Source organism: Bacillus sp. AFS037270, assembly GCF_002585305.1.
The window spans coordinates 57672-115342 of record NZ_NUNF01000016.1 but is presented as its reverse complement, the minus strand read 5'-3'; the positions used below and the strand labels follow the sequence as shown (position 1 = coordinate 115342).

Here is a 57671-nt window from a genome sequence, read left to right as displayed (position 1 = left end):
GTTCGTAACGATGAAGCCTTTCTTTTGGAGACATTTTGCCATGTAATCAGCTTTTTCGATGTTTAGCTGAGCCATTTCACGAATACCCTGCTTCCCAAGTGCACTCATACAAACAGCAGAAGCAAGTGCATTTAATGCCTGATTTGAACAAATATTGGATGATGCTTTATCACGGCGAATATGTTGTTCGCGTGCTTGAAGGGTTAAGACAAAGCCACGCTGTCCTTTCTCATCTTTTGTTTGCCCGACAATCCGTCCAGGGATTTTCCGCATGAATTTCTTACTTACGGCAAAATAACCACAATGCGGACCGCCAAAAGACATCGGAATTCCTAATGGCTGCATATCGCCGATCACAATGTCTGCCCCAAGCTTACCAGGAGCCTGCAGGAGCGCCAGCGCTAGCGGATTTGCACTTACGATGAAAAGTGCTCCGTTTGCTGAGGCAATTTTCTTAATTTCAGCCAAATCTTCAATCGAACCGAAGAAGTTAGGATATTGAACAATAACAGCGGCTGTCCCCTTATCAATTTGTTCTTGCAATTTTTCTAAGTCGGTAACATCAGCAGCAAGATTCACATCTTCTACTGTATACCCTTGACCGCTTGCTACCGTATTTAAGATTGCACGTGATTCAGGATGAACGGCCTTAGATACGAGCACTTTCGAACGTCTGGTTGATGAAACGGCAAGTGATGCCGCTTCCGCAAGTGATGTAAAACCATCGTACATGGAAGAATTGGCAACATCCATTCCTGTCAGCTCACAAACCATCGTTTGGAATTCAAAAATCGCTTGTAATTCGCCTTGGCTGATTTCCGGCTGGTATGGTGTATAGGCCGTATAAAATTCAGAACGTGAAATCATGTGGTTGACCACACTTGGTATGTAGTGATCATAAGTTCCTGCCCCTAGAAAGGTTGGGTATTGATTCGCATTTTTATTTATGGAAGCAAGACGATTCATTTTTTTCAGTAGAAGTACTTCAGGGTCCGCCTTTGGTATATTTAGCTCACCTTGCAATTGAATTTCAGCTGGAATATCTTCAAACAACTCATCGATAGAAGACATATTTAAAAAAGCGAGCATTTCTTCTTGATCTTGTTTCGTATCAGGGAGATATCTGTAAGTAGATGTCATTCTATTCCTCTCCTTCATTGATAAATGCTTGATACTCATCTTCTTTTAAAAGAGATTCCAATTCTTCTGGACTTGACATTTCCACTTCTACTAACCAGCCTTTGCTGAATGGATAGGCGTTAATAGTTTCTGGAGCTTCTTCCAAATCCTCATTAATCCGAACAACTGTACCTGAAACTGGAGCATAAATTTCAGAAACTGCTTTAACCGATTCAATTGTTCCCATGGATTCATCTGCTGTTACATCATCATCCACTTGCGGACTTTCTACAAATACGATATCTCCTAGCTGTTTTTGTGCATAATCAGAAATTCCAATTCGCACTCGATTTCCGTCTAATTGTAAAACCCACTCATGTTCTTTGCTATATAGTAAGGTTGCAGTCGCTTTTGTCATTATTATTACTTCCTTTCAATTTTTAAATTTGAGTTTATGATTTTTTAAGTATTTTACGTACCAGGCTGCCTTGCTGCAGCCTGTATCGTGATATTCTAGAGAACTCTGATACTCTATTAACCTCTTTTATAGAATGGTGTTTTCACAACAACAGCATCAATAAGCTTATTTCGAATTTCTACTTTTAACTTTGTCCCCACTTCAGCATGTTCCGCTGCTATTAAAACAAGACCAATGCTTTTCTTTAAAGTCGGTGATTGGGTTCCCGAGGTCACAACACCAATTTCCTCTCCACCTTCTGAAGTTACCTTATAACCATGACGCGGTATTCCCCGTCCTGTGGCTTCAATCCCCACTAATTTTCGTTTTAATCCTGCTTCCTTTTGGGCTAAAAGGGCGGCTTTCCCGATAAAGTCACTTTCTTTTTTGAGTTTAACGGCGAAGCCGATTCCTGCTTCAAGCGGACTAATATCACTTAACAATTCTTGACCATAGAGTGCTAGACGTGCTTCTAAGCGAAGCGTATCACGTGCTCCAAGTCCACATGGCTTTAGGCCGTCTTCACTTCCTGCGGCTAATAGTTTTTCCCAAAGTGTTTTCGCTTGCTCCGCTGCTAAATAGAGCTCAAAACCATCTTCTCCTGTATAACCCGTACGGGATACGAGTACATCTGTTACACCGTCAAGAACAACATGTTGGGCAAAATAAAATGAGCCTATTTTAGATAGATCGATACCCGTTAACTTTTGCAAGATCCCTTCCGCTTTTGGACCTTGAATGGCAAGCTGGGCGGTTTCATTCGAAATATTTTGGAGTGTCATCTCTCCTTTTACATGTTGCTGCATCCAGTTGAAATCTTTCTCAATGTTGGCGGCATTAATGACGAGTAAATATTTTTCATTATCTAATTTATAGACTAATAGATCATCGACTGTTCCCCCGTCTGGATAGCACATGGCGGTATACTGTGCTTGATTGATGGCAAGCTTTGTCACATCGTTGGTGACTAGGTAGTTGATGTAACTCTCTGCATCTTTCCCCTCAACAAGCACTTCACCCATATGAGAGACATCAAAGAGTCCTGCTTTTGTTCGGACCGCTTCATGTTCATCTAAAATGCTCGAAAACTGGACTGGAAGTGCCCAGCCGCCAAAATCTATAACCTTCGCACCATATTTTCCATAAGTTTCGAAAAGTGGCGTTTGCTTTAATGCTGTTACCGTACTCATCTTGCTCCCCCCTATTATTTCCTGCAAAATAGTCGTTCTTTTACTTGTTTTCCGGTTTCAGTCGTTGCCAGACCGCCAAGTGCGGTTTCGCGGAGTGTCCGAGGCATATCTTTTCCGACCCTGTACATGGCTTCAATTACCTCATCACAAGGAATACGGCTTTCAATCCCGGCAAGGGACATGTCAGCTGCTGAAAATGCGATGGAGGTTCCGATCACATTCCGCTTAATGCAAGGAACTTCAACAAGTCCTGCCACTGGGTCACAAACCAAACCCAAAAGTGACTTCATCGCAATGGCAGTGGCATTTACAGCTTGCTGTGGTGTACCCCCTTTTAACTCAACAATCGTTCCGGCGGCCATAGCCGTTGCCGAACCGACCTCAGCCTGGCACCCTCCGGCTGCTCCCGAAATAAAGGAACGGTTCGCAATGACATACCCGAGCATGCTTGCCGTAAACAACCCCATGACTAAATTTTTAAAAGGCGTACCATCATTTTTATGAAGTGAAAACAATACCCCTGGTAAAATGCCGGCTGCCCCGGCAGTTGGCGTTGCTACAATGACACCCATTCGCGCATTGTTTTCTGAAGTAGCCAACGAAAAGGCCATCGCATTGCTAATATAATTTCCTGACAAGGATTTACCTTGATTCATATAATCATTCATCTTTACGGCATCACCGCCGGAAAGACCGCTTGGGGCGGCTGATGCATCATTGATACCGCTAGTAACAGCTTCTTTCATTTTGATCAACCGCTCTTCCATCATGCTAATAATGGTTTCTTGGTCTTTGCCTGATCTTTTTACTTCCATCATCAACATCATTTCACCAACGGTTTTTTGTTCTCTTTCACAAGCATCGATTAGCTCTCGCATGGATTGAATTTCCATTATTTTGCCCCCACTAGTCTTTTCCTTTTAGGTTGATAATGACGAGCAAGAGCTGTAAAATCTTCGCCTGCACTCAAACGGATATCGACCATTTCTTCGTCAATCATAAAGATTTTGGATAAGCCGCCGCCGAGTGACACGCCGCCAACTTTAACAACATGTTCCTCACATTTTGCTGTTACGATTGTTATATTCGGATGGTCATAATACTTACAGTCTTCTGCAAATTCGAACCTGTACTGCATCCCATCCTTTTTAGCCCATTCCAGTGAATATTTTATTCGTGGATCATCCGTTTCCATCCCAAGTAATCCGCCAAGAAGTGCTTTATCTGTTCCATGACCTTGATAAGTTTCAGCAAAAGAATCATAAAAGACAATATTTGCTTCTTGCGGACAATCTTCCAATAATTCGTATATAAACTTTCCGATCGAAACGACACCCGCTGTATGAGAACTCGACGGTCCCACCATGATCGGACCGATAATGTCAAAACAACTTTGAAATTCCATTCAAATGCCCCTTTCTTATACTGTGATTGCTTGTTCAAATAACGGGAAAGCGTCACAAATGGTTTTCGTTGTTTCCTTTGCTTTCTCAAGCACGACTTGGTCCCCTTTACTTTTCAGAACAGCTGCTATGACTTTTCCGATTCTCACCATTTCGTCATGCTTCATGCCGCGTGTCGTTAAAGCCGCTGTTCCCATCCGGATGCCGCTTGTAACAAACGGCTTTTCTGGGTCATAAGGAATCGTATTTTTATTGACGGTGATGCCAGCTTCTTCTAATAATTTTTCTGCTACTTTTCCAGTTAGGTTCCATGGACGTAAATCTAAAAGAACAATATGGTTATCTGTTCCACCAGAAACAAGGGCTGCCCCTTCATTTTTCAATGTCTCGCCAAGTGTGGCAGCATTTTCAATTACTTGTTTTGCATATTCCTTAAAGCTTGGCTGCAATGCTTCTTTAAAAGCAATCGCCTTGGCTGCAATAATGTGCATGTGCGGGCCGCCCTGGATTCCTGGGAACACTGATTTGTTAATCGCTTTAATGATTTCTTCATCATTTGTTAAAATAATTCCGCTCCGCGGGCCTCTTAATGTTTTATGAGTAGTGCTCGTTACGACATCCGCATATGGAACCGGCGACGGATGTAGTCCGGCTGCAACTAGCCCGGCAATATGCGCCATATCGACCATGAGTTTTGCGCCAACTTGATCAGCAATTTGCCTAAAGCGCGCGAAATCGATCTTTCTTGGGTAAGCACTTGCCCCGGCAATAATCAATTTTGGTTTTTCCTTATTCGCGATTGCTTCTAGTTCATCATAGTCAATCAATTGAGTATCCTCTTTAACCCCATAGGAGACAATATCAAACCATTTTCCTGAAACACTTACAGGGCTTCCGTGAGTTAAGTGCCCACCCTGTGAAAGGTTCATTCCCATCACTTTATCACCAGGCTGAAGCAGTGCGAAGAATACAGCAAAATTGGCTTGTGCACCTGAGTGCGGTTGGACATTTGCATATTTGGCGCCAAAAAGCTGTGTTACGCGGTCAATAGCTGTTTGTTCTGCCACATCGACCACTTCACAGCCGCCATAGTAGCGCTTCCCTGGATAGCCTTCCGCATATTTATTCGTCATCACACTTCCCATTGCTTCTAACACATCAGGGCTCACGAAGTTTTCAGATGCAATCAACTCCAATGTTTGAAGCTGGCGCTGCTGCTCATTCCTAATTGCTTCAAAAATAGTTGAATCATTTTGTTGTAATCCCATTCCTACTCCTCCTTGAAATATCGCTCAAACTACCCTTTAATGTGTCAAAATGGAAGAAGGATCTCCCATTTTCACTATCCAAACACGACTTTTTTGCACGCAAAAAAGGACAGAAGAAGGGTAGCTTAAAAGCTCTTTGTCCCTTCTCTGTCCTTTTACCTGAGAGTTTAGTTCTGTGTAGAACATCCCCTTTGGTGGCATCTCTAATTATGCGCTCTCCAGAGTTGCGTCCAGCTGTGGTTCCATCTACCTGAGAGATTTATTCCAAGGGTTTTTTTGGAACTTGCTCCTTCGGTGGCGTTTTAATAGTGCACTCTCCCACAACTGTCATCCGCTCTATTTTTTTGTTATTTTCAGAATAGTTGTTAAAACAAGCTAAGTCAAGCGGTTTTTTATTTTTTTTGAAAACGGTAACACAAATAGGAAAATAAGACTGTAAATTCTGAGCTGCTGTTTAATTATCTGCTATCGTTTCCTGATTCACTTGATCAACCTCGTTTGTATTCAAACTCCGTATCTTATAAATGGCAATTAGCACAATAAACCAGACTGGAGTTACAAACAAAGCAATACGAGTATCTTCAGCAAGAGCAAGCACGACAAGAACGAAAGCTAGGAAAGCAAGGATCAGGTAATTCGAAAATGGATAAAGCGGCAATTTAAATTGGTTGACCTTTGCCAGATCCGGTCTTGTTTTACGGTATTTTAAATGGCTGATGACAGTAATTCCCCAAATAAAGATGAAACATACTGTAGATATACTTGTAATGAGTGTAAATACGCCTTCCGGCATGACATAGTTCAAAATAACTGCAATAAGAATAACCACAGTTGAAAAGAACAATGCATTTGAAGGTACTTTTCGTGAAGTAAGTTTTGCAAATGAGTCAGGTGCATTTTTATCTTTGGCAAGTGAGTATACCATTCGGCTTGTACTGAAAACGGCACTATTACATGCGGAAGCAGCGGATGTAAGGACGACAAAATTAACAATTCCGGCAGCTGCTGCGATACCAACTGCTACGAAGACTTGGACAAACGGACTTTTCGCCGGGTTTATCGCGTTCCATGGATAAATACTCATAATGACAAACAATGCGCCAAGGTAGAAAATAAATACCCGAATTGGGATATTATTGATTGCCTTTGGAATAACTTTTTCAGGGTCTTTTGTTTCGCCTGCTGTAAGTCCTACTAGTTCAATCCCTGTAAATGCAAACACTACCATCTGGAATGAGAGAATAAACCCATTTATGCCATTCGGGAACATGCCGCCGTGGCTCCATAAATTCGTGAAACTAGATGGACCTGAATTTGTAGAAAAGCCTTTTACAATCATGACAATGCCGATAAAAATTAATCCCAGGATAGCGATGACTTTAATTAATGCAAACCAAAATTCCATTTCACCAAAAAGTTTAACGGTTGTAAGGTTCATAATTAACAAAATCACAAGGGCAATTAATCCTGGCATCCACTGCGGAACATTAGGAAGCCAATATTGGGTGTAGAGACCAACTGCTGTTAAGTCAGCCATAGCAATGGAAATCCAGCAGAACCAGTAGGTCCAGCCGGTGATAAAGGCTGCCATATTACCTAAATAGTCTCTTACAAAGTCAACAAAAGAATGATAGTTTAAATTGGTTAAGAGAAGTTCGCCAAGTGCGCGCATGATTAAAAAGCATATGGCCCCCGTAATCATATAAGCAAATAAAATCGATGGTCCTGCTAAATGAATAGATTTTCCTGCACCAAGAAATAATCCCGTTCCGATTGCTCCACCAATAGCGATTAGTTGTACATGCCTGTTTTTTAGGCCTCTTTCCAATTTTTGTTCCTGCATTCGATTTCCCCCTCTACTTTTCTAGGATGTTTACAATTTTTTGTCGATTTAAATCTATTTTTTTAAAGAATTTAAATCAAACCAATTGCAAATTAATATCCCAATAAAAGTTTTAAGATAATATTACCGGTTAATTCGATACCTAAAAAAGCGCTTACAATTCGAATGAAATTAATAGGATCAGCTTGTTCTTAGCAGGTCCCCATAGTCTCATTCCTCAATAGATTTCATAGCACAATCCTCCTTTTTCCGTGTGTGCTATCTTTCCCAAACAAAAAAAAGGACAGAAGGGAAGATAGATGTTCTCTAATCTTTCCTCTGTCCTTTTACCTGAGAGTTTAACTCCTTTGGTGGCCCATGGCTCTCTCCAGAGACGCGTCCTATTATGGTCCTTTTACCTGAGAGATTGTTCCCCATTCTTTTGGGGACTTGCTCCTTCGGTGCCAAACAATTCGTTTGGTCTCTCCCACAATATTCATCCGCTATCATACATTTCATTTACATACTACTCTACCGAAAGGATGATGTCAATCTAATATTCAGAATTTATTAATTATTCCGAAAAAATATATCACTATAAGGAAATGCGTCATATTCTTCAAATTCAAACTTAACATTGCTTTCATTTTATATCAAAGATAATGCTATCCTTTTCATTTAAGTTAACCAATCTATCGCCTGTTTATCATAAGCAAATGTATAAGGTAGATATGTCAATTCCATTTTTCATATCCGTCATAACAAACTCAATTCTCAGACCGGAAACTATGATTCAGAGTAAAAATATCTCCAACCACTCTTATATAACTTGCAACTTTTTGATCAAGATTTAATTTACCTGAATACTGTCAGCGGGAGAGGAGATAAAGAAGCGGAAGTGTATTTCAATATCTGTTAAGTAGAATCTTTCACATTTTTAAAAGGTAAAGGAGTTTTATTGTAAAACACCCTATCCTCTTATCTTATCAGTTTTTGTAAACTAAAAAACTAACTTGGATATTATGATAAATGGAGCCTTCGTAGTTATATACGAAGGATGAACATTAGCAATGCCGAAATAATTGCCAATAAACTACTTACGCCAAAAGCAGTAAAAGCACCAAATGATTGCCACAAAAAACCTGCCATTACGCTTGCGGGCAATGTAGCTATACCAGTTAATGCATTAAATGTTCCCATTGCCATCCCCCGTTGACCTTCTGGTACCATATCTGCTACATAAGCCTTTTGAATTCCTTCAGTAGTCGCGTAGTACAACCCGTAAATAAAGAATAATATCCAAATCCCAAAGACAGTATGTACCAGACCAAAGCCGAGATAAATGAGTGCAAACATTACATAACCTGTAATCAAAACTGGTCGGCGACCGATACGGTCAGAAAGCATACCAAATGGAGTAGAAAATATACTTGTAATGATGTTGTATGCAAAATAAGTCAGTGGGATATATTCGGCAGCCATGCCAACGTCCTTCGCTCGTAAGATTAGGAATGCATCAGAGAAGTTCCCTATGGTAAATAATGTAGTTATGAGTGTGAACAACACAAAACGTGAACTAAGCCCCTTGAAGCTAATCTTAGGTAACAATTTTACATTGCTTGGTGTTTTTATTGATTTTCTTTTTTCTTTTAAAAAGATGATCAGGAGCAAAGTTGCAATTAACCCAGGGATTGCAGATAACCAAAATACAGCCTGATAACTGCCATTCCATAGAGTAAGAATTAAGTAGGTTACAAAAGGTCCAAGAGCTGCACCTAGTGTATCCATTGACCTTCTGAATCCAAATGCTTTTCCACGTTCTTCTTTTGTAGTGGTATCGGCAAGGATGGCATCTCGCGGCGATGTACGAATCCCTTTACCAAAACGGTCAGCAAACCGAATAAAGAGAACTTGACCCCAGGTTGATGATAATGCGAAAAAAGGTTTAATCAGATTGGATAGTCCATAACCTCCAACCATTAACCATTTTCTTTTGCCAAATCGGTCAGAAATCCACCCTGAGAAAAACTTCAAAATGCTTGACGTGCTCTCAGCAATCCCTTCGATAATACCCACAGTACCGACTTGTACATGTAATATGGAAGTTAAATATAGTGGAAGGATAGGAACAATCATCTGACTCGAAAGGTCCGTCAGAAGACTAACCATACCAAGGACAAAGATCACTGAATTTAATCCGAAAAATTGCTTCTTAGATTGTCTCTCAGATTCCATCATTCACCTCTAATAACTTTATAGAAAATAGATGTTAAAACAGCAATTATCCTATTTTGAAGTAGTGTTAATCCACAATTAATTTATAAGAATCTTTACCTATTCTTCCGGATTAGTCGGACTACTTCACTTTTATATTGGTATTAAAGAACATTACTCTTCAACATTTTCATTGTTAATGGGTAAAAACAATTCAACTTTCGTCCCTAATCCTTCTTTGCTTTTAATTTTAATGTCGCCTTTATGAAGTTTTATAATACTTTTTGCAATATGGAGACCCAATCCATGACCTCCGGTTTCTCGGCTTCTTGCTTTATCCACTCTGTAAAACCGTTCAAAAATATTAACTATTTCTTTCTCTGGGATTCCAATACCATAATCTTTTATAAGGATTTTGGCATGTTGTTGGTTCCTTTTTAAGAAGACTTCAATTTTGTCATTGCTATATTTAATCGCATTATCAAGCAAGATAATAATTACCTGCTTTATCTTTAATTCATCTGCAAAAATAGTGATTGGATTTTCCTCAAAATGCAGTATTATTTCTCTTTTATATACATCTTTAAGTTGTTTTAGAATGCTTTCGGATAAAGATACTAAATCAACTTTATTCCTTTCTAATACATTTTCTTTCTCTAAGTTAGTTAGGTCTAGAAAAGTTTCAGTCATTTTTTGTATTCTTGTTGCCTCTGAATGAATGGCGTGGATGGCTTCTTCGGCCATATCTTTATTTTCTAACCCCTGCCTTCTTAATATATTTGCATAACTTTTAATGATGGTTAGAGGCGTTTTTAATTCATGTGATGCATCAGAAACAAACTGTGATTGCTTCGCCAAATTTTCTTGGAGCCTATCGATCATCCGATTAAATGTACTTGCCATTGTTTGCAGTTCATCCCTGGTTTCATTTTGTATAATTATCTTTTTAGGCACACCGCTCTTTTCAATCTCCTCCATGGTTTTTATCATATTAGAAATGGGTCTCATGATCATACTAGCTAACCATCTACCTCCAAGTAAGGACAATATAGTTGCTAAAATGGTACAAAACCCTAAAATCCCACGAAGGAGTTCTTTTCTCGTTTCTAGACCTGTTAACCGTTCACCAATTTCCAAGCTCCCAAAGTTTCCCGTTTTAATCGGGATTCTAACAACTAATACTTCTTCTTCCCCATTTTCTGCCGAAATCAAACGTGTTTGTGACTGCTTTGACTTCGTGTATTTTCCCTTAATTTTTTTTAAGAGCTTCTGATCATTGGTTACTTCATGAATCACCTTGTTTTTCGGTTGTATGATCCTAATATAGGAATGGTCAGTTAAATAATCTTTTAATTTTAATTCAACATAACTAGAGGATGAATTTGGATGGATGTCTGTTACAATATCTTCTGCCTTTTGAAAAAGGACATTTTCTTCCATATTTACTGTTGTTTTCATAAATAAAAAGTAGACCACAAAATTAATGAGCATTAAGATGCAAAGCATCCAGACCGTTGTTAAAAGATTAATCTTAGTCGTGATCTTCATCCGTTTTCTCCTTTATAGTAAAACCAACCCCTCTAACGGTGGTGATTAGATGGGTAGAAAATCCTTCATCCATTTTTCTCCTTAGGTGTGTTATAAAGACATCAATTACGTTGGTTTCGCCCTCATATTCATATCCCCAAACGTTTAATATGATATTCTCCCGTGTAACTACTTTATTTTTGTTCATTACTAAATAAACCAAGAAGTCGTATTCCTTCGGTGTTAACGAAATCGTTTTTCCATCCCTTATTACTTCTCGTGAATCCAGATTTATGATCAGGTCGGCTACTGTCAATAAGGACTCTTCTTTCTTTGATTCTACTTTATTAGGATAATTGCGAATAATGGCACGTATTCGGGCTAATAATTCTTCAATTTCATAAGGTTTTGTTACATAGTCATTAGCTCCCTGATCCAATCCCGCTACTTTATCAAATGTAGTATTACGAGCTGTTAAAAGAATAACAGGAATCTTTCTGTTTTCCTTTCTTAATCTCCTTAGTACCTCGATTCCACTTAACCCTGGTAACATAACATCTAACAAAATTAAGTCAAATTCGGAATGCAAAGCGGTTTCTAATCCTGCTTTACCGTCATGTTCTACTGTTACTTGATAACCCTCATACTCTAATTCCACTTTTAAGACGCGAGCAATCTGAGTTTCATCCTCTATTACGAGTATATGTGTTTTCACTTCCTGCTCATCCCCCTCTTCTGTAGATCATTTTGCTCCTTATTTCCCCATTTTCCATTCAATACTATTCCAATACAAGTCGTAACATTTCAAACAACAAGAAGTTAAAAAATATCCAGACACTTCCATATACATATCCACCCAAAATGTCACTTGGTAGTAAATCGGTCGATGCAATATTTACAATCGTTAACCCTATTAATAATAGTAACCCAAATAAAGGAACAATTATGGACATATAATGATTTTTCGTATGACGGACAAGTAAGAATATGCATGTTCCATAAATAATTATTATAATAGTAGCATTTATATCAGGAAAATTTGCGGAGTGAAATTTCCCAACAAACCCTATTGATTGGAAATAGGAAAAAATCTGCATAACTGATTCATGAAACAACCTTGCTCCTAAAATTGACACGATGAGTAGAAGATACTCTAACACTCTGTTCCGGCCCTTTCTCCAAATCCGGATGATGGTTATTGCAATGATGGACGCAATCGCCATTGGGGTTTGAAATACGAAAAATCCTTTCATCCAGTACATATAAACGGCTGATTTGACGATATATTCAGCAATTTCATTAAACTGAGTAAACTCATTATATAAATAGTCTTGAGCCATTCCCAGCATCAAGGTCACCATACCGATTAAAACTAAAGTGAGAAAAATAAGAAAGAATTCTGTTTTTCTTATAGTTTTTAGTCGATTCGTTAACCATTTAATTAAATCAATAAATAAGTTTTTAATTGGAACTTTATAAAACCGATAAGCCAAATACCCAACTATTAATACCGCTAATCCAATAATAAAAATTATGATATATTTACTTGCAGCTTGATGAAAAACCTCCCAGCGAGGTCCCAATACTTTTCCAAGAGTAATAAAACAAAATCCCCATAAAAATGAACCTGTATATGCAGGTAGAATAAATTTGCGAAAAGGCATTTTAGAAATCCCAGAAATATAACCTGTGAAATGTCTAATTCCTGGAATGAAATAAGCAAAGACCAACAATTTACTGCCTGATCGTTCAAACCATGCGGCTGTTTTTTTATATCTTTCTGGCCCTAGGTGAATATACTTCCCGTATTTTTCGATTAGTTTATATCCTCCTGCCTTACCAATCCAATACGTTACGGTAATACCAACACCACCTGATACAAAGACTGTGAAGAGTGCCAAAATATAATTCATTTTTCCCTGAAATACAAAATAACCAGCGTAGCTCATTAAAAATTCACCTGAAATAGGCAGAGCCATGAGTTCTAGAAAGATTCCTAAAAATAGAATTAGATAACTGTGCTGTTCAAATAAAGTTATTAAGTATGACATAAAAATGCCCCCATCTGTTTAAAAAAAGAAACTAACGTTTAAGAACTCTTCCATCTATAAATCTACATACAATTTATCATGATAAATGCATTCATTTTCTATGTTAATGAATTCTTAATCATGTTTTAAGCGAACCAAAAGGTTTATGGATAAAATAAAAAAGCTAAACCCTTTCGAAAAGGTTACTAGCTTTTTTATAAGGGAGATAAAATTAAAGCTTTTTTACTCTAATGGGACTTACCATTAAAAGTGCGAGAATTAAGGTAATCCATGCATTGCTATATAAAAAGAATCCCATACCAGCCAATGGCAGTCCGGCAGCTGGAATAGGTAATCCTTTAAAATACCCAATGGTTGGTTTAACACTAAACTTAGCCAATCTTAATGCCCCCATCGTTGGGAAAAGGATAAATGCTAAAGAAGTTAAAATAGAGGGGGCTGCGATTGAATGAAATAAAAGTGCCGGAGCAACTCCAAAACTAACAATGTCAGCCAAGGAATCTAATTCTACTCCAAATTCACTGTTCACTTTTAATTTTCTAGCAACCCTTCCATCAAGAAGATCTAATACAGCTGAAAAGAAAATGAAAACGGAGGCTAATTCCAAAAAGCCACTCATATTAGAAGTAATGGAAAGAACACCGCATAATAAATTTCCGATCGTAAATAAATTGGGTACATTTTTTACTATCTGATTAAACAACATATTCCCCCCCCCCCTTACGCCGAACATCTTGAGGTTCGTCATAAAAACAATATTCATTTGGCATCTTAAGGAATTCTTAAGGATTTATTCATAGAACGAAAAGTTTCCTTTTATATACTTAGTTTACCCAGTTTTGAATAGCAGTATCATTTTTAAACTATTAAAGATTTTCTAAAGCTGCCAAAGGACATTGGGGTCAAAGCGAAAGGAATGGGTGTTACAATGAAAAAATTAGTAGAGGCAACCATGCAAAGAGCCATTCTTATGATTGTGTGTGTTGTTATTATTTTGGCTTGGGGAGGTATATCTGCATACCAGATGCAAAGAGATTATTTGCCTGGAATTAACAATACGACCCTTTCAGTTAGTATGCGAGTGCCAGGGTATCAAGCTGTACAAGTAAAACAACAAGTAACCGATAATCTGGCAAGTGCAGTCAAAACAGTGGATGGATTGTCCAATGTTGAAACGACTTCTTATGACGGTGGATTATTTATGAGTTTGTATTTTCCGATGAATACAGATATGAAGCAAGCCGAGGACCAAGTAAATAAAGCGTTGGCAAATGCTGATCTTCCGACAACCATTACAAGCACTCCGTCCGTAACACGATTAACAACTAGTTCTTTCCCAATTTTGACTTATAGCGTAACAAGTTCAAAATTAGATGAACAAACATTACGTTCAACTGCCACACAGGAAATTGTGAAACAATTAAAATCTGTGCCAGGTGTATCGGATGTATCCGTAGTTGGTGGAGCAAAGGATGGATATGTATTAACTGTCCGAATGAAAGACCTAGTGAAAAATGGCTTAACATTGGATGATGTAAATAAATCATTTGCGTTAGCTGTTCCATCCATGCCTCAAGGAAATATTGTAAACAACCAATTATCAATTCCAGTATCATTCGATGGGTTACCATTAACAGAACAGCAAATGGAAAACGCAACAATTAAGAATAAGGAAGGAAAAGTAATTCCTGTTTCAGCGTTTGGGACCATCACTCATTCATTAAATGACTTAAAAACCGTCTCAAGAACAAACGGAGCACCAAGTGTTACCTTAAATGTTATCAAGACACCATCAGCCAATATCACGGATGTTGCAGAACAAGTAAAGGACCGTGTTTCACATCTTCATTTGGATACAGTAAATTCAAAAGATGTGTCTTTCAAAGTTTTACTTGACCGGGAAAAAGAATTAAACAGCTCTCTTTTCGGATTAGTTCGTGAAGGATTACTTGGCTGCTTATTCTCCATGATTTGCGTGTTCTTCTTTTTCCGAAATGTAAGAAGCACATTATTAATTGCCATTTCACTGCCAATTTCATTGTTAGCAACAACGGCTTTCTTAAAGGCAATGGGTATCACGTTAAATATTTTAACTGTTTCAGGTTTAATTGTAGCCATGGGTCGTATTGTCGATGATTCCATTGTTATCTTAGACAACATGTATCGAAAGCGAGAAGAATCGAAAAATAAACCTCTGCTTTCCATTCTGGCATCAGCTGTAACAGAAATGATTCCTGCGATATTGGGTTCGACGTTAACAACAATTGCGGTTTATATTCCGATTGCCTTTGTTGGCGGAGTAATCAGTGCATCTTACAGCGGATTCGCCTGGTCAGTCGTAATTGCTTTAATCATTTCATTCTTTGTTGCGATGCTTGTCATCCCTGCTCTCGCTTTTATGGGTTGGAAAGGTGGAAACGGGGAAAAACAAACGGTCAAACTCGATTCAAAAATGAAACCAATCTTGCAATCTGCTTTTAAACATAAAAAGGCAATGATTATTGGTTCTATCTTAGTGTTCTTAGCTGCTGGTACCTATTCTGCTTTCCTTCCAGTAAGCTTGTTGCCTAGTGCCAAAATTGGACAAATTGCCATTAAAGCAGAATTGCCAAAAGGGAGTACGTTAATTCAAGTAGACTCTGAAGTACAAAAAATCGAAAAAACGTTAAAATCTAATTCAAAAGTTGATGCGTATTCAGCTAATTTTGGTTCTACCATGACACCACAAAGTGATGATGTTTTTGACCAAGGCGGCGGCTTTATCACCTATCCTAATGTCGCTAACCTTTCTGTTGTGTTGAAAAACGACAAGGATGCTGATTCTGTTATTAAACAATTACAAACTCAACTTCCATCACTATCTAAAAACGTTATTTATACCGTAACAAGCCAGAACATATCCGGTGATGATTCACAAATGCGGATCCTGTTTACCGGTTCGGACCAAGCAACTTTGGATCAAGTAGCTCAAGAAGCAAGAACTAACTTATCAAAAATTGCGAACCTAAGTGTCGATGGAAAAGTAGATTTAACTAATGGTTCACCAAAATACAGGGTTACATTTGACCAAAAAGCAATTGAAGAAAAAGGGGTTAAAGTTACAGACATTTTGACTGTTGTTAATCGTTACATGTCTTTATCTAAGGACGCAACAATCACAGTTGATCATAAAGCCCTTCCTGTCGACCAATATTTAGATCAAATTGCTACTGGAACCAATTCAACGATTACCTTAAATGCCACTGCTGACGATGTTTTAGCATCTTTATCTGCGGAAACGTTTAATGGGAATAATGGTGAAATGGTCCGTTTTGACCAAATAGCCAAAATTACAAAAGATCAGTCTGCTTCAACGATTAGCGAACGAGATGGTCAACCATTCTCTCTTGTCACAGCACAGATTACATCTAATGATATTAGTAAAGTGTCAAGCCAAGCAGACAAAGCTCTAAGCAGCCTGAAACTTCCGAAAGATGTAACCTATTCTTTAGGAGGAATCACTGAACAAGTAAAACAAATGATTTTCGATATGTCTCTTGCTGTTGCATTTTCTATCCTTTTAGTATTACTCATCACTTCTTCTATCTTCAAAGGATGGAGAGCACCATTAGCTGTACTTTTAAGCATTCCGCTTGCTTTGAGTGGTGTAGTCATTGTGCTCATTTTATTCCATGGAGAATGGAATCTAGCAGCATTAATAGGTATTCTAATGCTTACTGGTATTGTTGTAACAAACGGTATTGTCTTAATTGACAAAATTGAAAGAAATCGAAAAGAAGGAATGCCTATTAAAGAGGCTGTTTTAAGTGGTAGTCTTTCAAGGATTAGACCGATTTTAATGACAGCAGCTGCAACAGTCCTTACGTTGATACCACTTGCATTTTCTCATAATGCTGATACAGTTATTTCTCAAACACTCGGTATTGTGGTAATTGGCGGTATGGTTACATCAACAATTAACAGCTTTATTATCATCCCGATTATTTATGAATGGTTGCATAAAAAATCAGAAACAAAAAACATTAGTACAATAAGTGAAAACAGCATTAGCTGATTTAACCCCAGCCACAAGGCACCTTATTTAATAAGGTGCCTTGTCCCTTTTGGAGGCTTCTTCTTATTATATAATAAAAATTCCAGAATTGAACGGATTCTTCTAAATGACATACTAGTATTCTCTTCTGTTGTCTAAATCTACAACATTGAATTTTTGGTACATTCCAGAATAACTAAAAGGACGATTATGTGTGGCATATCGTCCTTGCTGGGTTTAATTATTTAAGGGCTTTACTCACTTTTAACTTCTTTCCTTTTATGGTTGCATTCTCCATAGCTTGTAAAACGAGCGAGCCTTTTCCATTCAGAATATCAACATAGGACATTTGATCCTGGATCGTAATAATCCCAATATCATCTGCAGATACTCCAGGAATTTTCGCAATCGTTCCAACAAAATCAACCGCTCGAATCTTCTTCTTTTTTCCGCCGCTAAAATATAGTTTCATGATATCTTGGTTAATTCTTGCGGTCTTATTATTTCTTACGACTCGTCGGCCGCTGATTTTTTCTTCGAAAGCAGCCTTCTTACTAGCAACTTCATGTGGCTTTGGTGCATCCATTTTTGGTATTTCAAAGCCAATATACCGTTCAATATTTTTAACGAATTTTCCTTCATAAGGTGTCGTAAACGTAATCGCTTTTCCTTCATTACCTGCACGGCCGGTTCGTCCTGTCCGGTGGACATAACTCTCTTTTTCCATTGGAACATCATAGTTGATAACAAGTGTCACATTATCAATATCAATTCCTCGTGCAGCTACGTCGGTGGCAACTAAATAACGGAAATTCCCCATTTTAAAACCATCCATTACAGCAAACCGATCTTGTTGTTCTAATCCGCCATGGAGTCTTTTACAAGAATAATTGGATTCTTCCAATTCTGTATAGACAGTATCGACGTGTTCTTTTGTTCGGCAAAAAATAAGGCAGCTGTCTGGATTTTCAACAACGGTAACGTCTTTCAGGAGTGAAATTTTTTCATCTTCCTTCACTTCGATTAGACGATGTTCAATTGTATCCGTCGTGATCCCGCCAGCCTCAATCTCGACATTAATGGGATTTTCCATATACTTATGGCAGAGATTTTCAACATCTTTAGGTAATGTTGCCGAAAATACCATTGTTACTCTGTTTAAAGGGAGTTGATTTATAATTGCTTCCACTTCATCGATAAAACCCATATTAAGCATTTCATCAGCTTCATCTATAATTAGATACTTTATTTTATCTAAAACCAGGGTTTCTCTTTCAATATGATCCATAACACGTCCTGGGGTACCAACAACTACATGAGTTTTTTGTTTCAATTCTTCTTTTTGTTTCGTAAAAGGTTCTTTTCCGTAAACGGCCATTGCTTTGATCCGTTTAAACCTTCCTATATTCGTAATGTCTTCGCGAACTTGAACAGCCAGCTCTCTGGTTGGTGTAAGGATTAAGGCCTGTGGCAATTTTTCTTCCCATTCAATCATTTCGCAAATAGGAATTCCAAAGGACGCAGTCTTGCCGCTGCCCGTTTGAGATTTTACAACAAGATCTTGATCTGCCAATGCTAATGGAATGACTTTACTCTGAACCTCTGTCGGAGCTTCGTATTTTAATACTTCTAAAGATCTTCTTATTTCATCACTTAAATTAAAACCCTCAAATCTTGTTTCACTCATGTATTAACCTCATTTTTTTGTATTTATCCCGCTTATCTATAGGATTTCTCTCAAAGAAATATCATATGCATAATCTGAATATGGTTCATTATACTTGAAACTTTCGCGTGCAGGAATAGATTTTAACATTCTAAAGGTTTATCCCCTTTTTCAGCCCTCTTTTTTTATCCTAACATGCCCTTCGTATGGTAAGCATACTGAATTTCCGTTTTTGGACAAAGGTAGAATAGTGGAATTCGTTCACTTTCGCTTTAACCTTTTAGATAATAAAAAATTTCCTTCTATTGCTATAATTTCCCGATATCCCCAAGTGCAAAAGCCTGGTTTGCATTTCCACCTTTCTCAACTCCGACTTATTCCCTCATTTGGACGGAATGAAAATAACTTCCGGTCCATTTTTTTATTTCCTCTTCCACATTTTCTTGATAAAGAGAAATAAAACAGGTACTTGGACCGGAGGATTTCACTACATCCACATCCGTGAGCACTTGATCCTTTAAAAAGTTCTTGTTCTTAAACATTTTATTTAATTCAGATAGAATGCCTTTAGAACCAACAGGCCAAACCCTTATCCCTTCATGTCTGCTCATCTTTTTAAAAATGGGTAATGGAGCAATTTGATCTTCCTGTTCTATTACCTCATTGCCAACCAACGGTTTACCGATGATGGCGATTTTCGACTGTTCGTTAAAAATGATCTCCTCCATTTTTCCAATCTGCTTTTTGCCAAGGACAATGATCCCTATGGCAGATTGATGCATGGAGAAGTTGCTTTCTGTACTGCCTGTAATCGCAAAATTCTTTAATTGAAGCTCACCTACTCCTCTTTGAACTCCACTTGTCAGTTTCTCCCAAGCTTCATTCCCGCAAAAATTGTGAAGGATTACGGAAATAGGGTCTCCACCTGCTGCCATACATTCCATTACGGCAACTCGAAAAGAATAGTAGGCAACCGTTTCATATGGCACAAAAACATGATCATCCTTTTTCATACCAATCGCACCACTGTTATCGCTGGCAACAATGAGATTGCCTGTCTCATCAAACGGAATGGTTAAAACGTTTCTCATCAATGTACATCTCTTTTTTTCAATACATGCTCTGCCAGGTATGAAAGTCTTGGGATTAAAATTACAGCAAGCACTGTATTTAGGAACGAACCAATTAAAAGGGAAGGGACAATAGCAGCATAAAATCCTTTATTCATAAGAAAAATAAACGGTACAGGAGCGATAAAGGCATTCCCCGCGATAAAAACGAGACCAGCCAGGACTTTTTTGTTTTGTTTATATAAAATCCCAAAGATCCAAACAAGTACAGCCATTTCTGAAGCAATTAACAAATGCATGGGGCCCAGTGGAAATCCTCCGATTAAGGCCGATAATAAATGACCTAACGCTCCAGTAATCGCCCCGGCTCCGACACCCAATAATGCACTAGCAAGAAGAGCCGGTAAGGCATCCAATGCCACACTATCAATCACGGCAGGAATTTTGATGCTTGCTCCAATTGCCGAAAGTGCGATCATCAAGCCTAGCAAGCTAATCGTTTTTCCCTTCAATTCATTTCTCCTCCTTGCGTTTTCCACTGCGAAAAACTTTTGCACTGCGTTCATATTCTACGTCTTTCACGTGCAGGCGAAAGTTAATGACCCTTGCCAATGCAAAAAAATAGTCCGAAAGCCTATTTAAATATTTCTGTGCTGTTTCCGGTGGTTTTTGATCTGTCTTCGAAAGCTTGACGACTAATCTTTCTGCTCTTCTTGTTACTGTTCTAGCAATGTGAATGGTTGCGGCTGGCTTTGTTCCTCCTGGGAGGATAAAACGTTCCAGCTCAGGTGCTTCAGCTATATATTCGTCAATTCTTGATTCCAAGTACTCAATGGACTCTTCTTGAAGTTTGATTTCACGTTTTTCTGATATGTTTGCAAGGTCTCCTCCGCAATCAAATAATTCATGCTGAATTTTTTGAAGATCAGCAATTATATCCCCAAAAATTTCCTGGTCCAATTCAACCATTGCTTGCCCGACAAAACAATTAACTTCATCTACTGTTCCGTAAGCTTCTACACGGGTGTCGTCTTTATCCACCCTTCCGCCGATGATGCTTGTTTTTCCTTTATCCCCTGTTCGTGTGTAAATTCTCATTTCACATTCCCCTTTTCTTTAATGGTTTGATTGATTCCGTACCAGATTACATCCACTTTTTGTGCCTTTGCAGCTGTATCTTGATACGCCCAGCCTGTTAAATCCCTCCACAATCGATTTTCTTTTTCCACAGGTACAATCCCCTTAGTTATATCCGTTCCGATTATAATTACATTTCGGCTGACCTTTTCCTTCTCCCATTTCAGCCAGTCATTTAAGCAGCTATTCCAAATTTCCAGGGATTGCTGTACATCAACCTGCTCGGTTAAAAGCTTTAACCAGATTTCGATGCCTTCCAGGATGAGATAATTTTGATGTTGGATTACATTCCGTGGCAGCGGATGGTTTTCATAGGCTGAAAACCATCCTTCATCCTTTTCGACCTGATATGTTTTTATTACCCATGCTCTTTTCCCGTTAAAGGCACCTCCTGTAATAAAATGCACCGTTCTCTCCTCCTTAGTGCTTCTTGTTCAAAAATAAGTTCGATCCCGTAACCATGTGGCACCCTCCAGCTCCAAAATTCCTTTATCTCTGGGGCAAATTCTGCTAAAAGATGTTTGATCACTCCTCCATGAGTGATCACTGCACAGCGCTTCATGTTTTTCGTAAGTATTTCTTGAATCACTCTGTTCCAGCCATTTTGAACTCTTTTGCTAAATAGCTGAAAAGATTCTCCATCCGGCGGAGCAATATTAAACGGGTCTTCAATCCATAGCCGGTAAAGCTTTTCTGTTTTCAATTCTTCATACGTTTTTCCTTGCCATTTTCCAAAATCCATTTCCCTCAAATCTTTCAAGAGGAAAAGATCCTTGTTTGGAAACAATACATTCGCTGTTCTTATGCACCGGTTCAGGTCACTGGAAAAATAACAATCGTGGGTACGGGGTGTCGCTAAATTGTGTGATTCCGGGCATTAGGGGAAATCATTCCAGCCTAAATACGCTTTTCGTTTATTTTCTTCTGTTAAACCATGACGAAATAATGCAATAACCACACGGTCATCCATAAAATCAATTCAGTCCCTTCTACTGTCGCTCCCAAAACATCACCCGTAATACCTCCGAACCAATTGTGTGCATTCCTGCGAGAAATAAAATAGCAAAGGATAGAAGCTAAAAGCAATAGATTTATAGGGATGAAAAATACCCTTGACAAAAAGGCTGCTATCAGAAAAACAAGGATATAGAATGGATAAATCCAAAGCACTTTTGCGGTTGCGGCCTGTTGAAACATATTGCCAAGACCTTCATTTTTAGCTGATTGAACGGTTAGCAGTACCGCACCCATTACACTTTTACCAAAAAAGGCAATGCAGCAATCAGGTAATAGATTACAGGCCCAATGTTCATAATCAGTTCATAGATAAAGAAAAAACGGCAGCTTAGCAACACAATAACCGAGATGACTCCAAATGCACCTGTTCGCGGGTCCTTCATAATCTCAAGCCTTTTTTCCTGATCCTGATACGAAAAATAAGCATCACTTGCATCCATCCAGCCATCCAAATGGATGCCTCCTGTAAGAAGAATGGTCGCTAACCACAAAAGAAAGGCAGTAGCTAAATGAGAAAAAGGAGTCCAGTTCACCACAGCATACAAAAGGATTGAATAAGAAACTCCTTGAATTAATCCTACTAACGGAAAAGCCTGGACCGCCCCGCGAAGATTCTGTTGATCCATTGGCAGTTCCCGCTTAATTGGAATAGATGTGAAAAATTGCAGGTTAATCATCAACCCCATAAGCAATTTCATGCTCTTCTACTCCATTGGTTAATAATGTGATTAAGAAGATCCCAATTGATATGATCTTTCATTTGTCGGGCTATTTCATTAAATCTTTGATCTTTAAAATCTTTTATATGGACCACTTCTTTGTTTGGAAGTCCCTTCCACTCTCGAACCTTATTCAACCATTGGTTTCTCCAACCGTCATTATGAAAGAGATGATGGAGATACGTTCCTATGATTCTGCCGTTTTTGCCGTAGTAGCCATCTGCTTTCCCATCAGTGGTTTGGAGAAAAGAACATCCTTCCCGAGATAAGATGGTACTGCCTAAATGAATCTCGTACCCTGCTAACCTATGACGATTGAGTAGACCAGTGTCCTTGTGAAGTTTGGCAGCTGTCCTTGTAGTTTCTTTTTCACGTTTAAAAAATGTTTTCGCAGGTATCATCCCTAATCCCTTTATGTAGCTGTAGGTTTTCCCTGTATCTGAACCAGCTTCATCTACCAATTCATCCCCCAGCATTTGATAGCCGCCGCAAATTCCTACCAAAAAGCCGCCATCTTCCAAATGTCTTTGAATCGATTGATCCAGATTTTTTGCTCTAAGATCATTCAAATCGCTGATCGTGCTTTTTGTACGGGGGATAATCACTGCATCCGGCCTGCCGAATTCCGAAGGATCTTTCACCCAGCGCAGTGAAACATCTTCTTCGTACAAAAACGGGTACAAATCACTATAATTTGAGATAAATGGAAGTTGAATCACGACAATATCAAGGTCAGCTTTTTTTCTGCCTCTAAATTGCTGATGAATCGATAATGAGTCTTCCCCATCTATCATATGGTTTTCCACATATGGCAAAACTCCTAAAACAGGGATTCCTGTTTTCTCCTCCAACCAGCGGATGCCATCTTCAAATAAAGAGCGATCTCCCCGGAATTTATTAATCAACAAGCCGGAGACCCTTTTTCTTTCAATCGGTTCAAGTAATTCAAGCGTGCCAACAATACTTGCAAAAACTCCTCCCCTGTCGATATCGGCAACAAGGATGACCGGAACACCCGCCATTTCTGCCACTTTCATATTGACAATCTCTCGATCTTTTAAATTGATTTCAACAGGACTGCCGGCCCCTTCTATTACCAATAAATCGAATTCCTTTTCTAAATGGGAGAGCGATTCTTTGATCACCTCAAGCCCTCTTTCATAAAAGCGGTCTCGATATTCCTGTCCTGATAAGGATTCAACAGCCTTTCCCAAATACACCACTTCAGAATGCATTTGCGATCTTGGTTTTAGTAAAATCGGATTCATCCAGACACTCGCTTCCGTCTTCGCTGCTTCTGCCTGCATTCCCTGCGCTCTCCCAATCTCTTTGCCATCAAGAGTGACATAAGAATTATTGGACATGTTTTGTGATTTAAAAGGGGCAACCTTTATTCCTTCGTTGGCAAACATTCTGCACAGAGCGGTCACATTTAAACTTTTTCCCACATCAGATGCCGTCCCTTGAATCATCACTCCCTTCATCACATTACCTCCTTCATGACAATCGGTATTCCACCTTCAATTAAATACGCCCGATCTGCTTCCTCAACTAACCTTTGATGGATTTTACCAAGCAAACGTTTATAGGCTAAAACAAGTTCATTCTCTATTATCGGTTCGTGTAATACTTCGTTACTTACCACAACCAAGGCACCGGCTTGCCTTTTTATCGCCAAAATTCCGGTTATGATCTTTTCACACACTGAATCTAAGAAAGGTTGGTCCCATTTATGTACAGCAGCATACAGTTCATTGTTCAATAAGGTTGTCACACAATCAAGCAACAGAATATCCTGGTCTTTAAAATGGGCAGCTAATTCATCAATTCTTACGAACTTCTCCACCGTATTCCAGTGAACCCTCGCATTTTCTCGGTCCTGCTGATGTTTTTTGATTCGTTCTTTCATTTCGGAATCAAACTGTACACCGGTTGCAATATAATGCAGTTTTCCGCCTGTTGCAGCTGCTCTTTCCACAGCGATCCGTTCTGCAAAGCTGCTCTTTCCGCTTCTGACACCGCCTGTTATAAAGATCAACAATGGTGCTTTCGCCATTGGTTCAGCACCTCCATTAACTGCTCGTTTTCTTTACTGTTTTTAACTGCAAATCGCAGCCAATTTCCTTCTAAACCAGGAAAATTAAAGATATGGCGTGGAATGATTCCTTTTTTTAGCAGGAATTCAAATAAGGCAAATTGGGCTTTTCGATAGGGATCCTGCAATAAATAAAAGTTCACCTTGGAAGCTGAAACCATAAACCCCTGTTTTTTGTAATAAGTGAAAAGCCTCATTCGCTCATTTGCAATATATGTTTGGGTCTGTCTAATAAATGCTTCTTCCTCTATACATAATTCACCAGCTGCCAAAGCAATCGCATTGGTGCTCCAATGGGATTACAAGTTTTGAAGCTTCGCAATCGTGGCTGGATCTCCAGCTGCATAGCCAAGCCGAATCCCCGGGATCGCAAACATTTTGGTCATCGAACGAATCACTATTAAATTGGGAAATCTCTTAATATATGGAAGAAGCGATTGATAATCCTCCAAAAAGTCGTAAAAGGCTTCATCCAATATAAACAAACAATCGTGTTTTTCACATTCTTCCATCAGCATAATCATGTCGGATTTCGTGTAGTGAATTCCTGTCGGATTGTTTGGATTACAGAAAAACAGCACATCTGCATCCCTTAATTTCTGACGGATGCCATCAAGGTTGAGTTCAAAATCCGGCTCTTCCAATTGATCTATAATGATCTCGCAGCGATTGACCCTGCACGCTTGTTCGTACTCCGAAAACGTAGGCTGAATCAATAAAACTTTTTTCCCCTCCAGCATTCTTGCGGCAAGGGTGATTAGCTCTGCTCCGCCGTTTCCTACCAGCAGATAATCGATCGGGACCTGTTCTTTTTTTGACGTTGTTCCTTCAACGTTATGGAATAAGGGTCCGGGTACACCGTTACCTTTTTTTAAAAGTCATTCCACTTCTTTTTCAATGCATTTGGCGGTCCAGGCGGATTGATATTGGCGCTAAAATCCAGGTACTGATTCGGAAGCTTCATGCCCATTGCTTCATAAAGATATTGGGAACAGCTAATAAAGCGATCAGGAGCATAAAAGCCCCTTTCATTCGTTTTCTCTCTCCTTTATTCCAACGTTGTTCAAAAAAAGCAATCATCCTACCCATCCATTTAACCGGATGCGGCCAATTAGGCCGGTCTCCAACGACCATATCAATAAGGTACGCGATCGTAATTGAGATTAAATGATAAATTATCATGATCGAATCCTTTTTCGCGATTTTTGTAACGCTCTTGTTGTACACTGATACACAGCTTTACTGATGAGTTTTCCTAAAGGCGAAATCGTCCCTGCAAATTCTAAACATTTTCCTTGCTGTGTGGCGGCAATTAAAATGCTGTCAGTGGAAGTTCCAGTCGCAATCGTTCCCGTGACCTTGTCAATCACCTTTTGATCATTCATCACCTTACCTTTTGCTTCAGTTGCAGTCATAATGCTTTGAATAAATGCCTCCTCGGTCAGTTCACCATTTACGAAAATCCATGTATTAATGGTTCCCGGAGAAAATTCATAGGAATGCATTTCACTTTTGGAAGCATCAATCGCATTGCTAACACCAGCTGTCACGACAACAAAGATCGAAAAATCATCGTGTTCATACAATTGATATGCCGCATCATCGAGGAACACTGCAGTCATCATCCCGACCGTCTCCGCCGGTTCGAACCCATTTGCGCTAAGAAAAGCCGCCATTTCCTGGCGGTGATCACTGCAGTTATAGTTTTTATCCACATGGCGATTCACGAATTTTTGATACCAACCGGTCCCCGCCCCAACCACTCCAGAAGACATCGTTCGCAGCGGGATTGGAGATTCAAATTGGACGTATTCTTTACAAAAAGAAAGCCTCCCTTCATCAATCCTCATGGCATTCTCGTTTTGCTGTAAATTCGGTAACAGAACCATTTGCGGAGCAGCCACTTTCGGGTGCGGATGCTTCTTGATGTCGGTATGAAATACATTTCGAATTCGCTCTTCTTTCAGTACTTCATTCGGAATATGTTGAATATTCATTGTCCCTTTTTCCAACAGGAGAAGCCGATCACAGTAAAGCCCGGCAAGATTTAAATCATGAAAAATAGAAACGACCGTTAAGCCTTTTTCAATCGTCCATCGTTTGAGGAGATCTAATAATTCTTTTTGATAGGATAGGTCCAAATGGTTTGTCGGTTCATCCAAAAGAAGAATTTCAGGCTCCTGGGCCAGTGCCTGCGCCAAAAAAACACGCTGCTTCTCACCACCGGATAGTTCCTGAATCGTTTTATTTTGTAATGAAGCTACACCCGTCTGTGCCATGACCGTTTGGACAATCTCTTCATCCTCCTTGCTCCACGATTGAAACCAACCTTTTTGATGGGCATAGCGTCCCAGTGAAACGGTATCTTTTACTGTATAGGAGAAAGATTCGAAGGAATGCTGGGATAAAACAGCAACCATACGCGCCAACTGTTTAGTAGAGAAATCTTGAAGCCTTTTTCCCTTTAAGAAAATCTCACCACCACGAATTGGCAAGATCCCGCTAAGCAGTTTTAAAAGAGTCGTCTTTCCGCTTCCATTTGGTCCCAAGACTCCAAACAATTCCCCCGTTCCGACTTCAAAAGAAACGTTTTTAAGAACGGATTCACCTGTATATCCACCTGAAATATGTTGAACACTAATCATTTCTTATCCACTTCTTTCCTTCTTTTTTCTTTGTAAAAGAATGATGGCAAAGACCGGTGCACCAATTAAAGCGGTGATCACTCCGATCGGTAATTCAGTCGGAGAAATGATCGTCCTTGAAATGAGATCCGCAATGATTAAAAACCCGCTTCCGGTTAAAATCGATAATGGCAAGAGGTGCTTATGGTCAGGGCTCCAACATAATCTCGCCAGATGTGGAATGACAAGCCCTACAAATCCGATGGTTCCTGAAACAGCTACTGCCGCACCTGTTAAGATGGAACCGGCGATTAGGATCATCAATTTTCTGCTTTGGACATTGACTCCTAAATGCTGTGCCTTCTCCTCTCCGAACGACATTGCATTTAATTCTTTTGCATTCATGATCAAAATGACCGATCCAATGATAAAAAACGGCAGGATAATATGGATGGATTCCCAGCCTCGCATCGAAACGCTGCCCAAAAGCCAGCTGATAATTTGCCTTAGTTCATCACCCGTTAAAGCAATCATTAAGGAAATCAGAGCCCCAAGAAAAGAGCTGAAAATAATTCCTGTTAAAATAATGGTTTCCACTCTCATGGAACGCTCCATTTTTCGCGCGAAGACAAGAACAAAAACGATGGTAACAAGTGAAAAAACGATACTTACGAATGGCAGAGTAAAAGAACCAATAAATGGAATCGAAAGTTGAAAGAACAAAGTGATGACCGCCCCGACTGATGCACCGGATGATACCCCCAGTGTATAAGGGTCGGCCAACGGGTTTCTTAATAAGCCTTGAAAGGCCGCTCCTGCAACAGCAAGAGCAGCCCCGACAAGACCGGATAAGATCACTCTGGGGAGACGAATATCCAAGACGATATTGATGAACATTGGATCAATTCGCCCCAGAGAAACAAATCCAAAAAGTTTCGCTTCGATTATTTTTATAATCGTTGGAATTGGCACATTTACCGTACCAATGGACGTACCCAATAGAATTGACAGGAGCAGAAAGATTCCGACAGTTAGATAGGCATTATATTTATTATTTAAAAACGTCCGGATAGATTTCCTTAGCAAGCTCCTCTACTCCTTCAACGACCCTTGGGCCTGGGCGGTCGACAAGATCTGAATTAATATCAATTACTTGTTTATTTTTTACAGCGTTCACATTCTCCCAGCCTTTTCTTGATAACACTTGTTGGGCAGTATTCTTTACATAATATCCATATGTAGTGATGATGACATCAGGATTTTTTTGAATAATCGCTTCCTGATCAACCTTAATCCAACCTTGTTGATCGTTTACGACATTGTTAGCATGAATGGTTGTAAGCATTTCGTCCATAAACGTATTTTTTCCTGTAGTATAAATATCGGGTGCAGGAGATACTTCCATATACACTTTTTTCTTTTCCTTTATGGATGCTGCCTTTGCCTTAATCGCCGCCAATTTATCCTTCATGCCTTTTACGATTTCATCCGCTTTTTTTGTTTCTCCGGTTGCTTTACCAATCATTTCAATAGAGCTATATACTTGTTCAAAGTTTTGCGCATTTGCGATAACCAGAACCGGAATACCTGCATCGCGTATCTGCTGAAGTGCATCCTTCGCGATCGAAGCAGATGAGGCATGCGCCAAAACTAGGTTTGGTTTTAATCCAATGATTTTCTCTGTATTAAATTGCTGTCCGCCAATTTTTTCTTTTTTTAGAGTATCTTTTGGATAATTATCATAATCCGAGACTCCCACAATTTCCTTTCCTAAGCCTAATGCATAGGCAATTTCCGTATTGCTTGGCATTAGTGACACAATTTTCTCAGGCTTTTGCTTCATCACAACCTTGTTCCCTAAAGCATCCTTAATGGTCACTGGAAAGGCCGCTGTTGTATTTTCTGTTTTCGCTTGATTTCCTTCCTCATTCGGTTTCGTTGTTCCAGCACAACCTGCCAACAAGCCTATTGTTAATAAAACAACCAACAATAGTGAATACCATTTCTTCATCTTTTTTCCCCCTGATTTTGATTTTGCAACATAATGAAAATAAATCTTGCCAAAAATAGCTGGAAAACAAAAAACATCTCCATTAAGACATGGAGATGTTGGTATGAATAGATTCTAATACGAAACGTAAAGAGTCCAGCATGCCACACATTCCTATCCTCGTAGGTTTTTGGCTTTATTAAACAGGCAGGTCTCCTGGCTCATGATCATCGCTTCCTATACCTTCCCATCTTACGACAGTGGCAAATATAGGATACTCCCATTTACAGTGGCGGGACCGCGTTGGCTTTCAACCAACTTCCCTATTAAGCTAAAATAATCTTTAACGATTTTAGCACCTGTTTATGAAATCTATTTTTTTATGCTAAAGCTATTATATATAGAAGTTAATCCATTGTACATGTTTTCGGAATATAATTACTTTTTTTTAATTCAAATAGAGGGCGACAACTCCTTCCACAACCAGTTTTGCACTTGAGTTTCAAACACTCTTTCGTGAAACTGGCAGAAAACTGAACGGGAAGTCCCTATGTAAGTATAATGCAATGCAAAGGCTAAAACTCTCATAATCCCTTGCAGCTGTATGACTTATTGGCGGGACTGCGTGGGAATCGAACCTACCAGACCTGGCACGCAGGTCTCAAAGCAGTTTTGAAGACTGTCGAGGACACCAGTGGTCAAATCAGCTCCATAATTTTGAGTAACATCAAGGGGTATCGGCAGTCTTTTGATCGTTTTTTAGACCGTTTTCCCTCAACCTCTACTCTCCCCTTCTTGGATAGAAGTTTCTATTCTACTACCGCCTAAAATAAAGCTAGGCCTATAATTAGTTGCGGAGTGAAACGAATAACGCATCTCTATTATGACTACTTCTCTTCAAAAGAACATTCCTTTAGTGGAACGATCTTCGTTTTATGGATTACTTTATACCCGAGCCATACTGCCAAGAAGATCGGTAAACCAATATAAGACACGGCTACTCCATACCAATCAATCTCACTAGTTATAAAAGCTTGATAATTTTGGCCAAAAATGACAAAGACACAAATGGCAAAAGCGAGAATCGGACCGAATGGGAACCATTTGGCTCTGAATTTCAAATCATTTATATCCTTGCCCTGGGCGATATATGCTTTTCTAAAACGGTAGTGGCTGACAGCAATTCCAATCCATGCAATAAATCCAGTTAAACCGGATGCATTTAATAACCATGTATACACTTGATCTCCAAAAATGGAACTTAAAAAGGCCAAGCCTCCGATAATGGTCGTTGTGACAAGGGCATTCATTGGAATCCCGCGATTATTTACTCTTTGTAAAAATTTTGGTGCCTGTCCGTCCTTTGCCATCGACCAAAGCATTCGAGTCGATGCATATAAACCAGAAGTCCCTGCCGATAAGACCGATGTCAAAATGACCGTATTCATCACCGATGCCGCAAATGCAATGCCCACTTTCTCAAATACAAGGGTAAAAGGGCTGACAGCGATACTATCGACATCCCTGCCCAACAGATTAGGGCTTGTATAAGGAATAATAAGGCCAATGACAGCAATCGCGATAATATAGAACAAAAGAATACGCCAGAATACTTGTCGAATCGCCTTTGGTACGTTTTTCTCCGGCTCTTCACTTTCTCCTGCAGCAATCCCGACAAGTTCCGTGCCTTGGAAAGAAAAACCTGCGATGAAAAAAATACTTAAAATGGATAAAAGACCACCATGAACCGGAGCATCGCCTAAAGTAAAGTTTTTAAACCCGATAAACTGCCCGCCCAGAATACCGAAAATGGTGAGCAAACCGACTCCAATGAAAACAATGATTGTCACTACTTTTATCAAGGAGAACCAATACTCGGATTCTCCGTAACTTTTAACCGACAACGCATTCAATAAAAATATTAATCCTAAAAAAAGTGCACTCCATAGGATGCTCGGTACATCCGGAAACCAAAACTTCATTATAATAGCGGATGCAACTATTTCAACCGCAAGTGTAACGGCCCAGTTAAACCAATAGTTCCAACCAAGCGCAAAACCAAATGCCGGATCAACAAAACGGCTGGCATATGTTGAAAAAGATCCCGAAACCGGTATTAACGTAGCCATTTCTCCGAGACTTGTCATCAAAAAGTAGACCATGATGCCAATAGCTCCATACGCAATTAGCGCGCCACCTGGTCCAGCCGTTTGAATGGACGCCCCTGTTGCTAAAAATAACCCTGTCCCGATTGATCCTCCAATAGCAATCATCGTCAGGTGACGTGCCTTTAAATTGCGTTTAATTTGCTGTTCGCCCTCTATATTATTTTGATTTTTCTGATTTTTATTTGTATAGCTTTTGATTGCTTCCATGTCTTGTCTCCCTTCCATTTTAAACACTAAGAATCTATCTAACTATAAGAATCTATTATTGCAGATTGTATGGACAATTTATCCTTTCTTGAAGATAACAGGGATAAATTGTCCATAAGAATAAAAGTTCATTGCTGGTGTTATCGAAAAACGGGAGACGGCTCGCTATTTATTTGGAAAAATCAAAGTAGTTTCGCTTCAATAAGCGCGGAGCAGCCATTAGGGTTTCATACTTCATACTTTTTTCAAGCTTGGAAGAATCAATCAAATATAGCTGATCCTCAATTTCTTTTACCGTCGTATCTGATTGATAGTTCATTCCACATTCCAGGCATAGAATGGACGGTGTGCCCTGAATTTCAATTACTTTTGTTCCATCGGGAAGTTCCCAATACACTGTGTTGCTCGTTTCACGTACTGTTTCGGATTCGCACCATTGACAAATCAACTTTATTCCTCCTTTGCTCCCACCATTTCGTACTTGCTCATTTGCGCCTGGAACTTTTTCTCTTTTAACTCGTCACGTTTATCGCGTTTATCCTTTAAAGAGCTATGCTCAGGATTTTCCCGGTACGTTTTACGGCGGTCTAAACGCTTCAAACCTTCTGGGGTCAAGTTAAATTTCGTATCATCAATAAGCGACAGAACACCATTGCTTTCAAACTTTTCAAATACTTCAGGATAAACCTTTTTATAATAATCTTCTGCACTGCCTGCCACATAGTTTAGCGGTTCAGGATAAGAGGTAATGACACCTTCAAAGTTTCGTAATACGACTTTATTGGAGCTTTGAGAAATAATGTAGTTCGGCTGCAATGGAATTTTACCGCCTCCTCCAGGGGCATCAACGATAAATGTCGGAACGGCATAACCCGATGTATGGCCGCGAAGTCCTTCCATGATTTCCAATCCTTTACTGATTGGAGCACGGAAATGGCCAATCCCCTCTGATAAATCGCATTGGTAAATGTAATATGGACGAACACGAATTTTAACAAGATCATGCATAAGCTGTTTCATAATTGGAACACTGTCATTGATCCCTGCTAAAATAACCGCCTGGTTACCAACCGGAACACCAGCGTTTGCAAGCATTTCACAAGCGCGCTTCGATTCTTCTGTAATTTCTATGGATGTATTGAAATGTGTATTTAGCCAAACTGGATGATACTTTTTCAAGATATTACAAAGATTTTCGGTAATTCGCTGCGGGAACACGACAGGTGCCCGTGTACCGATGCGAATAATTTCAACATGCGGAACCTCACGTAAATTTTTTAATATATATTCTAAAATATTGTCATTGATAAGGAGACCGTCTCCTCCGGAAATTAACACATCTCTGATTTGCGGATTTGATGCAATATAATTTATCGCTGTGTCTAACTGTTTCTTTGGTACGCCCATTCCAATTTGTCCGGAAAAACGTCTTCTGGTACAGTAACGGCAGTACATGGAGCATTGATTTGTTACCAAGAACAGCACGCGATCAGGATAACGATGGGTTAACCCTGGTACTGGTGAATCCTCATCTTCGTGAAGGGGATCTTCTAAATCATATTTTGTTTTATGCAATTCCTGAGAAATCGGCACAGACTGCATTCTAACCGGACATCTTGAATCATCCTGATCCATAAGTGATGCATAATATGGCGTGATATTTAATGGAATTGTTTTCGTTGAGATTTTAACGCCTTCCTCTTCCTCAGGTGTTAAGTTAACGACTTTCTTTAAATCTTCTAAATTTTTGATTGTATTCGTCAGCTGCCAAACCCAATCGTTCCATTGCTCATCGGTTACATCCTTCCAAAGCTCGATTTCTTTCCAATGTCTTTTCGGTTTGAATAAAGTGTTTCTCATTATTAAACTCCCCCTAAATTGGTTGATTTTTTATGACCCCTTTAATGAATTCTCTGATTATTAAGAAATGGAGTATTCCATATAGTAGCGATTTTCGCCTTCTCCAAATTCATCGAATCTCGTCTCTTTTATAGCAAATCCCATTTTTTCATATAGCTTAACAGCTGACTTATTTTCCACGTTGACCGTTAAGCATACTTTTTGAAATCCATCTTGCTTCAAAATTGGATAAATCTCCTGTAAAAATAATTTCCCTATGCCTTTTCCTTGCTGATCAGAGCGGACATAGAATCCAAAAATGTAGGCTTTATGAATATCGTGGTAAGCTCTCATCACTTCGCAAATCGCAATCGGTCTTGGATCACTTTCCTGCCGATATTGAATGAGTTTCCCATAACGTGTAAGCGGGACAAGTGTTTGTTCATCTACTGCCCCAAATCCCGGAAATGCATCTTTCTCAAGCTCCATCATCATTGTCAGCTGGTCCGGCTTCAATGCAGCCGGTACTTCGATATAATAGGTTTTTTTCATTGTTTCCATCGTTCTTTCCCCCTCCGTTCCACTTCATATTCGATATCATCCAGCGGCCAAATTGACTTAGGAATGTTACGATACGTAAATGTTGATAAACAATTGGAAGCAACACCGGGCGCATCCACATAAATGATCCGGCCTACAATTGGTTCAAATGCTGCACGAAAATGATTTTTAGCCTTGAGCGCGAGAATTTTCTTCGTCGATGGCTCAAGCCCGATATGACGAAACATCACAGGATCATTCGCTGACATCGGCCTGCCAATCAGAAGGATATCCATCTGACCAACACGGATGTGTGCCGCTCCCTTTAAATCAACTTTTAAATGCTGATTGAAGGGGCCTGTATTTTGAAATATTCCGTCTGATAGAGCCATTACCGTTGCTTCCACTTGAACGGGTTCTCCAAATTCAGGAGACACTTTCCCTCCAAGGGACAACCATACCTTTTTTCCTACTCCCGCGTTACGACAAAGCTCGATCGATTTGGGATCGTAGAGGCCTCCGAACAATGTGTCCGGCATATCGAGCATTACCATTTCCCGAAGAAGCTCTGTTGTATCGCCGCTCCCGCAGCTTAAAGGATTATCTGATATATCTGCCAGAACGACTGGACGATCGTCTTCAATAGATAGCGCCAATTCCAGCCCTTCCTTTACACTGGGTAAATCGATGATAAATTCTTCTTTGACACTCCAGAACAAGGAAGCCATGCTTTTGGCTGTCTCTTCTCCTTTTTTCGGATCAAGCGAAACAACTAGTACACTTGCACCGACCATGGGGATGTCCGAATAAGGAAAGCCGCCAAATACGGATACATTTTCAATTCCTGCTTCCTGTTCGGCAAGTTTTGCCCACTCGATCATTTTGTGCATCGGCCCTTCTGAAGTTCTCATATTGATAGAAGGGGGCATCATTGGCAATTTTTCAAAAGAAGCATAATAATTTACCCCTTCCTTTAATTGCTTCATTAAAGCCTTTGCTGCATGAACGCCTTGGTCATACATATCAACATGGGGATAGGTTTTAAAGCCAAAATGTAGTGGTGTGTAATGAATCATTTTTCCACTTAAATTGGCATGCATATCTAGTGTTGTAGCAATCGGGATCCGCGGTCCAAGAAACTCCCGAATTTTACCCAGTAAATGCTCTTCCGGATCAAAGAGATCTTCCACAACCATTGCTCCATGCAATGCCAGCAATAAACCGTCTAGCCTTCCCGCCTGTTGGATGGACTCGAGCATTTGTTTTTCGATAATCGAGTACGCTTCGATTGATACGACCCCGGAGGGAATCGCAGCCGCACACACTAGAGGTACAATTTCGACATCCTTTTCTTGTTCCAATACATCCAAAAACCCGCCCACTTCCGTTTTCGTGCCCGTATAGGCATCATAAATTTCATTGCCAATAAAGTAGCCTTCATGGCGAAACTGTTCGATTTCAGTCTTTATTGGGCTAAAACTGTGGGATTCATGGTAAAAGAATGCGATACCGATACGATGTTCTTTCATATTCTCCCCCCTCGGATATATGAAGTTATTAATATAGTCTCCCTGAACTTCCCTGTCCGTTTTGAAAATTAATAATTTATATAAATCGACTTCCACTCTGTCATGACATCAAATACATGATGGGATACTTCACGGTGACCGTTTCCGGACATTTTCATTCCTCCAAATGCCACGCCCATCTCAGCATTGGATGTGCCGTTATTAATATAGACAAGTCCGCTTACCGCTTCCTTGGCAGCACGGTTTGCAAAGTGCAGACTTTGAGTATAAATAGAAGTCGACAACCCATAAATGGTCCCGTTATTTACTCTTATGGCTTCTTCATATGAATCCACTTCAATGATGGCAAGAACAGGGCCAAATATTTCTTCCTGTGCAATGGTATCCTCCGGTTTGACATTTTCAATGATGGTGGGTTCATAATAATAACCTCCCAATTCATTGACACGCTGACCGCCTGATACAATTTTCCCGCCTTCTTCGATCGCTTTTTTCACATATTGTTCAACTATATGAAGCTGGTCTTCATTTACGAGTGGGCCCACTTGTATCCCTTCTTCAAGACCATTTCCTATTTTCATAGACTTTGTTAATTCCACTACTTTTTGTAAAAGCAATTCCTTTACCGGACGCTCCACGATTACCCTGCTTGCTGCTGTACAGCGCTGGCCAGTTGTCGTAAACGCTGATTTCACAATTCCGTCTGCCGCTTTTCCCAAGTCGGCATCCTTCAAGACAATCACGGCGTTTTTTCCTCCGAGCTCCAATGAAATACGTTTTAACGTTTTACTGCTCATTTCACACAGCTGTTGTCCGACTTCAGTTGAACCCGTAAACGAAATAACTTTCACATCCGGATGCTCTGCAAGTCTTTGTCCCACAATTCTTCCCGAACCTGTAATTAAGTTAACAACCCCCGCAGGAAATCCAGCTTCATCCAAGACTTCCACAAAAATCTTTGCCGATAAGGCAACCTCTGAGGCAGGCTTCCATACGACAGTATTCCCAGCAATCAGGGCGGAAAAGATTTTGTAGGAAGCAAGCGCAACCGGAAAATTCCAAGGAGTAATGCACGCGACAACTCCAAGAGGTTCACGAACCATTGTTACGTTGCGGTCCTGAAAACCTGCAGGGACTATTTCTCCAAAGAGGCGTCGTCCCTCACCGGCCATGTACTGAGCAGTTGCGATGACGACTCCTGCTTCACCTATAGACTCAGACAGTACTTTGCCCATCTCCATTGTCATGACACGAGCAAGTTCGTCTTTTCGCTTTTCAAACAATTGAGCTGCTTTCGTTAAATATGCCGCTCGTTCTGGAATGGGGGTGTTCTTCCATTTTAAATAGGCATCATTCGCTATTTCGACAGCATCATCCACTTGTTCTGTTGTAGCAGCCGCACATATGCCAACAAGTTCACCTGTTGCAGGATTTAAACTATTAAAATACGATTGGTCGGGCGCAGTTACCCATTCTCCATTTATATAAAGATCTCCCTGAAGAATATCTGTTTTGATTTGGCTAGACATAAGCTAGACCTCCTTTTGTGGTATTCCGTGGAAATGAAAATTAGTTTCCTGAAATGCTTTCGGTGATCACATCTTCTAAAATCGTTAATCCTATATTCAGCACATCTTCTTCAATATTAAGTGGCAGCATTAATCGGATTGTTTGCCCGCTTACACCGCAGTTCATAATAAGCAAACCATTTTCCAGTGCCTTTGATTTAATTTTAGGTACATAATAAGGAGCAGATTGCGAATCGAATTCAATGCCGATCATCATACCGACTCCACGGACTTCAACAATACCTGGTAAATGACCGATCGAGCTTTGTAGCCTGCGCACAATTTCCGCACCTAGTTTTGCACTGCGTTCGACTAACTTTTCTTCCTCAATAACCTCGATGTTTGCCAATGCCGCTGCACAAGAAACCGGATTTCCACCAAATGTCGAACCGTGACCTGCCGTCGGCCATTTTTCATGCAGCTCGCGGCTTGCCACAATCGCACCAAGAGGCATCCCGCCAGAAAGGGCTTTTGCCAGTACCAAAATATCAGGAGTGACATTCGCATGCTCTGCCGCGAACATTTTACCGGTCCGGCCAAATCCTGTTTGTACTTCATCAAAGATAAGCAAAATGCCGTGTTCCTCTGTCATCTTTCTTAACGCCTGCAAGAAGCTTGGCGGTGCTGGATAATAGCCGCCTTCCCCCATTACCGGTTCAATGATGATCGCGGCTACTCGTGAAGGGTCGACGCGTAAATCAAACAATTTCTGAAGCTGATTCAAGCAATATTCTTCAACTTCTTCTTCTCTAATGTTTTTTAACTGGCTCGGATACGGATATGGTGCATGGTACACTTCTCCTAAAATCGGTTCATAATAACGGCGGTATTTAGAGCTTGAGGCCGTTATGGCTGTTGCTCCTAATGTGCGGCCATGAAACGATCCTTCAAAAGCAATAATCGCTGGTCTGCCTGTTGCCGCTTTTGCCAGTTTAAGAGCCCCATCAATTGCTTCAGCTCCAGAATTAGAGAAAAAGACGGTGTCTAAATTTCCAGGAGTGATGTGAGCAAGCTTTTCTGCCAAATTTGCCGCCGTTTCATAATAACCATAATTCAATCCCAGATGTATCAAGGCTTCTGCCTGCTTCTGAATCGCCTCGACCATTTTTTTGTTCGTATGCCCTACAGCGTTGACGGCGACTCCTGAAACGAAATCAATATATTCCTTTCCGTCCATCGTCCAAAATTTGGCGCCATGCGCTTTTTCAATGACAAGCTCAGTCACCCTTGTCATAACCGGTGATAAGTGTTTTTTTGCTTTTTCTTGGATTTCTGCTGTTTTATTTTGTAATTTCATAGAGTTCATCCTTTCTTAATTGAAGCTTGAATATGGTGAATGATTCATCTAGAATTCTTACAATCTCATCCATTTCTTTTTTGGTAACATTTAAAGGAGGGCTAATGATAAGGTGTTCCCCCTTTGTGCCGTCAATCGAACCGGAACCGGGGTAAAAAACCGCACCGAGATCCATGGCAATTCCATTCAATCTTTCAGCCGCTTTTTCAGCAGGGTCGAACAATAGATCCTGTTCACGATCCTTCACAAGCTCGATACCCATTAAAAGCCCTCTACCGCGCACATCAGAGATAAAAGCGTGTTTTTGCTTCAACTCCAAAAGCCGGTTGAAAAGGTAAGGACCTTGTTTTTTGACGTTTTCCAGCACCGATTCCTGCTTATATATGTCCAATGCAGCTTGGCCGGCTGCAACCGCTACGGGATGCCCGCTATATGTGTAACCGTGAATGAATTTCCCGTCGCTGTTTTCAATGAGCCCATCGATTACACGATCATGAACAATCATTCCGGCAAGCGGGGCATATCCCGCTGATACCCCTTTTCCAAAAGTAATGATATCCGGAACGATCCCTATCTGTTCTGTCGCAAAGTTGGTGCCGGTACGACCGAATCCAGTCATCACTTCATCAATAATTAAAAGAATTTGATAACGGTCACACAGCTCCCGAACTTTCTTAAAATACCCTAGCGGCGGCGGAACAGCTCCTTGCTGGCTTCCGACAATCGGTTCGGCTATAAACGCCGACACGTTCTCTGGCCCAAGCTCTAAAATCGATCTTTCAATATCCGTAACGCACGTCCAGTTTTGGTTCGAAAGACAATCATCCTTTTGACGATCATACGGACATCGATGGCAGTACGGAGAATAGACATGGGCATAGTTTAAAAGATTAGGAGTGTAGGCATGCCTGCGTTTGACGTCCCCTCCTGCTGATAAAGAACCAATCGTGTTACCGTGGTACGACTGCCATCTCCCTATGACAATATGTTTTTGATGTCTGCCGGCATCCCGATGATATTGCCTTGCCAACTTCAGTGCACTTTCATTTGCTTCGGAACCGCCGGTTGTAAAATACACTTTATTTAAATGGTCCGGCGCCATTTTTCCGATTGTTTCGGCCAGCTGATGGAGTGCTTTTGTCTCGAAACGCATGGTATGGACGAAAGCTGCTTTTTTTGCTTGTTCCGCCATGGCCTCTCCGATGGACGATATTCCATGGCCCAAGTTGGCTGCCACTGCCCCCGAACAAGCATCTAAATATTTTTTCCCGTTTTCATCGAAGAGATAGGAGCCTGCACCGTGGGTAATAATCGGATATTTCTTTTTTAAATCACGATGAAACACGTAGTCTTTTTTTATTCCATCCATCTTTCCACCACCATAGCCATTCCTAATCCTCCCGCGACACAAATCGTTGCAAGGCCAAATTGCCGCTTTTGTTTATCAAGCTCATGACACAATGTAGTGACGATCCTTGCACCGGAGCATCCAAGTGGATGCCCTAAGGCGATCGCTCCTCCATTTACATTGACGTTGTCTCCTTTTATGCCCCATTCTCGTAAACAGGCAAGACTTTGCGCAGCGAATGCCTCATTTAATTCAATCAAATCGATATCTTCCAAACGGAGCCCCGCCTTTTTCAATGCCATTTGGGATGCCGGAACAGGACCGATTCCCATTTCTTTTGGCGATACACCCGCTGCAGCAAAGGAACGAATCCTTGCCATCGGGACAACTCCGAGTTGTTTCGCCTTTTCTTCCGACATCAACAGCAGCATCGAGCCACCATCATTTCTTCCGGATGAATTTCCGGCTGTTACCGTACCATCCATTTGAAACACAGGCCTTAATGTTCCAAGTGTTTCTATTTCCGTTAATCTGGGGTGCTCATCTGTCGCAAAGTTTCTGATCCCTGTTTTTCCTTCCTTTACCGGAACAGGAATGATTTCTTCTTCAAAACGACCCATTTCAATGGCGCGTTTCGCTTTCTGCTGGCTTATATAAGCAAATTCGTCTTGTTCCTGGCGGCTAATGTTATATTTTTCAGCTAGCCATTCTGCTGTTTGCCCCATCGTGAAGCGGCCGTATATCTCCTCCGGCTGGGATCTTGGCTGACTTTCCGTATTGGAATCGTACAATGTGATATCTCCCATCTTTGGTCCGAATCGATTCCCAACCGAATAATGAGGAGCTTGTGACATACTTTCAACTCCTCCTGCTAACACAACGCTCGCCTGGCCGGCCAAAATCGACATAGCTCCGTTTATGACCGCCTGCATTCCCGAGCCGCACTGCCGATGGACCGTATAAGCAGGAAGGGATTCAGGAAAATGGGCCAATAGTGCAGCGACCCTTGCGATATTCGGAGCATGGGCACTCTGCTTTGTTTGCCCGACGATGACTTCATCGACAATATTGGCACCGTAACCGGAAGCGGAAAGGTTATTTTTCATAATCAGGGAAACCAGCTCTTCTGGACGAGTATTCACCAGTGACCCGCCAAAGCTTCCGATGGCAGTACGAAAGGCATTTACAATGACAACCACTACACGGTCACCTCTTTGCTGTTTTTGAATAACTCAGGAATATGGAAAGGTGCTCCCGTTTTCTGCTCCACTTCCCTGAGGGAAACCCCAGGGGACAGCTCGATCAGATGAAGTCCATCTGCCTTCACTGTAAAAACCGCCAAATCAGTAATAATTAAATCCACTATTCGTTCCGATGTTATTGGATAGGTTAATTCCTTGACGATTTTTGCCCCCCCCTCGGTATTTGTATGCTTCGTGGTGACAATCACCTTCTTAGAGCCCTCCAATAAATCCATTGCCCCGCCAACACCCAGAACACCTTTTCCTGGTACGGCCCAATTAGCGATTCGACCATTGGCATCGATTTGCAGTGCACCAAGAATAGAGACACTTACATGCCCTCCGCGAATCATCGCAAAAGAGGAAGCGCTATCAAAAAAGGATGCTCCTTCTAATACCGAAACGGGTAGTTTCCCTGCATTGACCAGATTTGGGTCCGTATGCTCCGGATCTGGAGAAGGACCTACTCCAAGAATGCCATTTTCCGAATGTAAAAACACTTTGACATCTGATGGAATATAATCAGCCACCAGCGTTGGAATCCCAATCCCCAAATTGACGATATCGCCAGGCTTTAATTCATTCGCTGCCCTTGCAGCAATGTATTGTTTTGGATTCATGCTAGTTCCCTTCCTTTACAACGATATAATCCACGTATAAATGAGGGGTCACAATTTCTTCAGGGGAAATTCCCCCTGCCTCCACCATCTCGTCAACCTCTGCAATCACAACATTTGCAGCTGTTGCCATCATTGGATTAAAGTTTCTTGCTGATTGGTTGTAAATGAGATTTCCTAATTGATCCGCTTTTTTCGCTTTTATGAAAGCAAAATCGGCTTTAATTGGCTCCTGGAACACATATTTTTTACCGTTTAGGGCTCTCACTTCTTTGGTTTCGGCGATTTTCGTTCCGACACTGACCGGTGTATAAAATCCCCCGATACCGGCACCGCCCGCCCGGATAGCCTCAGACATCGTTCCCTGCGGGATAAGCTCTACCTCCAATTCTTGATCCTGATAGGCTTTCACGACCTCAGGGTTAGAGGTAAAGTAGGAACCGATCGCCTTTTTCACTTGTTTTTGCCGTACTAAGACTCCAAGACCTCTCCCCGGCTCTCCAAGGTTATTACTAATAATCTCTAAGTCTTTCACGTCTTCTTGAGCCAAAGCGTCAATTAAACTGAGTGGACATCCTACAAGTCCAAATCCTCCTACCATAATCCGTGAGCCGCTTTTAACCATTTTTACAGCTTCAGCGCATGTAATCAGCTTGCTCATCCTTTTCCCTTCCTCCTCTTGGCTATTTGTGTGTTTTAACGGTTTGGAAAAATAAAAAACCGGACAAAACATAAATCCTCCATAAAGAATGCGTTCTAAAGAACATTCCTTACAAAGTGTTCATGTTTGCCCGGTTTTAATAAGACCATGGAAAGAGGTCATCTTCCCACTTTATTATAACCAAACGTTATGTATTCTTTTGCTTTATGTTATCCCAATAACGTTGTACTGCCGCCTGTAAGGCCACAATGATCGCTTGCTGGGATGGAGCAAAATAAAAGCTTTGAATTCGTTCTATCAGCGGCTCAACACCGTCTCGAAGACAGTAACCAATCAGTAGTTTTTGAAAATAGTTTTTCGTTAGTTCTGTTACGAATGTAAATTCGGCGCCGATAATTTTATGCTCTTTCAGTTCCACTTCGAGTACAATTCCCGCATGCTTATACATTTCATACATGGAAGTACCCTGTGGAGCCTTTGCATATCCTGTAACAATCACTGTTTCCAGTGTTTGCATGCCCCTAATCCTCCTTTCAAAAACCAACTGATCATATTTCTAACACGAGTATACGGGTCAGAAAAAACAATGTCAATAATAATATTCTAAATTTTCAAATATGTTAAAGCGCTTTCAATATCTGGAAACGGTTTACGACTATTTTTAAAAACTATAATAATATATAAATTATTATCTCTTACTGACAAGAACCTTCCACAAAGATTAAAAATTTTTTACCAACCACGTTCCTGCATACGCGCTTCAGGAGACAGAGTTGAGATCTCAATACCTTTCATTGCAATTCCAAGATTTTTTGAAATCTCTGCAATTAGGTGATAGTCCTGGTAGTGGGTTGTTGCTTCCACGATAGCTCTAGCGAATTTTGCTGGGTTATCAGATTTAAAGATTCCGGAACCAACAAATACACCATCAGCACCTAACTGCATCATAAGTGCAGCATCAGCAGGAGTTGCTACTCCACCAGCTGCAAAGTTTACTACAGGTAGGCGCCCAAGCTGCTTAATCTCGACAAGAAGTTCATATGGAGCTCCTAGTAACTTAGCCTCTGTCATCAATTCATCTTCACTCATTGAAACGACTTTACTTACTTGTGCATTTACCTTACGGATATGACGAACTGCTTCTACGATATTACCAGTTCCCGGCTCTCCTTTTGTACGAAGCATGGATGCACCTTCACCAATACGGCGAGCTGCTTCGCCTAGATCACGGCAGCCACAAACAAATGGAACAGTGTAAACTTTTTTATTTAGATGGTATTCTTCATCAGCCGGTGTTAAAACTTCGCTCTCATCAATATAATCAACGCCCATAGCTTCAAGCACCCGGGCTTCAACGATGTGTCCGATACGTGCTTTTGCCATAACCGGAATGGAAACTGCCTTCATAACTTCTTCTGTAATTCGTGGATCTGCCATTCTTGCTACTCCGCCAGCTGCACGGATATCAGAAGGTACGCGCTCCAATGCCATTACAGCTACCGCTCCTGCTTCCTCTGCTATTTTTGCTTGCTCAGCATTCACAACATCCATTATGACGCCGCCCTTTTGCATTTCAGCCATGCCTCTTTTTACACGATCCGTACCTGTACTCATTGATAATCCCCCTTTGATGATTATGAATCATTTCATTTCAATTCATTTGTTTTGTTTTCTTATAAATGCAAAGAATTTCTCCTGTCACCCCTCTCAAATATGGATAATCTTGCACACTTATCCAAAATATATTTTTCACTTATAAACATGCAATTACTGTGCCAATATTAAAAACACGTATTTATTAACGATGGTGAAAACAATATGCAAAATTTATTGGCACTACGTTTTTTATTTTTGCGCTTAGACTGCAAAAATTTATTTCCAATAAATATAGAAAGAGCTTTTTGATTTAATAAAAGATTCTTTTGAGACAACAGCTTCTTAGAAGGAGTTTTTTTAGAAAAACTCCTTCTTCAGTTAGAAAATAATTGCTTGTGTGTCAATTAAAGTTTTTTACCCCACTGCTTTCATTGATTCGTACCAAGAAGGTGAAATATAACAGTTTGGACCTTGGAAAACCACAAGAACTTGTTGGTTTTCAGCATCCCTCCATTGTTCGTTCGGACGTGCAAAATGACCATATAAAGCATTTTCAGATTTATTTAAGATCAGTGGAAGATGAGTAGCGTAGGGTTCTCCGTTATACTGTGAAAATAAAGTTGCAAAGCTATACTTTTCAATAAAATTATAAAACGTGCATTCATCATCAATTTTAAAATGTTTAGGTATATACATAATGATTCCACCTTTCAAAACTCTATATTACTTAAGGAATCAATGACCTTGCTATCATTCCAATTTCACGAAGAATTCCCTTCATAATTAACTCCTTTGTACATACTTTGTTGCAAATGCAATAAAAAAGGATGTAAATTAAATTCAACCTAATTTGTTGCACTTGCAACAAAAAAGTAAGGATAAGAGGTCGAGTAAAGTGAAATATGTTTTTTATGTATTAGGAATTTTAATATTAACCCTTGGTATTTCTTTCATCATACAATCAGTACCTCATTCTTATTATACAAGAACTAATGATCTGTATATAAAGAAAAAGACCATTTACCATCGGTCTTTAGTTTAGAATATAAAAAGAAGCAGGGAATTTGGACCCTGTCCCCCTGCTTCCTCCATATATTTTTGATGCCCCTGCCAAGGAATTTCATATTAACACATTCCTTACTAACTTACCATGTCTATACTAACTAAAATATTTTTTATAACTGCAGCAGAAACTAAATCATTCTCTATAAATTGATTATAAGATATGCCCTTGATGTATTTTTCCACTTTAACTTTAGCGGCTATCATATCTTCAAAAAAACTCTAGGCTCCCTCACCCCTTCCTAAACCTCCCTAAATAGTCATTTTTCCAAAGCCTTTTTGTCTAGATAAAGAATCTTAACTTCATTCACTTCTTTATTACGAGGATAATTCAGATAAGACGTTTAAAGAAGCGGATTCTTTTTATCAGTCACTGGATAAAAACGAATACTCCGAATATAAAAATTCAAAGTTGAACATTCGTGAAATCACCAGTTATGAAAATGTAAATAAGGTATTAGCCCGCATAGATCCATATGGCGAAGTCAGAATAGGTGGAGCTGAAGTTCATCCCAAGCGACAAGTATATGTCTTTATCATGTTTCTCAGGAAGGAAAGAAAAATATAGCTATATTTGAAGCTGAAACAGGAGAACATATCTAGAAATGAGGAAGAATAAAATCAACCCAAAAATAAGTTGTTATTATTTTTCCCTATTTATTGGTTCTAATAATAAGATTGTAAACAAAATTCGAGGAGGTCTAGTATGCAACAGGATCAACAAGCTAAAGAGAATTTGGGCTCCGGTTCGATTATGAATCCAGAATTTGCTGGAACTGATGCACAAAAAGTAAAACAAGAAATTCAAAAAGATGTAAGCCAAGGACAAGGTGCAATTACTTCCCGGGAGGCAGGATCATTGCGCGATTAAAAAACCACGCCAAGTGGTTTTTTATTTTTCTGCCTCTACACTCCTAATTTTCTTTGGTGTTTTTGTAATGGTCAGTCCCTCATCATACATAAAGATGTACGAAGGGGGATTTTTCATGAAAACGTATTTAACAGCAAATAACTTAATCAGATATGCAGTGGCCTATGTTTTTATAACCTCTGCACTTATGAAATTAATGAGTTCTGAATTAGCGAACCATTTTCTTGGATTAGGACTGCCCTATCCTCAGCAAATGTTAAAGCTAGTCATTTTCCTAGAAATGGTTTGCGGGATTTTAATATTAATCAATAAATCTGTTAAAAATGCGGTCGTACCTCTAATTGGCATCATGGTCGTAGCCCTTCTATTAACAAAGTTTCCCTTGTTGCACACCGGTTTCCTTCCATTTGCTTTTCAAGCTCGTTTAGACATTGTGATGTTAATTCTGCTTGTTTATCTATATAAGCACTCTCCTAGATAATCCCTTCATGTGCTAAAATAAAACTATCTATTATTATTTGGTGAGTGAACACACTATGAAACTAAAAGAAAAGGTAACGTCTCTGCCGCTTACTCCTGGTGTATATTTGATGAAGGACTCCCTTGGCCATATCATTTATGTGGGTAAGGCCAAAAACCTAAAGAGGCGAGTAAAGTCATATTTTCAACAATCAAAAGCCCATCCTCAAAAAATTAAAAAGATGGTGGCTAACCTTAACGATTTTGACTATGTTCTTACGGACACGGAGTTCGAAGCTTTTCTGCTCGAATGTAAACTAATCAAGGAATTAAAGCCTCATTTTAACAAAAAAATGAAAAGTCCCCGATCCTATACTTATCTCGTTATAAAAATAGTTGAAGAAAAGCGGGTCTTGGAAATGGCCCACTCCTTGGTTAAAAATGACGGGAATCTATATTTCGGACCCTATATAAACAAGCACACCGTCGAAAGAGCTATCGTTGGAATAAAAGAAGCTTTTAAAATTTGCTGCAGCAATCCATCCATGAATCATGGACCGTGTTTAAATTACTCTTTAGGATTGTGTATCGGAATGTGTCTTGGAGGTTCCGCTTTAGAACAATATAATCGAATATTAGACAAAATCATTGCATTGTTGAATAGGACGGACACAGAAATACTGGAGGAAATCGAGCAGAGGATGTTAGCTGCATCCGAACAATTCCAGTTTGAACTGGCGGCAAAATATCGGAATATCCTTGATTCGATAAACACACTCCTTAATAAAGAGCAAGTCATCGAATTTACTGAGGAAAATCAAAATATTGTCGGCGTTGAATCCATAACTGAGTCTACGTACAAACTTTTTCTAATTAGGGGGAACAAAATTTTATATCGAGAAAAACTAAATAACCACCAAAAGCAAGGGAACATAAAGAATAACCTATTAACCTATTTTAAAAAGACCCATCCCTGCTCTTCCATTGTAGTCAGTAAAGATGAACTTGATGAGGCGCAAATTATTTACAGTTATTTAAAAAGCGGTAATTGCCGTTATCGTATTATTCCTGATGATTGGCTTAAAGCTGGGAATGAGTCGTTTATTGATAATGTACTTGAAGAATTACTAAAAGAAATGTTTACTATTAATTATAAAACTATCGAAAGTTCGTGAGGAGTCATCCCACTACGTTCAGGAACCAGGGACAGGCTCCTTGTCTATCAATTTAATTGGACTAGCCCGTCCCTATGTCATGAATAACTGAAATATTTATTGCAACGAAATCTTCACAACGTCTTCCAAATATTTTGTTGTATTATATCCAAAAATCTCCAGCCTTTTAGGAATGACTTTTTCTCCAGTGCTTTCATTGTCTAACTTCATATTTAAAACGGTAAAGAAATAACGGGGCTGCTTGATTTCATCGTATGGGACAGTCGTATCGTTATCGTATACCGCCCCGTTTTTATCAACGAACACTCCTTCAGTATTCATCTCCATTGAACTAGCTTCCATTTCACTCTCATCCACAATTCGTAATTGAAGCGACTCATATGAACGATTCTCAATTTCATGATTGCTGATGGCAACAATCGTCGGCTTTCCAACTTCCACCTTGTCGATGGAGATTGTACTGCCTGCATAGTCAAAGGTTTGAGGATATTCCTGAGAAGCATCCAGTTCGATGTTTTTTTTGTCTTCAAAAGATAAATAAATAGAACCGAGTTTAACGTTAACCTCTTTTGGATTCTCTCCCAAAAGAGGTTCAAAGTTGGTTTGAATAGTAGTCCAATTCATATCTTGTGGTATATCTGAATAAGAGCCGCCGGCAAAATTAGGTTTCGCTTTCTTATTGTTCACTTCTAGATAGTCAATATTGAGAGTTTCTATCCGTTTTTTTGACTGACTATTATTAATACTATATTGCAAAAGCGTAGTGGTAGGAGCAATGGTTAGTTTATCAAATCGTACCGGGATTCCCTCGACTTCTGTTTTTTCATCCAATGCATATTCGACGGAGGGTTCTTTTGTAACAGGAATCTCGAAGTTCCATTCCCCTGTTTCATATTCCATTTCCTGATCAGTAGAATTACGATCCAATTTCTGAATTTTTGTGATCTGCAGTTTAATTGTCCCGTTATCTTTAGAGAGTGGCAGCAGACTTATCTTCCCCCGATACACATTCTTTTCTTGTGGATTTACATCAGACTCAAGGTTTGGAGGATCGTACCCTAGATATGCTTCTCTGCTCATGATTTCATTTTTGTTCTCTACGTAAACCCCATCATCATAATTCAACACATATTGACTGTCTTTATTTGTACCCTCTATTTCATAAAAAATAATCGTTTGAATATCATCAGCAATCGCACCCCTGATTTTAATTTTCACCCCATTGCTTTCTGCTTCCAAGTTCAGCCTTTCACCCAGACCCTGTTGAAGAAAGCCACTTAATTGCTGATCTTTTTCTTTCCACGAATAGTAGCGGTTGGTAAACACCCCCGTAAAATAACCTATACCCATTAATAATGCGAATAAGCTTGCAAAAATAAGTCCCTTCCTTTTACGTTTCTTATTCTTCTGTTTCCTTTGCTTTTCCTCTTCTGCCAGCTTAGCTTTGACGTTCTCCATTAAACCAGATGGCACATGTAAATCTTGAAATGTTTCAGTAAGATCTAACATGGTTAACATGACATCTTGAAAGGTTGCCAAATCCTCCTGACATTCTCGACAATGATAAATATGGATCTCTAAATCAATCTTTTTCGACCGATCTAGGGTTCTTTCTAAGTAATCGATGTAATCCTTATGATACTCCTTACAGCCATTAAAGGTTGATCCATATCCAAGTTCTTTTCTAATTGACTGAATACCGGAAAACAAGAGCTCTTTAACCTTTATCACTGGAACTTGGAGAAGATGTGCAACCTCCTCCTTAGAGAGTCCTTTTACATATGTAAGGAGAATTGCTTCTTTCTCGGACAGTTTCAATCGATCAAGTGCTTTAAATAAATCCTGACGTGGTTGATTTTCCTCTGAATCTGGTAATTTTCTATTATGAGAAAGCTCCCGGCAGATAGATATAAATATGGAGGTAACCCACGTTTCGACTGATGTCTCTTTTTTATATCGTGGCAACTCCTTTTGGACCTTTTTAATAGACTGATAAAAAAGCTCTTCTATTTGCTGCTGATTCATAAGATAGGACCAACCAAGTGTATAGAACGATTTTTCATGCTGATCGAACCAATCGACGATGGATTCCAAGCCTTTTTCTCTTATCGTAGTGGTTGAAATGGAATCAACTTTTGTTGGGATCATAAATGCGTTTCCCCCTTTGTTATCTTTACAACCTTTTGTCAGTTACTATTGACGTATTCATCCCTGTATTAGTTATGATCTTTTAATTTAACACATCCAAATATTTAATTAATTGTAAAAAAATACATTTATTTATCCTATATTAACATAGTTCTTAAATTCTATAAAAAATAACAAAGTTTACGAAAACAGCCTTAATAAAAGAAATTAAGGCGTTCTTTCAGAAAAAATGAAAAAAGATACATTTACGTTATTTGACAACCAAAGAAGGAAAAAAGCAATTAAGAAAAGAATAGAATGAGAGGATTACGAATAGAGGTGATAACATGTTAACAAAAGACGAATTAGCTTCTATAAAAGCACTTCAAGAGGTGTGTGAGCAAGACGGCGGATTCCAGCTAAAACTTAATTTTGACATGCTAGAAAATAGAAACGGAATGAAAAAGGAGGACTTCTTTCATTATGAGGAAGGTAAACTTGTCGGTTTTCTTGGCAGCTATGGGTTTGGCAATAAAGTAGAGCTTTGCGGGATGGTTCACCCAGATTACCGCAGAAGAGGTATTTTTTCTAAATTGCTAGAAATGGGTCTTGAGGAAACAAAGAAACGAAACATCCAGACAATTCTATTAAATGCCCCTACTGATTCCTTATCGGCAAAGGAGTTTTTAAAGAATCTTCCTTGTACCTTTTCAGTAGCCGAATATCAAATGAAATGGCAGAAAACAAATTTAATCGAAGACCCTGCTGTTACCCTAAGACCTTCTACCACAACGGAGGATTTTGAAACTGAAGTACAGCTTGAAGTCTTGGCCTTTGGATTTGCGGAGGAAGAATCACGGGAGTTTAATCTGAAACTCAGAGAAAACCACTTTGAGGAAAATTTCATCATTGAAGCAGACGGCAGAGTTGCCGGAAAAATGCGCGTGGCTGAATCAGATGGTGAAGCTTGGATTTATGGGTTTGCGGTATTTCCTGAACTACAGGGGAAAGGAATTGGCAGAAAGGCTTTATCAAGGGTTGTTAAATTGGAGGATCAAAAAGGCTTGTCTATTTTCCTCGAGGTCGAGGCGAAAAATGCGAATGCCCTAAAGCTCTATGAATCATGTGGATTTAGAAGCTACCATTCTCAGGATTACTATCTATATCAAAATTAGTATAAAGAGCCTTTTTATGATCTCCATAAAAGGCTCTTTAACTTTGTAATTCTTGTAAAAAACACCTCGTTTGTTTCATCAAGGTACACTTTTCGACTTTAATTTATGTTATAATGAAAGAGTTTACATAGGTGTTAATTACCTAATTACCTCTCAACAAGAATGGTCTGGAGTTGATAAAAATGAACAATATTTTAGAACGTTTAAATCCCGTTTTTGAGTGGATTACAAAGCTTGCCGGCACCAATCTGTTATGGGTTTTGTTTAACTTCCCGATTGCTTACCTAGTATTATCTTTATTTACAGTTAAAGAGTTGTCGCAAATATCCATGTTAATTATGACCATTACCGTGCTGGCACCATTTATTTTATTTCCTGCGACTACGGCTATGTTTGGCATTGTCAGGAAATGGGTTATGAAAGAAGAAGTGCCAATTATTCGATTCTTTTGGAAATACTATAAGGAAAATTATAAGAGGAGCCTCATCGGGGGATTGATTCTGACTGTTCTTTGGGCGATTGTTGGCGTTGATTATTATTATTTTCATTCCCGCATTTTCCTTGGCAGTTACCTATTTTTATTCCTAATGATTTGGCTGTTCATCATTACTCTTTTCTTTTTTGCCCATACCGTTCATACCGAAACAAAACTCGGACAAGCATTAAAGAATGTGTTCATTTTATCGATTGCTAGCCCCATCCTTTCGTTTGGGATTGCCATTATCAGTATTGTCATTTTGTATATTAGTTTGATGAAAATGACCTTTCTATTGCCTTTTTTCAGCGGCGCGGTTATCTCTTTTCTCGGATTCTTTGCCTACTATAAGGTATTTACAAGGATTGTTCAATTAGAACAAAATGCTTCAGTTGAAAAAAATATGATAGAAAGCTAGGTTACTTGTGGTTGACAAGCCCTAATTTGCGGATAGCAGCAGCTAACTTGTGGATGGCTCCACCAATTTGCTGATAGCGTTCTCCAACTTGGTGATAGCCAGCAACCAAATAAAATTCCTCTCAAACTGAGAGGAATTTTTATTTGCTGTGTTCTATTTAATTATGAAGATCCACTCTAGCTTTAATAACCCTAAAGCTATCTTCCGTTTCCTCTACTTCATAAATCTTTGCTCGAGATTCAGGTGTACTGAATGGATGATGGAGAATAAGCATCCATTCCCCTTCAAATGTTTTGAACAGCATCCCGTGTCCACTATCACCAACAACTAACGGATTCAGTTGTTCCCATGGCCCTTCTAGCTCACCAGACCTAGATCTAGCCATCGTTTGGACATACCCCTCATTGTTATAGCTTGACCACAGCATCACAAGGTGACCACCTTTTGTCCGGTATAATTGACACCCATCCGATACATAAACCGAAGGCTTAACATTAGGCTTTCGTTCAGCATTAATCCATGGGGCATCTGAAGCTTTAAAAAGATGTTGCGGTTCCCCATCTGCTGCAGATAAATCATCCTTTAGTGGAATGGCCTCAAACGTACCATCGATGACCTGAATCCATTCATGACAATAAACCATCCATGGCTTTCCATCCTCATCCACATACAAGGTTCCGTCTAATGTCATGTAGTTTCTAGGCGGCACCGGCCCATCCGTTTTTAGTAATTCAAATGGTCCCTCTGGCGAATCAGATACAGCAATGCTTGTGCCACGAAGATGATTGGTGTTCCAAACTTCCGGTGATGCTGCTAGCTTCGTATCTCTATTATGAAGAGTAACGAATAAATAATATTTATCATGGTACTGGTGAACCTCTGGTGCCCATGTACCATGCTGTGGATGGGCCCAAGTTCCATCAGGAACCTCGAAAACGACATAAGGTCCCTCCCAATCTTGTAAATCTTTACTTTTATAAACTAGTACACCATTTCTCGCTAAATCTGTTAATTCAGGAATTCCAGTTGTATATAAATAGTAAGTGTTTGTTTCGTTATGCGACAAGATGAACGGGTCGTGTGCAGGAATATTAATAAGTCGGTGCCCCTTCTTAGGATGCGATGTGTCAGAGGCATTATTATATGGCATGCTAGCATCTCCTACCTATTTTAAATTCATCACAACTGTTGTGGCTTTACTCAACCTTAATTACAACAGTTGTACTTTCCAAACCAACAGAAGAAGTTTTTAATGTAATCGTCCCCGGTTGATCAGTCGATTTCACATAAATCAATACTTTCCCATGATAGGCATTTCTATAATTTGCTTTATAGTCCTGATGGCTGGCAGGGTTACTGCATTCCATTCCGATCATTTCACCAGGTCCCTCAATCTCGCAATTTATTTGATTATCGGCGTCATAGACTAGGGTTTCGTCTTGATCAAGGATATTTACTTCAACATGTGCGACATCCTGTTTATCAGCTTTAAGAATGATCGTATCCGCGAGTAACTGTAGCTTAGTTGGCTCACCAGCCGACTTTAATTCATGTGTACAACAAATGTTTCCGTTTCTTTTACCTACTGCCTTTAACGTACCCTTTTCATATGGGATGTCCCAATAAATTGTTCCATTTGGGAAGTCCTCTCGTTTTTTCAAGCCAACAGAGACACCATTTAATAATAAGTCCACTTCAGGACAATTGGTACAACAAGCCACCCTAACCGTTTCTCCTTCATTCCCTTTCCAGTGGCAGACTACTTCATGGTCCCAATAAATTTGACCTGGATTTTCTTCCTTAATAGAAGTTAAACCTACATGGACCATATCCTTTTCGGACCATTCACTTTGTTTAAAAAAGTATAAAGGCTTTTTGAAGCCAGCAAGATCGAGCAATCCTGGTGTAGCATGACGAAGCGGCCAGCCACGGGCTTCTCCCAAATAGTCAATCCCTGTCCAAATAAATTGTCCTGATATAAAGTCATTCTGTTCTACTGCCAGCCATGCCTCATGATACCTTCCGTTTTCACTTCCATAAATTACCCGATTAGGGTATTTTTCATGGTCTTCAGGATAAAGAAACTCTTGATAGTTATATCCAACCACGTCAAGTACATCTGGAAATTCCGTTTCATTTGACATTATCACACTTGCGAGAGCTGCTGTCACAGGTCGCGAAGGATCATATTGCTTTACAACCTTTGCCAGCCTTTTCGCAATCTCCCCCATTCCCTTTGCTTCCGGTTTGTCCGCGTTATAACGTTCTTCGAGGACTGGATGTGAATAAGGATCATTTGGGTAATCAATTTCATTCCCAATACTCCAGAAAACAATCGACGGATGGTTCCGGTCTCTTAAAATCATATCCCTCAAATCAATCTCTGCCCATTCCGGAAACTCGGATGCGTATCCGTCAAGTGATGGTTCGCCTTTATTCCAACCCTCTACCCACTTGTTCTTTGGATATTCCCACTCATCAAATGCTTCATCTTGGACTAAAAACCCATACGAATCACACATATCTAGTAACTCAGGTGCAGGTGGATTATGGCTCATTCTAATTGCATTTACACCAGCTTCTTTTAATAACTGCAACCGTCGACGCCAGACCTTTTCAGGAACAGCTGCTCCGAGACACCCTGCATCATGATGGAGACATACACCTTTCATTTTCATGTTCTGTCCATTAAGATAAAATCCTGAATTTACATCGAAATAAAAATATCGAACACCAAGTGGAGTCGTTTCAAAATCGATCACTTCACCATTTTTTATCACCATCGTTTCCACACGGTATAAATACGGATTTTCAGGTGACCAGAGATTCGGCTGTTCTAGCAAGATAGAATGAGAAAATTCTTGTTCCCCATTTGCTGCAATGGTCTCCCCAGATGAACAAGCGATGATTTCTTTGCCGGCCGCATCTTTAATTTGATGGACAATTTGTAATTTAGCTTCGTTTGATTCTTCATTTTTCAAAGTTGTTTGAATTTGGATTTCTGCTTCTGATGATGAAATATTCGGAGTGGTGACAAAAATACCATATGGCTTGATATACAGCTGATCAGTTAAATGGATAAATACATTCCGGTAAATGCCAGACCCTGGATACCAGCGGGAATCAGCAAAATCTGTGTGATCCACTTTCACCGCAATCACATTTTCTTGTGTTTCGAAGTTTATATAGGGGGTTAAATCATAATGAAATGAGCTGTAGCCATAAGGTCTTTTACCGAGAAATTGTCCATTAATCCACACTTCACTATTTTTATAAATCCCATCGAATTGAATAACTATTCTCTTTCCTTTTAAGCTATCAGGTACGATAAATTTCTTCCGGTACCAGCCAATTCCTCCTGGCAAATATCCTGTTGAACTGGCATATTCCTTTTTAAAAGGACCTTCAATACTCCAATCATGCGGCAAGTCTAATGTACGCCACTCTGAATCATCAAACTGAATTTTAAATGCATCAGAATGGTCACCCTTTAAAAATTTCCAATCAAAGTTAAACTTTCTACTTTTAACAGACAGATTCCATTCTTGAGATACTGCATTTACCATATACAGCTTACACCCCTTATCTTAATATATTAATTTTTAATAAATGGCAGACTGATAGATAAAGGGCTATCAAACATTGATGATAGCCCTTTTTTTCCTTTACATTCAATCTCTCATTAATTACCTTCAACCTGTTTTTTAAAGGCATCCATTTGCTTTTGGATTTCTTTTAAGACCTTATCATAACCTGCGTCTTTTAATCTCTTACGGAAATCTTTTACCGCTTTTTCTGGATCACCAGCTTTACCAAATGCAATGGCTGGTACCATTTGTGCTGTCACTTGTGATAGAGCAGAAATTTCAGCTTGTACAGGGGTGCTATCAAACACAAATCGGCCATATGGGTAAGGCTTCTTAATTTTATCGTACTTCGCATAAATCTCAGAAATTCCATCATATGAGTCGGCACTTGGGATTTCATACTTGTCCATACGACCGCCCCAGAAGTTGGTAGAGAATTGATCCTTTGTTTCATCATAACCCGCAGGTTGAACCCGTTTTCCGTCTTTAATTTCGTATTGTACACCTTCAATACCATAGCTCCATAATCGATAAAGCTCCTGGTCATTTCGAATTAAATCATATACCATTAGGGCACGCTCAGGATTTTTACTATGAGCTCCAACAGCCATCGCACCATGTGTAATGGACGTTGAAATTAAGTTGTTCCGTGTATCAGACCAAGCAAACATATCGATCGCTGAACCCGGTTGTTTCACGTCCATTTGCGGGCGAAGACCTGAGAAGGTTTGGGTATGATGCTGGTCAGCACCTGTTTTTCCTGCTTGGAATTCGGCTCTAGTGTCCCCTTTATAGTTCAATACGTCCTTACGCCAATAGCCAGCATCTCCCCATTGTTTCATCAACTTCGCATAGTCTACAAACGTATCAGTGAAAATCGGACTCATCACATCATACTTTTCATCATAGGATTTAGCCCAGTAAATTGGGAACACGCCTGTCGTGATTGGCAATTCAATCGCATCTGAATAAGAAGTTGTGTATCCCCATGCAGTGGTCACGTTTGTTCCTTGTGCATCCCAAGGAATGACACCTGGCTTGTTGTCTTTAACCCCTTGGAAGTATTTACCCAGTGTTTCAAAATCGCTAATATGTTCATTGATTCCAAATTCTTTTGCCCAATCTGTCCGGTAGAAGAATCCGTGGTTAACCCATTGAGTATATTGGTCCTCAGGAATCATGACAATTTTGCCCTTGTACTTTGATTCCTCCCAATCAGCTTTGGGAACCTCTGCCCATGTCTTAGGAGCATATGTTGGGAGAAGCTTGGTAAGATCCATGAAAGCACCTTTTTGTGCATTTCCCCACGCATCTAACCAGTCAGTAGCTGTGATGACTAAATCAACAGGTTCTCCAGATGCTAGAGTTAGATTATATTTTGTCATATAATCAGCCCATTCAATCCATTTTAATTGAATCGTAGCGTTTACTTTTTCTTTTAATTCAGCATTCACTTTTTCCAATACTTTTTCTACTTGTCCATTGGTTGGTTTATCCCCCAATACCATCATGGTTACGGTTACAGGTTTGGAGGTATCAATTTTTCCATTTTTGTCTACCTTTGTTCCAGTGTTTTCTGAACTGGTTTTGCTTGAGCCACTACAGGCTGCGAGACTGAAGGTCAACATCATGATTATGACCAGTGCCAGGATTTTTTTCATCTTAGACATTCTATTTCCCCCTTAAGTTTTTAAAATGATTACTCTCTATGAAACGAGGAAAGTTCCTCGGGTCATATTTCATTACCCCTTAACTGCACCAACTGTAATTCCTGTAATAAAATACTTTTGTACAAACGGATAAAATAGAATAACCGGTCCAGTAGCTACAACAGCTGTTGCCATTTTCATAGATTCCAATGGTACATCTTGTGGTGGCACATTGGAGGATGCTGCTGAATTCCTGATAAAGTCAGCACTCGTAATCACGTTATAAAGAAACAGCTGTAGCGGTCTATATTCCATATTAGGTGAAAGGAAAAGCATGGAATTATACCATTCATTCCAATACCCAAGGGCAATGAATAGTCCGATTGTCGCCAAGGCTGGAGTAGACATAGGTAGAATAATTCTTAAAAAAATGGTGAAATCTCCCGCACCATCAATCTTCGCAGATTCCGTAATCTCGTGTGGAATCGACTTTGTGAAGGATTTCATCATAATAATTAGAAAAGGACTCAGCAATCCTGGCAGCAGTACTGCCAAGTAATTATCTTTAAGATGCAGATACTGCGTAATTAATAGATAAAACGGGACAAGACCACCTGAAAAAAGGGTTGTAAAATAGATATAAAATGAAATCTTATTACG

General features: G+C 39.7%; 49 protein-coding genes, 1 tRNA gene, 4 pseudogenes and 4 riboswitches (2 of these 58 cut by a window edge). Of the genes and pseudogenes, 7 read left to right on the top strand and 47 right to left on the bottom strand.

Annotated features, from left to right (window positions below):
- The 12 genes from gcvPA to pssA form a co-directional block, all read right to left on the bottom strand.
- Positions 1-1140 carry the 5' portion of an aminomethyl-transferring glycine dehydrogenase subunit GcvPA gene (gene gcvPA, locus COD92_RS08945; RefSeq protein WP_098528218.1) on the bottom strand. 219 nt of this gene lie to the left of the window's left edge, so only the first 1140 of its 1359 coding nucleotides appear in the window; the start codon lies at positions 1138-1140; its stop codon lies off the left edge, out of view.
- Between the two features lies 1 nt (position 1141).
- Positions 1142-1537 (bottom strand): glycine cleavage system protein GcvH, encoded by a 396-nt coding sequence (gcvH, locus tag COD92_RS08940; protein ID WP_098528219.1) that lies wholly within the window; start codon positions 1535-1537, stop codon positions 1142-1144.
- 116 nt (positions 1538-1653) lie between these two features.
- A complete protein-coding gene (gene gcvT / locus COD92_RS08935) occupies positions 1654-2766 on the bottom strand; it encodes a glycine cleavage system aminomethyltransferase GcvT (protein ID WP_098528220.1) in 1113 nt (370 codons plus the stop codon).
- Between the two features lie 14 nt (positions 2767-2780).
- Positions 2781-3659, bottom strand: coding sequence for an L-serine ammonia-lyase, iron-sulfur-dependent, subunit alpha (sdaAA, locus tag COD92_RS08930; protein ID WP_098528221.1), 879 nt, complete (start codon positions 3657-3659; stop codon positions 2781-2783).
- Positions 3659-4171, bottom strand: coding sequence for a serine dehydratase beta chain (locus COD92_RS08925; protein WP_098528222.1), 513 nt, complete (start codon positions 4169-4171; stop codon positions 3659-3661). The genes sdaAA and COD92_RS08925 overlap by 1 nt, the downstream gene beginning before the upstream one ends.
- A 15-nt stretch (positions 4172-4186) precedes the next feature.
- Positions 4187-5437 (bottom strand): serine hydroxymethyltransferase, encoded by a 1251-nt coding sequence (gene glyA / locus COD92_RS08920; RefSeq protein WP_098528223.1) that lies wholly within the window; start codon positions 5435-5437, stop codon positions 4187-4189.
- 227 nt (positions 5438-5664) lie between these two features.
- A riboswitch (glycine riboswitch) is annotated at positions 5665-5768 on the bottom strand.
- Positions 5769-5891: 123 nt separating this feature from the next.
- Complete coding sequence (locus tag COD92_RS08915) at positions 5892-7280, bottom strand: amino acid permease (protein ID WP_098996189.1); 1389 nt, start codon at positions 7278-7280, stop codon at positions 5892-5894.
- 316 nt (positions 7281-7596) lie between these two features.
- Positions 7597-7653, bottom strand: a riboswitch (glycine riboswitch).
- Positions 7654-7656: 3 nt separating this feature from the next.
- A riboswitch (glycine riboswitch) is annotated at positions 7657-7759 on the bottom strand.
- Positions 7760-8303: 544 nt separating this feature from the next.
- Positions 8304-9494 carry an MFS transporter gene (locus COD92_RS08910; protein WP_255286565.1) on the bottom strand — a complete coding sequence of 397 codons (1191 nt, stop codon included), beginning with the start codon at positions 9492-9494 and terminating at the stop codon, positions 8304-8306.
- 153 nt (positions 9495-9647) lie between these two features.
- Positions 9648-11021: a sensor histidine kinase gene (locus COD92_RS08905; RefSeq protein ID WP_098528225.1), complete on the bottom strand. Its 1374-nt coding sequence runs from the start codon at positions 11019-11021 to the stop codon at positions 9648-9650.
- A complete protein-coding gene (locus COD92_RS08900) occupies positions 11005-11715 on the bottom strand; it encodes a response regulator transcription factor (RefSeq protein ID WP_098528226.1) in 711 nt (236 codons plus the stop codon). The genes COD92_RS08905 and COD92_RS08900 overlap by 17 nt, the downstream gene beginning before the upstream one ends.
- 64 nt (positions 11716-11779) lie before the next feature.
- Positions 11780-13051: a DedA family protein gene (locus COD92_RS08895; protein WP_098528227.1), complete on the bottom strand. Its 1272-nt coding sequence runs from the start codon at positions 13049-13051 to the stop codon at positions 11780-11782.
- Positions 13052-13262: 211 nt separating this feature from the next.
- The gene (gene pssA, locus COD92_RS08890) at positions 13263-13754 is read right to left on the bottom strand and encodes a CDP-diacylglycerol--serine O-phosphatidyltransferase (RefSeq protein WP_098528319.1); all 492 of its coding nucleotides are present in this window, start codon (positions 13752-13754) and stop codon (positions 13263-13265) included.
- 225 nt (positions 13755-13979) lie between these two features.
- Here pssA and COD92_RS08885 point away from each other — a divergent pair, with 225 nt between their 5' ends.
- Entirely contained in the window at positions 13980-17105 is a 3126-nt protein-coding gene (locus COD92_RS08885; protein ID WP_098528228.1) for an efflux RND transporter permease subunit, read from the top strand.
- Between the two features lie 220 nt (positions 17106-17325).
- Here the strand turns inward: COD92_RS08885 and COD92_RS08880 are convergent, their stop codons facing one another.
- From COD92_RS08880 to COD92_RS08745, 30 genes and pseudogenes are all read right to left on the bottom strand, one after another.
- Positions 17326-18771 (bottom strand): DEAD/DEAH box helicase, encoded by a 1446-nt coding sequence (locus COD92_RS08880; RefSeq protein WP_098528229.1) that lies wholly within the window; start codon positions 18769-18771, stop codon positions 17326-17328.
- 353 nt (positions 18772-19124) lie between these two features.
- Positions 19125-19841: an ATP-binding protein gene (locus COD92_RS08875; RefSeq protein WP_098528230.1), complete on the bottom strand. Its 717-nt coding sequence runs from the start codon at positions 19839-19841 to the stop codon at positions 19125-19127.
- The gene (locus COD92_RS08870; RefSeq protein ID WP_176541089.1) at positions 19841-20332 is read right to left on the bottom strand and encodes an ECF transporter S component; all 492 of its coding nucleotides are present in this window, start codon (positions 20330-20332) and stop codon (positions 19841-19843) included. Before COD92_RS08870 ends, COD92_RS08875 begins: the two co-directional genes overlap by 1 nt.
- A 1-nt stretch (position 20333) precedes the next feature.
- On the bottom strand, positions 20334-20918 hold the full coding sequence (locus COD92_RS08865) for a cob(I)yrinic acid a,c-diamide adenosyltransferase (RefSeq protein WP_098528232.1): 585 nt from the start codon (positions 20916-20918) through the stop codon (positions 20334-20336).
- Entirely contained in the window at positions 20915-21364 is a 450-nt protein-coding gene (locus COD92_RS08860; protein WP_098528233.1) for a bifunctional adenosylcobinamide kinase/adenosylcobinamide-phosphate guanylyltransferase, read from the bottom strand. Before COD92_RS08860 ends, COD92_RS08865 begins: the two co-directional genes overlap by 4 nt.
- Positions 21316-21786 (bottom strand): annotated as a pseudogene (locus COD92_RS08855) (histidine phosphatase family protein); the annotation flags it as partial. The gene COD92_RS08860 and the pseudogene COD92_RS08855, both read right to left, overlap by 49 nt.
- Before the next feature lie 98 nt (positions 21787-21884).
- A complete protein-coding gene (locus tag COD92_RS32760) occupies positions 21885-22208 on the bottom strand; it encodes an adenosylcobinamide-GDP ribazoletransferase (protein WP_255286566.1) in 324 nt (107 codons plus the stop codon).
- Positions 22208-22672: an adenosylcobinamide-GDP ribazoletransferase gene (locus tag COD92_RS32755; protein ID WP_255286567.1), complete on the bottom strand. Its 465-nt coding sequence runs from the start codon at positions 22670-22672 to the stop codon at positions 22208-22210. Before COD92_RS32755 ends, COD92_RS32760 begins: the two co-directional genes overlap by 1 nt.
- Positions 22669-24177, bottom strand: a complete 1509-nt coding sequence (locus COD92_RS08845) for a cobyric acid synthase (protein ID WP_098528234.1) — start codon at positions 24175-24177, stop codon at positions 22669-22671. The genes COD92_RS32755 and COD92_RS08845 overlap by 4 nt, the downstream gene beginning before the upstream one ends.
- On the bottom strand, positions 24177-24749 hold the full coding sequence (locus tag COD92_RS08840) for a bifunctional adenosylcobinamide kinase/adenosylcobinamide-phosphate guanylyltransferase (protein WP_098528235.1): 573 nt from the start codon (positions 24747-24749) through the stop codon (positions 24177-24179). The genes COD92_RS08845 and COD92_RS08840 overlap by 1 nt, the downstream gene beginning before the upstream one ends.
- Positions 24728-25573, bottom strand: a pseudogene (locus COD92_RS08835) (pyridoxal phosphate-dependent aminotransferase). Before COD92_RS08835 ends, COD92_RS08840 begins: the two are co-directional and overlap by 22 nt.
- 175 nt (positions 25574-25748) lie before the next feature.
- Positions 25749-25970, bottom strand: a complete 222-nt coding sequence (locus COD92_RS08830; protein WP_098528236.1) for a cobalamin biosynthesis protein — start codon at positions 25968-25970, stop codon at positions 25749-25751.
- Positions 25967-27433, bottom strand: coding sequence for an adenosylcobinamide amidohydrolase (locus COD92_RS08825; protein WP_098528237.1), 1467 nt, complete (start codon positions 27431-27433; stop codon positions 25967-25969). Before COD92_RS08825 ends, COD92_RS08830 begins: the two co-directional genes overlap by 4 nt.
- Positions 27434-27436: 3 nt before the next feature.
- On the bottom strand, positions 27437-28498 hold the full coding sequence (locus tag COD92_RS08820) for a FecCD family ABC transporter permease (RefSeq protein ID WP_098528238.1): 1062 nt from the start codon (positions 28496-28498) through the stop codon (positions 27437-27439).
- A complete protein-coding gene (locus tag COD92_RS08815; protein WP_098528239.1) occupies positions 28464-29423 on the bottom strand; it encodes an ABC transporter substrate-binding protein in 960 nt (319 codons plus the stop codon). Before COD92_RS08815 ends, COD92_RS08820 begins: the two co-directional genes overlap by 35 nt.
- A 168-nt stretch (positions 29424-29591) precedes the next feature.
- Positions 29592-29780, bottom strand: a riboswitch (cobalamin riboswitch).
- Positions 29781-30015: 235 nt separating this feature from the next.
- A tRNA-Sec gene (locus tag COD92_RS31875) sits at positions 30016-30113 on the bottom strand.
- Between the two features lie 176 nt (positions 30114-30289).
- Complete coding sequence (locus COD92_RS08810; RefSeq protein WP_480254366.1) at positions 30290-31768, bottom strand: amino acid permease; 1479 nt, start codon at positions 31766-31768, stop codon at positions 30290-30292.
- A 178-nt stretch (positions 31769-31946) separates the two neighbouring features.
- Positions 31947-32225, bottom strand: a complete 279-nt coding sequence (locus COD92_RS08805) for a YokU family protein (protein WP_098528241.1) — start codon at positions 32223-32225, stop codon at positions 31947-31949.
- Positions 32226-32227: 2 nt separating this feature from the next.
- Entirely contained in the window at positions 32228-33637 is a 1410-nt protein-coding gene (gene kamA, locus COD92_RS08800; protein WP_098528242.1) for a lysine 2,3-aminomutase, read from the bottom strand.
- Between the two features lie 60 nt (positions 33638-33697).
- Positions 33698-34177, bottom strand: a complete 480-nt coding sequence (locus tag COD92_RS08795; RefSeq protein ID WP_098528243.1) for a GNAT family N-acetyltransferase — start codon at positions 34175-34177, stop codon at positions 33698-33700.
- Positions 34165-35685 carry a M81 family metallopeptidase gene (locus tag COD92_RS08790; RefSeq protein WP_098528244.1) on the bottom strand — a complete coding sequence of 507 codons (1521 nt, stop codon included), beginning with the start codon at positions 35683-35685 and terminating at the stop codon, positions 34165-34167. The genes COD92_RS08795 and COD92_RS08790 overlap by 13 nt, the downstream gene beginning before the upstream one ends.
- 68 nt (positions 35686-35753) lie before the next feature.
- Complete coding sequence (locus tag COD92_RS08785; protein WP_098528245.1) at positions 35754-37214, bottom strand: aldehyde dehydrogenase family protein; 1461 nt, start codon at positions 37212-37214, stop codon at positions 35754-35756.
- Positions 37215-37254: 40 nt separating this feature from the next.
- Positions 37255-38550: an aspartate aminotransferase family protein gene (locus COD92_RS08780; protein ID WP_098528246.1), complete on the bottom strand. Its 1296-nt coding sequence runs from the start codon at positions 38548-38550 to the stop codon at positions 37255-37257.
- The gene (locus COD92_RS08775) at positions 38534-39919 is read right to left on the bottom strand and encodes an aspartate aminotransferase family protein (protein WP_098528247.1); all 1386 of its coding nucleotides are present in this window, start codon (positions 39917-39919) and stop codon (positions 38534-38536) included. Before COD92_RS08775 ends, COD92_RS08780 begins: the two co-directional genes overlap by 17 nt.
- Positions 39907-41097: a thiolase family protein gene (locus tag COD92_RS08770; RefSeq protein ID WP_098528248.1), complete on the bottom strand. Its 1191-nt coding sequence runs from the start codon at positions 41095-41097 to the stop codon at positions 39907-39909. Before COD92_RS08770 ends, COD92_RS08775 begins: the two co-directional genes overlap by 13 nt.
- Entirely contained in the window at positions 41097-41759 is a 663-nt protein-coding gene (locus COD92_RS08765) for a 3-oxoacid CoA-transferase subunit B (protein WP_098528249.1), read from the bottom strand. Before COD92_RS08765 ends, COD92_RS08770 begins: the two co-directional genes overlap by 1 nt.
- A 1-nt stretch (position 41760) precedes the next feature.
- A complete protein-coding gene (locus COD92_RS08760) occupies positions 41761-42417 on the bottom strand; it encodes a CoA transferase subunit A (protein WP_098528320.1) in 657 nt (218 codons plus the stop codon).
- 187 nt (positions 42418-42604) lie between these two features.
- Positions 42605-42934, bottom strand: coding sequence for a DUF3870 domain-containing protein (locus tag COD92_RS08755; protein ID WP_098528250.1), 330 nt, complete (start codon positions 42932-42934; stop codon positions 42605-42607).
- Between the two features lie 215 nt (positions 42935-43149).
- A complete protein-coding gene (gene pdxS, locus COD92_RS08750) occupies positions 43150-44031 on the bottom strand; it encodes a pyridoxal 5'-phosphate synthase lyase subunit PdxS (protein WP_098528251.1) in 882 nt (293 codons plus the stop codon).
- Positions 44032-44433: 402 nt separating this feature from the next.
- A pseudogene (locus COD92_RS08745) lies at positions 44434-44709 on the bottom strand (FMN-binding negative transcriptional regulator); the annotation flags it as partial.
- 199 nt (positions 44710-44908) lie between these two features.
- On the opposite strand from COD92_RS08745, the pseudogene COD92_RS32750 reads away from it, so the two are divergent.
- The 4 genes and pseudogenes from COD92_RS32750 to COD92_RS08735 all read left to right on the top strand — a co-directional run.
- Positions 44909-44977 (top strand): annotated as a pseudogene (locus tag COD92_RS32750) (YitT family protein); the annotation flags it as partial.
- Positions 44978-45781: 804 nt separating this feature from the next.
- Positions 45782-45946: a hypothetical protein gene (locus tag COD92_RS31870; protein WP_176541090.1), complete on the top strand. Its 165-nt coding sequence runs from the start codon at positions 45782-45784 to the stop codon at positions 45944-45946.
- A gap of 115 nt (positions 45947-46061) precedes the next feature.
- Entirely contained in the window at positions 46062-46427 is a 366-nt protein-coding gene (locus COD92_RS08740) for a DoxX family protein (RefSeq protein ID WP_098528252.1), read from the top strand.
- 55 nt (positions 46428-46482) lie between these two features.
- Positions 46483-47580, top strand: a complete 1098-nt coding sequence (locus tag COD92_RS08735) for a GIY-YIG nuclease family protein (RefSeq protein ID WP_098528253.1) — start codon at positions 46483-46485, stop codon at positions 47578-47580.
- A gap of 96 nt (positions 47581-47676) precedes the next feature.
- Here the strand turns inward: COD92_RS08735 and COD92_RS08730 are convergent, their stop codons facing one another.
- Positions 47677-49728, bottom strand: coding sequence for a DUF4179 domain-containing protein (locus COD92_RS08730; protein WP_098996188.1), 2052 nt, complete (start codon positions 49726-49728; stop codon positions 47677-47679).
- A gap of 326 nt (positions 49729-50054) precedes the next feature.
- Here COD92_RS08730 and COD92_RS08725 point away from each other — a divergent pair, with 326 nt between their 5' ends.
- Together COD92_RS08725 and COD92_RS08720 are read left to right on the top strand one after the other, a co-directional pair.
- Positions 50055-50882, top strand: a complete 828-nt coding sequence (locus tag COD92_RS08725; protein WP_098528255.1) for a GNAT family N-acetyltransferase — start codon at positions 50055-50057, stop codon at positions 50880-50882.
- A gap of 182 nt (positions 50883-51064) precedes the next feature.
- Positions 51065-51775, top strand: a complete 711-nt coding sequence (locus COD92_RS08720) for a YesL family protein (protein ID WP_098528256.1) — start codon at positions 51065-51067, stop codon at positions 51773-51775.
- Positions 51776-51932: 157 nt separating this feature from the next.
- On the opposite strand, the gene COD92_RS08715 is transcribed toward COD92_RS08720, so the two are convergent.
- From COD92_RS08715 to COD92_RS08700, 4 genes are all read right to left on the bottom strand, one after another.
- Complete coding sequence (locus tag COD92_RS08715) at positions 51933-52925, bottom strand: glycoside hydrolase family 43 protein (protein ID WP_098528257.1); 993 nt, start codon at positions 52923-52925, stop codon at positions 51933-51935.
- A gap of 46 nt (positions 52926-52971) precedes the next feature.
- Positions 52972-55341, bottom strand: a complete 2370-nt coding sequence (locus COD92_RS08710) for a glycoside hydrolase family 2 TIM barrel-domain containing protein (RefSeq protein WP_098996187.1) — start codon at positions 55339-55341, stop codon at positions 52972-52974.
- A 116-nt stretch (positions 55342-55457) separates the two neighbouring features.
- Positions 55458-57032 carry an ABC transporter substrate-binding protein gene (locus COD92_RS08705; RefSeq protein WP_098528259.1) on the bottom strand — a complete coding sequence of 525 codons (1575 nt, stop codon included), beginning with the start codon at positions 57030-57032 and terminating at the stop codon, positions 55458-55460.
- 72 nt (positions 57033-57104) lie between these two features.
- Positions 57105-57671, bottom strand: partial view of a carbohydrate ABC transporter permease gene (locus tag COD92_RS08700; protein WP_098528260.1) — the 3' portion only. The gene runs 336 nt beyond the window's last position; the window shows 567 of its 903 coding nt (coding positions 337-903); the start codon falls outside the window, past its right edge — the gene reads right to left on this strand; its stop codon occupies positions 57105-57107.

What these genes read in the sequence shown, in the direction of transcription:
- glyA (WP_098528223.1), bottom strand. Translation starts at nt 5,437, where the DNA reads ATGGGATTACAACAAAATGATTCAACTATTTTTGAAGCAATTAGGAAT.
- COD92_RS08785 (WP_098528245.1), bottom strand. Translation starts at nt 37,214, where the DNA reads ATGTCTAGCCAAATCAAAACAGATATTCTTCAGGGAGATCTTTATATA.
- sdaAA (WP_098528221.1), bottom strand. Translation starts at nt 3,659, where the DNA reads ATGGAAATTCAATCCATGCGAGAGCTAATCGATGCTTGTGAAAGAGAA.
- COD92_RS08915 (WP_098996189.1), bottom strand. Translation starts at nt 7,280, where the DNA reads ATGCAGGAACAAAAATTGGAAAGAGGCCTAAAAAACAGGCATGTACAA.
- COD92_RS08730 (WP_098996188.1), bottom strand. Translation starts at nt 49,728, where the DNA reads ATGATCCCAACAAAAGTTGATTCCATTTCAACCACTACGATAAGAGAA.
- COD92_RS08725 (WP_098528255.1), top strand. Translation starts at nt 50,055, where the DNA reads ATGTTAACAAAAGACGAATTAGCTTCTATAAAAGCACTTCAAGAGGTG.
- COD92_RS32760 (WP_255286566.1), bottom strand. Translation starts at nt 22,208, where the DNA reads ATGGGTGCGGTACTGCTAACCGTTCAATCAGCTAAAAATGAAGGTCTT.
- COD92_RS08840 (WP_098528235.1), bottom strand. Translation starts at nt 24,749, where the DNA reads ATGGCGAAAGCACCATTGTTGATCTTTATAACAGGCGGTGTCAGAAGC.
- COD92_RS08780 (WP_098528246.1), bottom strand. Translation starts at nt 38,550, where the DNA reads ATGAAATTACAAAATAAAACAGCAGAAATCCAAGAAAAAGCAAAAAAA.
- COD92_RS08705 (WP_098528259.1), bottom strand. Translation starts at nt 57,032, where the DNA reads ATGTCTAAGATGAAAAAAATCCTGGCACTGGTCATAATCATGATGTTG.
- COD92_RS08775 (WP_098528247.1), bottom strand. Translation starts at nt 39,919, where the DNA reads ATGGATGGAATAAAAAAAGACTACGTGTTTCATCGTGATTTAAAAAAG.
- COD92_RS08845 (WP_098528234.1), bottom strand. Translation starts at nt 24,177, where the DNA reads ATGAAGGGAGTGATGATTCAAGGGACGGCATCTGATGTGGGAAAAAGT.
- COD92_RS08710 (WP_098996187.1), bottom strand. Translation starts at nt 55,341, where the DNA reads ATGGTAAATGCAGTATCTCAAGAATGGAATCTGTCTGTTAAAAGTAGA.
- pdxS (WP_098528251.1), bottom strand. Translation starts at nt 44,031, where the DNA reads ATGAGTACAGGTACGGATCGTGTAAAAAGAGGCATGGCTGAAATGCAA.
- COD92_RS08740 (WP_098528252.1), top strand. Translation starts at nt 46,062, where the DNA reads ATGAAAACGTATTTAACAGCAAATAACTTAATCAGATATGCAGTGGCC.
- COD92_RS08760 (WP_098528320.1), bottom strand. Translation starts at nt 42,417, where the DNA reads ATGAGCAAGCTGATTACATGCGCTGAAGCTGTAAAAATGGTTAAAAGC.
- COD92_RS08830 (WP_098528236.1), bottom strand. Translation starts at nt 25,970, where the DNA reads ATGATAATTTATCATTTAATCTCAATTACGATCGCGTACCTTATTGAT.
- COD92_RS08925 (WP_098528222.1), bottom strand. Translation starts at nt 4,171, where the DNA reads ATGGAATTTCAAAGTTGTTTTGACATTATCGGTCCGATCATGGTGGGA.
- COD92_RS08795 (WP_098528243.1), bottom strand. Translation starts at nt 34,177, where the DNA reads ATGGAAACAATGAAAAAAACCTATTATATCGAAGTACCGGCTGCATTG.
- COD92_RS08815 (WP_098528239.1), bottom strand. Translation starts at nt 29,423, where the DNA reads ATGAAGAAATGGTATTCACTATTGTTGGTTGTTTTATTAACAATAGGC.
- COD92_RS08790 (WP_098528244.1), bottom strand. Translation starts at nt 35,685, where the DNA reads ATGAAAGAACATCGTATCGGTATCGCATTCTTTTACCATGAATCCCAC.
- COD92_RS08825 (WP_098528237.1), bottom strand. Translation starts at nt 27,433, where the DNA reads ATGATTAGTGTTCAACATATTTCAGGTGGATATACAGGTGAATCCGTT.
- COD92_RS31870 (WP_176541090.1), top strand. Translation starts at nt 45,782, where the DNA reads ATGCAACAGGATCAACAAGCTAAAGAGAATTTGGGCTCCGGTTCGATT.
- COD92_RS08875 (WP_098528230.1), bottom strand. Translation starts at nt 19,841, where the DNA reads ATGAGAAACGTTTTAACCATTCCGTTTGATGAGACAGGCAATCTCATT.
- COD92_RS08895 (WP_098528227.1), bottom strand. Translation starts at nt 13,051, where the DNA reads ATGTCATACTTAATAACTTTATTTGAACAGCACAGTTATCTAATTCTA.
- gcvT (WP_098528220.1), bottom strand. Translation starts at nt 2,766, where the DNA reads ATGAGTACGGTAACAGCATTAAAGCAAACGCCACTTTTCGAAACTTAT.
- COD92_RS08755 (WP_098528250.1), bottom strand. Translation starts at nt 42,934, where the DNA reads ATGCAAACACTGGAAACAGTGATTGTTACAGGATATGCAAAGGCTCCA.
- COD92_RS08720 (WP_098528256.1), top strand. Translation starts at nt 51,065, where the DNA reads ATGAACAATATTTTAGAACGTTTAAATCCCGTTTTTGAGTGGATTACA.
- COD92_RS32755 (WP_255286567.1), bottom strand. Translation starts at nt 22,672, where the DNA reads ATGAAATTGCTTATGGGGTTGATGATTAACCTGCAATTTTTCACATCT.
- COD92_RS08885 (WP_098528228.1), top strand. Translation starts at nt 13,980, where the DNA reads ATGAAAAAATTAGTAGAGGCAACCATGCAAAGAGCCATTCTTATGATT.
- COD92_RS08905 (WP_098528225.1), bottom strand. Translation starts at nt 11,021, where the DNA reads ATGAAGATCACGACTAAGATTAATCTTTTAACAACGGTCTGGATGCTT.
- COD92_RS08910 (WP_255286565.1), bottom strand. Translation starts at nt 9,494, where the DNA reads ATGGAATCTGAGAGACAATCTAAGAAGCAATTTTTCGGATTAAATTCA.
- kamA (WP_098528242.1), bottom strand. Translation starts at nt 33,637, where the DNA reads ATGAGAAACACTTTATTCAAACCGAAAAGACATTGGAAAGAAATCGAG.
- COD92_RS08715 (WP_098528257.1), bottom strand. Translation starts at nt 52,925, where the DNA reads ATGCCATATAATAATGCCTCTGACACATCGCATCCTAAGAAGGGGCAC.
- COD92_RS08880 (WP_098528229.1), bottom strand. Translation starts at nt 18,771, where the DNA reads ATGAGTGAAACAAGATTTGAGGGTTTTAATTTAAGTGATGAAATAAGA.
- COD92_RS08865 (WP_098528232.1), bottom strand. Translation starts at nt 20,918, where the DNA reads ATGAGAATTTACACACGAACAGGGGATAAAGGAAAAACAAGCATCATC.
- COD92_RS08735 (WP_098528253.1), top strand. Translation starts at nt 46,483, where the DNA reads ATGAAACTAAAAGAAAAGGTAACGTCTCTGCCGCTTACTCCTGGTGTA.
- COD92_RS08765 (WP_098528249.1), bottom strand. Translation starts at nt 41,759, where the DNA reads ATGAATCCAAAACAATACATTGCTGCAAGGGCAGCGAATGAATTAAAG.
- gcvH (WP_098528219.1), bottom strand. Translation starts at nt 1,537, where the DNA reads ATGACAAAAGCGACTGCAACCTTACTATATAGCAAAGAACATGAGTGG.